This window comes from Paenibacillus sp. VCA1, assembly GCF_031583795.1.
Lineage (GTDB): Bacteria > Bacillota > Bacilli > Paenibacillales > Paenibacillaceae > Paenibacillus_AQ > Paenibacillus_AQ albilobatus.
In genome coordinates, this window is sequence record NZ_JAVLSX010000008.1 from 288,357 (window position 1) to 334,446 (window position 46,090).

Annotated in this window: 34 protein-coding genes and 1 rRNA gene (1 of these 35 running past the window's edge); 28 read left to right on the forward strand and 7 right to left on the reverse strand. The window is 53.8% G+C overall.

The features are described 5' to 3' along the window. The 21 genes from htpG to gcvPB form a co-directional block, all read left to right on the forward strand. A protein-coding gene (htpG, locus tag RJP21_RS19800) for a molecular chaperone HtpG (RefSeq protein WP_310860838.1) crosses the window boundary here: on the forward strand, positions 1-1,869 show its 3' portion. Its footprint begins 12 nt before the window's first position; 1,869 of the gene's 1,881 nt are visible here — the last part of the coding sequence; its start codon lies beyond the left edge, outside the window; the stop codon is at positions 1,867-1,869. Between the two features lie 327 nt (positions 1,870-2,196). After that, the gene (locus RJP21_RS19805) at positions 2,197-3,333 is read left to right on the forward strand and encodes a YecA family protein (protein ID WP_310860839.1); all 1,137 of its coding nucleotides are present in this window, start codon (positions 2,197-2,199) and stop codon (positions 3,331-3,333) included. A gap of 298 nt (positions 3,334-3,631) precedes the next feature. Further along, positions 3,632-5,059: an N-acetylmuramoyl-L-alanine amidase gene (locus tag RJP21_RS19810; RefSeq protein WP_310860840.1), complete on the forward strand. Its 1,428-nt coding sequence runs from the start codon at positions 3,632-3,634 to the stop codon at positions 5,057-5,059. 154 nt (positions 5,060-5,213) lie between these two features. Next, positions 5,214-5,924: a response regulator transcription factor gene (locus tag RJP21_RS19815; RefSeq protein WP_160045170.1), complete on the forward strand. Its 711-nt coding sequence runs from the start codon at positions 5,214-5,216 to the stop codon at positions 5,922-5,924. Continuing rightward, positions 5,921-7,375, forward strand: a complete 1,455-nt coding sequence (locus RJP21_RS19820) for a sensor histidine kinase (protein ID WP_310860841.1) — start codon at positions 5,921-5,923, stop codon at positions 7,373-7,375. Before RJP21_RS19815 ends, RJP21_RS19820 begins: the two co-directional genes overlap by 4 nt. Continuing rightward, a complete protein-coding gene (locus tag RJP21_RS19825; RefSeq protein ID WP_310860842.1) occupies positions 7,372-8,547 on the forward strand; it encodes a hypothetical protein in 1,176 nt (391 codons plus the stop codon). The genes RJP21_RS19820 and RJP21_RS19825 overlap by 4 nt, the downstream gene beginning before the upstream one ends. A 281-nt stretch (positions 8,548-8,828) precedes the next feature. Then, a complete protein-coding gene (locus tag RJP21_RS19830; RefSeq protein ID WP_310860843.1) occupies positions 8,829-10,238 on the forward strand; it encodes an ABC transporter substrate-binding protein in 1,410 nt (469 codons plus the stop codon). A 34-nt stretch (positions 10,239-10,272) separates the two neighbouring features. Beyond that, positions 10,273-11,112, forward strand: coding sequence for a carbohydrate ABC transporter permease (locus tag RJP21_RS19835; RefSeq protein WP_310860844.1), 840 nt, complete (start codon positions 10,273-10,275; stop codon positions 11,110-11,112). A 15-nt stretch (positions 11,113-11,127) separates the two neighbouring features. Then, positions 11,128-12,006, forward strand: coding sequence for a carbohydrate ABC transporter permease (locus RJP21_RS19840; RefSeq protein WP_310860845.1), 879 nt, complete (start codon positions 11,128-11,130; stop codon positions 12,004-12,006). A 20-nt stretch (positions 12,007-12,026) separates the two neighbouring features. Beyond that, positions 12,027-13,187 (forward strand): efflux RND transporter periplasmic adaptor subunit, encoded by a 1,161-nt coding sequence (locus RJP21_RS19845; RefSeq protein WP_310860846.1) that lies wholly within the window; start codon positions 12,027-12,029, stop codon positions 13,185-13,187. Positions 13,188-13,288: 101 nt separating this feature from the next. After that, complete coding sequence (locus tag RJP21_RS19850; RefSeq protein WP_310860847.1) at positions 13,289-15,829, forward strand: hypothetical protein; 2,541 nt, start codon at positions 13,289-13,291, stop codon at positions 15,827-15,829. Between the two features lie 232 nt (positions 15,830-16,061). After that, on the forward strand, positions 16,062-17,768 hold the full coding sequence (locus tag RJP21_RS19855) for an amylo-alpha-1,6-glucosidase (RefSeq protein WP_310860848.1): 1,707 nt from the start codon (positions 16,062-16,064) through the stop codon (positions 17,766-17,768). Between the two features lie 253 nt (positions 17,769-18,021). Continuing rightward, positions 18,022-19,779 (forward strand): cache domain-containing sensor histidine kinase, encoded by a 1,758-nt coding sequence (locus tag RJP21_RS19860; RefSeq protein WP_310860883.1) that lies wholly within the window; start codon positions 18,022-18,024, stop codon positions 19,777-19,779. Next, complete coding sequence (locus RJP21_RS19865; RefSeq protein WP_483874797.1) at positions 19,760-20,926, forward strand: response regulator; 1,167 nt, start codon at positions 19,760-19,762, stop codon at positions 20,924-20,926. The genes RJP21_RS19860 and RJP21_RS19865 overlap by 20 nt, the downstream gene beginning before the upstream one ends. A gap of 131 nt (positions 20,927-21,057) precedes the next feature. After that, positions 21,058-22,329, forward strand: coding sequence for an ABC transporter substrate-binding protein (locus tag RJP21_RS19870; RefSeq protein WP_310860850.1), 1,272 nt, complete (start codon positions 21,058-21,060; stop codon positions 22,327-22,329). Positions 22,330-22,365: 36 nt separating this feature from the next. Next, positions 22,366-23,358 carry a carbohydrate ABC transporter permease gene (locus RJP21_RS19875; protein WP_310860851.1) on the forward strand — a complete coding sequence of 331 codons (993 nt, stop codon included), beginning with the start codon at positions 22,366-22,368 and terminating at the stop codon, positions 23,356-23,358. Next, positions 23,355-24,167 carry a carbohydrate ABC transporter permease gene (locus tag RJP21_RS19880; RefSeq protein ID WP_160045159.1) on the forward strand — a complete coding sequence of 271 codons (813 nt, stop codon included), beginning with the start codon at positions 23,355-23,357 and terminating at the stop codon, positions 24,165-24,167. The genes RJP21_RS19875 and RJP21_RS19880 overlap by 4 nt, the downstream gene beginning before the upstream one ends. A 23-nt stretch (positions 24,168-24,190) precedes the next feature. Further along, positions 24,191-27,310 (forward strand): beta-galactosidase subunit alpha, encoded by a 3,120-nt coding sequence (gene ebgA / locus RJP21_RS19885; protein WP_310860852.1) that lies wholly within the window; start codon positions 24,191-24,193, stop codon positions 27,308-27,310. After that, entirely contained in the window at positions 27,303-28,085 is a 783-nt protein-coding gene (locus RJP21_RS19890; protein WP_310860853.1) for an SDR family NAD(P)-dependent oxidoreductase, read from the forward strand. Before ebgA ends, RJP21_RS19890 begins: the two co-directional genes overlap by 8 nt. A 46-nt stretch (positions 28,086-28,131) precedes the next feature. After that, complete coding sequence (gene gcvPA, locus RJP21_RS19895) at positions 28,132-29,535, forward strand: aminomethyl-transferring glycine dehydrogenase subunit GcvPA (RefSeq protein WP_310860854.1); 1,404 nt, start codon at positions 28,132-28,134, stop codon at positions 29,533-29,535. Between the two features lie 24 nt (positions 29,536-29,559). Then, complete coding sequence (gene gcvPB / locus RJP21_RS19900) at positions 29,560-31,146, forward strand: aminomethyl-transferring glycine dehydrogenase subunit GcvPB (RefSeq protein ID WP_310860855.1); 1,587 nt, start codon at positions 29,560-29,562, stop codon at positions 31,144-31,146. A gap of 41 nt (positions 31,147-31,187) precedes the next feature. On the opposite strand, the gene RJP21_RS19905 is transcribed toward gcvPB, so the two are convergent. Next, positions 31,188-31,385 carry a hypothetical protein gene (locus RJP21_RS19905; protein ID WP_310860856.1) on the reverse strand — a complete coding sequence of 66 codons (198 nt, stop codon included), beginning with the start codon at positions 31,383-31,385 and terminating at the stop codon, positions 31,188-31,190. 190 nt (positions 31,386-31,575) lie between these two features. Between RJP21_RS19905 and RJP21_RS19910 the strand changes: the two genes are divergently transcribed. Genes RJP21_RS19910 through RJP21_RS19920 form a run of 3 tightly spaced genes read left to right on the forward strand, consistent with a single transcriptional unit; the run spans position 31,576 to position 36,385 of the window. Continuing rightward, a complete protein-coding gene (locus RJP21_RS19910) occupies positions 31,576-32,751 on the forward strand; it encodes a glucose-1-phosphate adenylyltransferase (RefSeq protein WP_310860857.1) in 1,176 nt (391 codons plus the stop codon). A gap of 43 nt (positions 32,752-32,794) precedes the next feature. Then, positions 32,795-33,898, forward strand: a complete 1,104-nt coding sequence (glgD, locus tag RJP21_RS19915; RefSeq protein ID WP_310860858.1) for a glucose-1-phosphate adenylyltransferase subunit GlgD — start codon at positions 32,795-32,797, stop codon at positions 33,896-33,898. Between the two features lie 27 nt (positions 33,899-33,925). Further along, positions 33,926-36,385, forward strand: coding sequence for a glycogen/starch/alpha-glucan phosphorylase (locus RJP21_RS19920; RefSeq protein WP_397386248.1), 2,460 nt, complete (start codon positions 33,926-33,928; stop codon positions 36,383-36,385). 200 nt (positions 36,386-36,585) lie between these two features. Here RJP21_RS19920 and RJP21_RS19925 read toward each other — a convergent pair whose 3' ends face one another. The 5 genes from RJP21_RS19925 to RJP21_RS19945 all read right to left on the reverse strand — a co-directional run bounded on the left by RJP21_RS19925 (position 36,586) and on the right by RJP21_RS19945 (position 41,767). Further along, positions 36,586-37,347: an SGNH/GDSL hydrolase family protein gene (locus RJP21_RS19925; RefSeq protein ID WP_310860859.1), complete on the reverse strand. Its 762-nt coding sequence runs from the start codon at positions 37,345-37,347 to the stop codon at positions 36,586-36,588. A gap of 215 nt (positions 37,348-37,562) precedes the next feature. Further along, the gene (locus tag RJP21_RS19930) at positions 37,563-38,684 is read right to left on the reverse strand and encodes a Gfo/Idh/MocA family protein (RefSeq protein ID WP_310860860.1); all 1,122 of its coding nucleotides are present in this window, start codon (positions 38,682-38,684) and stop codon (positions 37,563-37,565) included. After that, complete coding sequence (locus RJP21_RS19935) at positions 38,645-39,724, reverse strand: Gfo/Idh/MocA family protein (RefSeq protein ID WP_310860861.1); 1,080 nt, start codon at positions 39,722-39,724, stop codon at positions 38,645-38,647. Before RJP21_RS19935 ends, RJP21_RS19930 begins: the two co-directional genes overlap by 40 nt. Positions 39,725-39,728: 4 nt before the next feature. Then, positions 39,729-40,577, reverse strand: a complete 849-nt coding sequence (locus tag RJP21_RS19940) for a sugar phosphate isomerase/epimerase family protein (protein WP_310860862.1) — start codon at positions 40,575-40,577, stop codon at positions 39,729-39,731. A 26-nt stretch (positions 40,578-40,603) separates the two neighbouring features. Next, positions 40,604-41,767: a Gfo/Idh/MocA family protein gene (locus RJP21_RS19945; protein ID WP_310860863.1), complete on the reverse strand. Its 1,164-nt coding sequence runs from the start codon at positions 41,765-41,767 to the stop codon at positions 40,604-40,606. A gap of 157 nt (positions 41,768-41,924) precedes the next feature. On the opposite strand from RJP21_RS19945, the gene RJP21_RS19950 reads away from it, so the two are divergent. Continuing rightward, on the forward strand, positions 41,925-42,752 hold the full coding sequence (locus tag RJP21_RS19950; protein WP_310860864.1) for an AraC family transcriptional regulator: 828 nt from the start codon (positions 41,925-41,927) through the stop codon (positions 42,750-42,752). Between the two features lie 158 nt (positions 42,753-42,910). Next, entirely contained in the window at positions 42,911-43,831 is a 921-nt protein-coding gene (locus RJP21_RS19955) for a hypothetical protein (protein ID WP_310860865.1), read from the forward strand. Positions 43,832-43,941: 110 nt separating this feature from the next. On the opposite strand, the gene RJP21_RS19960 is transcribed toward RJP21_RS19955, so the two are convergent. Then, positions 43,942-44,379 (reverse strand): Rrf2 family transcriptional regulator, encoded by a 438-nt coding sequence (locus RJP21_RS19960; RefSeq protein WP_310860866.1) that lies wholly within the window; start codon positions 44,377-44,379, stop codon positions 43,942-43,944. Between the two features lie 192 nt (positions 44,380-44,571). On the opposite strand from RJP21_RS19960, the gene RJP21_RS19965 reads away from it, so the two are divergent. Together RJP21_RS19965 and RJP21_RS19970 are read left to right on the forward strand one after the other, a co-directional pair. Then, complete coding sequence (locus RJP21_RS19965; protein WP_310860867.1) at positions 44,572-45,213, forward strand: NAD(P)-dependent oxidoreductase; 642 nt, start codon at positions 44,572-44,574, stop codon at positions 45,211-45,213. 605 nt (positions 45,214-45,818) lie between these two features. Further along, a 16S ribosomal RNA gene (locus RJP21_RS19970) occupies positions 45,819-46,090 on the forward strand; the annotation flags it as partial.

Sequence of the window (46,090 nt, forward strand, 5' to 3'; positions counted from 1 at the left end):
GAGTTCAAAGCCGAATCGAAACGGCTGCTGGACATGATGATCCACTCGATCTATACGCAGAAGGAAATCTTCCTAAGAGAATTGATCTCCAACGCCAGCGACGCGATCGACAAAATCTATTACAAAGCTCTGACCGACGACAACATTGTTTTTAATAAGGACGATTATTATATCCGCATCACTCCCGATAAGGAAAACCGCACGCTGACCATTGCGGACACCGGGATCGGCATGACCCAGGAGGAACTGGAAAACAACCTCGGAATCATCGCCAAAAGCGGATCGCTGGCCTTCAAGGCCGAAAACGAAGCGAAGGACGGGCACAACATCATCGGCCAGTTCGGCGTAGGTTTTTATTCCGCGTTTATGGTGGCCGACAAGGTGACGGTGACCAGCAAAGCGCTGGGCAGCGACCAGGCTTACCGCTGGGAATCGGAAGGCGCGGACGGCTACACGATCGAACCTTGCGGGAAGGATTCGGTAGGCACGGAAATCATTCTTAAGATCAAAGAAAACACCGAGGACGACCGGTACGACGAGTATCTTGAGGAATACCGCCTGAGATCGATCATCAAGAAATATTCCGACTTCATCCGTTATCCGATCAAGATGGAGGTGAGCGGGCAACGTCCGAAGGAAGGCAGCGAGGGCGAATTCGAGGAATATAAGGAAGAGCAAACGATCAACAGCATGGTGCCGATCTGGCGCAGAAACAAAAGCGAGCTGACGCAGGAGGATTACGAGAACTTCTATGCGGAAAAACGGTACGGTTTCGACAAGCCGCTGACGCATGTGCACGTCAAAGCGGACGGCGCCGTCGTGTATAACGCGATTTTGTTCATTCCGGAGCGCACGCCGTTCGATTATTATACGAAGGAATACGAAAAGGGCCTTGAGCTGTACTCCAACGGCGTCCTGATCATGGACAAATGCGCGGACCTGCTGCCGGACTACTTCAGCTTCGTGAAAGGGATGGTCGATTCGGAGGACCTCTCCTTGAACATCTCCCGCGAAATGCTGCAGCATGACCGCCAGCTGACGCTGATCGCGAAAAATATCAAAAGCAAAATCAAAAGCCAGCTTTTGTCGCTATTGAAGGATGACCGCGAAAAATACGAAACCTTCTACAAAGCGTTTGGCAGACAGCTCAAATTCGGGGTATACAACGATTACGGCATGAACAAGGACGTCCTGTCCGACCTGTTGATGTTTACGTCCTCGAAAGAGAAAAAGCTGGTTACGCTCGATGAATACGTGGCGAGAATGCCTGAGGATCAAAAATATATCTACTACGCTACCGGAACCTCGGTCGAGCGCATCGAGAAGCTGCCGCAAACCGAGCTCGTCCTCGATAAAGGCTACGAAATTTTGTACTTTACCGACGACATCGACGAATTTGCCATCAAAATGCTGATGAACTACAAGGAGAAGGAGTTCAAGTCGGTATCGAGCGGCGACCTCGGCATCGAGTCCGAAACGGACGAAGCGGCGTCCAAAGCCGAAGCGGAAGAAAACAAAGAGCTGTTCGAGGCGATGAAGGAGCTGCTTTCCGGCAAGGTGAAGGACGTCAAGGCGTCCAAACGCCTGAAATCGCATCCGGTATGTTTGTCCGCCGAAGGCGAGCTTTCGATCGAGATGGAAAAGGTGCTGAACGCGATGCCAAGCAGCGAAGGCATCAAGGCGGACAAAATTTTGGAGATCAACGCGCAGCATGAGGTGTTCAAGTCCTTGAAAGAAGCGTTCGACAAAGACCGCGAGAAACTGGGCTTGTACACGAACCTGCTGTACAACCAGGCGCTGCTGATCGAAGGGCTTCCGATCCAAGACCCTGTTGGATTCACGAACGACATTTGTAAAATCATGGTGTAGCTTCGTCTTCATAAAAAGCCATGAATGTCGCCCGGCCTTCCGGAGGCCGGGCGCTTTTGTTACTTATTTCCCGTCCTGGCATTTTGTAAAATTTTCGGTATAGAAGATGAAAACGCTCGAATAGTGTATAATGTGTAAAGATGCGGCTAAATTCACATGCCTCGCAATTTAGGGCATCCGGTTTAGACCGCCGCAGGGTACGATTTATAACGAATGAAACGTTTTCGGTTCGCCGATGCCGAAGGCTTTTTTGGATGTAGCAACATCGTCACCTGCATGTTTATCAATCTGGAAGAGGTGTAAATGTTGGAAGACCCAAGGTTACAAATGGAAGAACGTAATATACAGCACGCCATCATCGGAGACGTGATGAACCGTTTGCCGGAAATTCTGCAAAGCTTGACCAAATCAAGACTCTCTTCGCTTGCTGCCGCCAATCAAATTTCCGGACGTTCCAAGATGAAGAAGGAAGAGCTTTCGGACGCTCTTTCAGCATATTTGACCGACCCGGAGCAACTGGGGCCGATCGTAACGGCAGCGAATGCCGATGAATGGGCCCTTCTGGAAAAAGTAATGAATGAGCCGTCCATTCAGGATAACGCGCTGCCTTTCGGGCATTATTCGCATTTTCTGGAGCGCGGCCTGGTATTCAGCTTTTTTAACGAAGGCAAGCTGCACGTCCTGATGCCGGAGGAAATCAAGGCCGCCGCGTCGCGGACCGGTTTGTCCGAACTGAAAAAAGAACAGGGCTCCAAGCAGGAGATTTACGATTATATCGCCGCCGCAGCCCATTTGTATGGCGTTATCAAGCTGGACAAGCTTGTTGAAGTATATAACTCGCACCATGACGAATCGATCACGAAAGAGGAGCTTGCAGCTTATGCGGGCGAAATGGCCGGTCGCGGCCAACATATCCTTCTGGCGGACGATGTCCTGTACAACGGGCTTGCCGCAGGAAGTGCGGGCGAAAGCGCCGGGCTGGCAGAAGGGCTGGACGAGAAGCTGTATTACGTTCCGGCGAAGGAGGAACTTCTTCGTTACGCGGATATGGGATACTTCGAAATGACTCCGCAGCTTGAAGAGCTGCAGGCATTTGTGCTCAACAACATGTGCCAGGACCAAGAACGGGTGGAAAATCTGATTGACGACATCCAGTGGGGCAGCGTGCAAAAATCTTCGATGCAGGAACTGATCAATCAGTTTGACCGGCACAAAATTCGCTTCAAAACGCCGGTGCATGCGCAGCGCGTCATTTCCCTGCTGGCAGAGGTGTATAATAACACAAGAATGTGGGCTAACGGCGGACATACGCTGGTCCAGCTCAGCGCCATGAACGCCATCGATCCGGAGAAAGGGCTCGTCAGACTCGTGGACGACAGCGCCGAGGCGATGCCGAAAGTCGGAAGAAACGAACCTTGCCCATGCGGCAGCGGATTGAAATACAAGAAATGCCACGGGAAGTAAACGGGATTTATTCGTACTTATAGTTTATTCCGCACCCTGCACGTTTCGGATCGCCCTTTTGGGTCGTCCGGCTGCAGGGTGTTTTGCATAATTTCTCGAAAGCCGCTGCATAGCGGCTTTTTTTTCATTTTATCCCGCTCCCTAAAGAAATGATGCCTCTGACAGGTTTGTACACAACTTGGTGACATCTTGGTGAAATGGCCGTCACATTCATCGATTATATTTTGCTTAAGGGACTGGATCGCAGCCATAGTTCCCGCAAATCAATCCATGAAGCATTCATTCACAAGGAGGAACTATGATAAAGCGCAGCAAACGCAAAAAACCTGTCAAAGGAATTTATATTTTTATCGTGTTATTTATTGTTTTATTGGGCATCAAACTAGTCTGGCATACGGGTTCTTCCGCGGCGAAGCTGATCCCGAACCTGGCAGAGAAGTCGGAGACATCGGAGGTTGCTCCCTCCATTTCCGCAAATCAATCGAAATACCGGATCGTGATCGACGCGGGCCACGGCGGCAAAGACCCTGGAGCAACCGGGGCAAGCGGAGCCTTTGAGAAGGAATTTAACCTGTCTCTGGCAGAGCGGGTGAACGAGCTGCTGAAGCAAGATCCGATGTTCGAAACCCGAATGACCCGTACGGACGACAGGTTCGTCGAATTGGAGAACCGCGCGGCGGCCGCCAACGATTGGAATGCGGATGCGTTGATTTCGATTCACGGCAACACCTATCAGGATCCGGCGATTGCCGGGACGGAAACGTTATACCGTCATGACGACAGCATCCCGCTTGCCCAGATCCTGCAGGAGCGGGTGGCCGAAGCGCTTGGTTTTCCCGACCGAGGCGCGAAGCAGGAACATCTCGTAGTCCTGTCGTTGGCGCAGATGCCGGCGGTGCTCGTAGAGGTCGGGTACCTGACCAATCCGAAAGAAGAAAAGACGCTGCTGAGCGACAAAGGGCAAGATCTCGCGGCCCAGGCCATTGTGGACGGAATAAAGGAATATTTCGGGAAAAACGGCTCCCGCAAACCAGCGGGGGATGAAGGGCTCAAGGAGGTGCCGCCTCCGGTCTCCCTGAATCGGAACCATTCGCAAATTGAAAACAAAATCTATTTCGACGGTTTGGCAAAAGACGGGAAGCAGGTGGCCTTAACGTTCGACGACGGTCCCGATAAGATCGTTACTCCAAAAATCCTGGACATATTGAAGGAAAACAAAATCAAGGCGACTTTTTTTATATTGGGAAACCGGGCCAAAACCCAGCCGGACCTTGTTCGCCGCATCGTGGAGGAAGGGCACGCCATCGGCAACCATTCCTGGTCTCATCCGAATTTCGATCAGATTTCGGTGGATCAAGCCCTTAAAGAGGTTGAGGATACGCAGGCCACGCTCGAAGACGCGGTCGGGTTTCGGCCCATCTTGTTTAGGCCCCCATACGGCGCGCTTAGCAAAGACAAATTGAACGCGATTCACCAACAGGATTTGGCTGTCGTCAACTGGACGGTGGACACGATGGACTGGTCGGGCGTTTCCTCGAAGGAAATCATGAGGCTCGTCCGCAAAGAGCTGAAGCCGGGCGGGATCGTTTTGCAGCATACGGCCAACGGGAAAAACCATCTCGCCAATACGATCGAAGCGCTGCAGCAAATGATACCCGAGTTGAAAGCGGAAGGGTATTCCTTCGTGACGGTGCCCGAGCTGCTGCACCTGCCGGATTCACAGTAGAGCGGCTGATCGGCGAATCAGCGTGCTGCCGCCATTATACGTCGAGAGACGTTTTTCTCAATGCTTCCGCGTTATGATAAAATCGATTCAAACAGGCATAAGTCGTAAAGCTGCCGCAGATTTCATTGATAACGAACAAGGAACGGAGATATTCATGAATAAAACGAAAATTCTCATTATCGAAGACGAGGAGCCCATTGCCGATTTGCTTGCTTACGGACTGGCGATGGAAGGGTTCGAGACCCGCATTGCCGCCAGCGGTGCGAAGGGCATGAGCGAGCTTGCGGAATTTAGCCCCGATATGCTTCTCCTCGACTGGATGCTTCCGGACCAAAGCGGGCTGGACATCTGTAAAAAAGTGACCGCGAGCTATAATATTCCCATTTTAATGATTACGGCCAAATCCGATATAACCGACAAAGTGCTCGGTCTTGAATTCGGGGCCGACGACTACATTACGAAACCGTTTGATCTGCGCGAGGTCGTCGCCCGGATCCGCACCATACTCCGCCGGGTGGATCAAGCAGGCGCGGGCGAACGCGAGGCGGATGAGGAGAAGGAGAAGGTAATCCGGTTTCGGAATATCGAGATTGTAGCGGATGAACGGCTGGTTAAAAAGGACGGCATACCGATCGATTTGACCCCGAAGGAATTCGATCTTCTCATGACGCTGCTCGGGCATAAGGGCAAAATTTTCACCCGCTCGGAGCTGCTCGATTTCGTGTGGGGATATGATTTCGTCGGCGATACCCGTACGGTGGATACCCATATTCAACGGCTGCGCAAAAAGCTGGATGCGGGCGACCTGATTACGACCGTCTTCGGCATCGGATACAAATTCGAGAAACAGGTGGAGCAGCGATGATCCGGACGATCAGGGCCAAATTTATCGCCGGGTTTTTTCTCATCTTTTCCCTTTCATTTCTCGTGCTGAATCAGACGGTCAATGAAATCATCCGGACAAGCAATCAAAAAATCGTCACCTCGGATTTGGTCGGGATGAAAAATAACAGCAACGTCTATGTGCGCCAAGCCTTCCTGATCAACCATTTTACGAACGATAACATCTATTTCGGGCAAATGGCGGAGGAAATGGTGAATGATTTGAACCATGCGACCGGAAGCAGCGTCAGCGCCTACACGGTGGATGGCGTTTTGCTGTTTTCGTCCGATAAGACGGTTTTTGCCGGACGCGGTGACGACGACCTCAAGCAGGCCGTTGCAGGCAAGACCGCTTACAACATTAGCTACGGCCGCGATCAAGGCGCGGTCCTTTTTTCTTATCCGGTGGTCATTGACGGCACAAAGGTGGGCATTTTGCGTTTTGCGAAAGATTTTACCCTGCTTTATGAACAAAGCGGACGGATCTCGGACATCATTTTCTATATTGCACTGGCGATTTTTGCAGCAGCCTTCCTGTTTTCCTATATCTTGTCCAGACATATTACGATCCCGCTGGTGAAGCTGACCCGGGCTTCCACGGAAGTGAAAAACGGCAACCTGGACGTTCGCATCCGTTTTAAACGCAAAGACGAGATCGGCCGCCTGGCCGTTAACTTCAATGAGATGATCAACCGGATCAGCAGCCAGATTTCAACGATAGAAAAGGATCGCGACCGGCTGAAGGAGCTGAATGAGCAGGAGAAGCGGTTTTTCGATAATGTGACGCATGAACTGAAGACGCCGCTGACCTCTATCCTCGGGTATGCCGAAATGATCCGGGAAAAAGGGGAAGCCGACCGCGCGTTTTTCGAAAAAGGAATGAATCATATCGTGGAAGAAAGCAGGCGATTGCACGGCATGGTGCTCAAGCTGCTGGAAGTATCCCGCAGACCTTCGGACGACCGTGAATTGGAACAGGTGGATGCGGGCCAGATTTTGCAGGACGTTTGCGATTCGATGTCCTTCCGCGCCAAGCGTTATAAAAAGAGCATCGTCTGCCAGGCGGACGAACGCCTGTATGTCAACGGCCAACCGGACAGGCTGCGCCAACTGTTTATCAACCTCCTCGATAATGCGATCAAATACAGCTCTCCTCACGCGGAGATTTCCGCCAAGGCCGAGATGGACGCCGGACTCGTTCGCTTTAGTTTCGGCAATCCGGGCGAACCGATTCCGCCTGACCAACTGAAGAACCTGTTTCAGCCGTTCTATTCGGTGAGCCGTAATTTTAAGGAAGAAGGCAGCGTCGGCCTCGGTCTCAGCATCGCCAAATCGATCGTCGACGACCATGGAGGAAGCATTCGCCTGGTCAGCCAGGAAGGGCGTATCATGGTTGACGTGGAAATACCTTACTTCGAGAAGGAGGGATCATGATGGTGCGCAAACGATTTGCGATATTGTCCGCGTTATTGGCCATGATCGTTCTCTTATCCGGATGTGCAGGAGGGCAGAGATCGGAAACGATCATCATACCAAGCACCGAAGATGAACATGCTGCCGATTCAGGCAGCAAGCCCTTCCAGGTAAAAACCATATATCGCCTTCCGATTTCGGACGCAAAATACGATTCATTGCTTGGTTGGGCGGATTCCGAATCCGTTGTGGGTGTTTCTCAGGCCCGTGACTCCATGATGAACTTAACGCGGCTCTCGCCGCCATATGAACAATTCGAGGAGCTGCACAGTGTTGACGTTGATCCTTCGAATCTTGAACTGTCCCCAAACGGCGAATTTATCACCGGTTTCAAGAAGACGCAAGATGGCATCAAGGTGAAGCTGCTCTCGCTTTCCGACGGACAGGAAAAAAATATCGCTATCCTAAAGCCCCATCAGGAACAGCTCTTGACCATCCCCGCTTGGTCGGATAACGGCAAGTACATCTCTTATCTCGTCGACACCGGAACAGGGGACACCGATACCGAAAAGAGCGCCCCTAAAGCTTTGGTTATCCAAATGGCTGTGTATGACACGTTCACAGGGCAAGCCAAACTTTATCGACTAAAGGGCTTCCCGATGAAGGGCAGCGTCACCTCGGCAAAGATATCCGACGACGGGCAAAGCGTATTGATCGTGTGGACGAATAATGAACGGACCGTCAATATCGGCATGGGAGCGATAAACGGGGACGGCTTTCAGATCCAATACGAACATCAAGCGGGGAGCGATCAGGCTGCGTGGCTTAACAAAGATCAATTCGTTTTTCTCGGTACGGATGGTGCGTTATATGAATACGACCGGCGAAATGCGGCTCTTTCCGTCCTGTTGGAGAAGGTCATCGGCTTTCGGTTATCGCAGGACAGGAAGTATATCGCTTATTCACAGAAAAATAACGACAACGTCTCCATCTTTGCCGGCAAGCTTCAAGGATACAACGTCCTGTACAACGAATCGGTCTATCAGGGCGTCCTCCCGTCGAAGATGGATTGGAGTCCGCAAAACGACAGCCTTTTAGTTATTGGGCCAAAAATATATTCCGCAGTAATACAGACGAGTCCTGAGCCAAGTCCCGACACGCATAATCAGCCGTTTATTATTAAGTTTCAATAGTCACTTTGCATTAGGGACGCATTCAAAAAAAGATACTCTTATTTGCGGCAGACTGAACGAATGATCGTTCGGTCTGCCGTTTTTTTCAGATATTAGAATTTATATGTTTCGGAGACAATTTGTTCACAAGTAGGCGAAAGTTTGGTGACATCTTTCCTTTATATTTTGAAAAGCGGGTGATAAGCAGGATGGCTGGTCTTAAAAGCCAGGAAAGGGGAGTGAGGCGGAAAAATGGGGCGGAACCCAAATTTCAAAAATATAGGAGCGAGGAGTTCTTGCAGATGAGGAAAATCGGAGTAGGACTATGGATTACCTGTTTGATTGCAATCATTTTGACCGCCTGCAGCGGCGGTGGCCCTAACCGACAAACGTCGGAATCGGGAATCGGCAGCAAGGACGCGGCGGGGACAAACGACGGCGGTTCGGTTGCGGGTAAGGCCCAGAAGGATGATCCCGTTTCCGGCGGAAAAAAGACCATCGTTTATTCGATGTTTTTCCCGGATGATCGGTTTGAACAAGCTAAAAAGAAATACGAGCAGCTGCATCCGAACGTTGAGATTGACCTGCAGACGTTCTACACCGACGATGCTCACATAGAAGCGGATCATGAGAAATTCGTTCAAAACACGAATACGGCGATGCTGGCAGGGAAAGGCCCGGATCTGCTCCAATCCGCGGAATTTGTGAATATTCTGCCGACCGACAACTACGTGAAACATCGGCTGCTGGAGGATCTCGGAGATTGGATGGACAAGGATTCGACCTTCCGCAAGGAGGATTATTTCGGCAATATTCTGGACAACGTTCGAATCGGCAAAGGGCTTTACAGTGTCCCCCTCGGTTTTTTTCTGGAGGGATTTGCCGGGGATGAAAACGTCATAGCCCAAACCGGGGTTCCGATTAACGATAAAACCTGGTCATGGAATGACTTTATGAATACCGCGAAGCAGCTCACCGCTTCAAAAGGATCTCCTTCAGCGCTGCTGTTTGGCGGACCCGAGAACCTGTTGTCCGACATTGCGATGTCTAATTATGACTTGTTTGTAGACTCGGCGAGCCGTAAAGCCCATTTCGAATCGGCTGCCTTTACCGGTCTGATGAATCAGGTCAAGTCCATGTACGACAATCAAATCGTGAGCCAAGATATGCGGAATCCGGCTTATTTCTCAACCATCCAGATCAACTCTCCATGGGACTATCTCGTCATTTTAAGGGAACGCGGGGAACATATGAAGTTTTACATAAAGCCTCACGCCCAGGAAACGAACGCCGGCGGATATTTCAGGCCTTACGCAAGCATCTCCATGAACTCAAACTCCAAGGTAAAGGCGGAAGCGTGGGACTTCCTTAAATTCATGATGTCCGAAGAAATTCAAACGTCCTCCATGGTGGCAGGATTTCCGATTAACAAGAAAGCATACGCCAATCAGGTTAAGCAATTGAAGGCCAAAGGCACGGTTAAAACCTATAAGGAAGGCCCGCTCCATGGCATGGAAATCAAAGTCGATCAGGCCAAGCTGGATCAGCTTGAAGCCCTTGTAAACGGAGCCGTTCATCAGGTCGAGTACAAGTCGGATCAAGTGCGGGACATGATCGTTAACGAGTCCAGTGCCTTCTTCAGCGGACAGAAATCCGCAGATGATGTAGCCAAGCTCATCCAGAACAAAGTCACGACCTACCTGAATGAATAAGAGAAGCATAAAGAAATGGATGCGCAAAGACGGGATGAAGGCTTTATGGTTCTTGGCTCCCAGCCTGATCGGCTTTGCCTGTTTTTATATCATCCCATTCGCGATGGGGATATATGAATCGTTTACGGATGGTTCGCAAGGCGGCAGGTTCGTTGGCTTGGGTAACTACAAGGAAGTGCTAAACAGCAGCTCCTTCCGCAAAGCATCCGAGAACACGCTTTTGTTTACAGGAATCAGCGTACCGCTGCTGATCCTGCTGTCCCTGTTTCTGGCCATCCTGTTGAATCGGTCCGTGTACATGCGGGGCTGGCTCCGGACATCATTCATTTTGCCGCTGGTCGTGCCGGTGGCATCGGTCGTCATGTTCTGGCAAATTCTTTTCGACTGGAACGGAACGCTTAACGCATGGCTGCATCATTTTCACAAGGAAAGGATCGACTGGATGCAGTCGGACGGTTCAATGGCGATTATCGTCATGATGTACGTTTGGAAAAATGTCGGTTACAACGTCATTTTATTTCTGGCCGGCTTGCAGTCCATTCCGAAGGATTACTACGAGACGGCGCAAGTGGAGGGGGCGGGGCCGATCCGTCAGTGGTTCCATATTACGCTGGTATATTTGACGCCGACGATGTTTTTCGTCTTGCTCATGTCAATCATCAACTCGTTTAAGGTCTTTCGGGAAACATACCTGCTGGCGGGGGATTACCCTTATGACCGCATTTACATGCTGCAGCACTATATGAACAACATGTTCTATTCGCTGGACATCCAGAAGCTGGCCACGGCAGCTGCGCTCATGGTGGGCTGTATCGTGATCCTGGTCGGGGGCCTGCTTGCCGTTGAAAAGCGATTTCGGGAACTGTTGGAGTAACCGGGGAGGGACAACATGAAAAAAATACGGTGGTTTCCCAAACTGATGTTAACGCTGCTGTTGGGTATCGCTGCCGTCTTAATGCTTGCACCGATCCTCTTTACCATAACGAACTCATTCATGCAAGAGCAAGAGATAACGGCGAATTACGGTTTGATTGGACAGATGGTGGACGTGGCGAAAGGAGGCAAGGATGCCTTCATCAATTTGAAGCTGATCCCGGATTGGATCTCCTTTGGGCAATATGCCGAGGTACTGATGTTATCGACCCAATTTATGCGCATGTTTTGGAACTCCGTTATGCTGGTCGTTCCCATCGTGGTAGGTCAAACCGTGATCGCGTCATTGGCCGCTTACGCTTTTGCCAAGCTGCGGTTTCCGGGAAGGAACAAGCTGTTCATGGTTTATTTGATGACGATGCTGATGCCGTTTCAAGTCACCCTTGTCCCCAACTATGTCGTGATCGACAAGCTGGGGCTGATGAATCATGGGGCTTCGATCATTTTGCCCGGCATCTTCGGCGCCTTCGGCGTGTTCATGATGCGCCAATTCATGGCCCATATTCCCGGAGCTTATTCCGAAGCGGCAATGATGGACGGCGCAGGATCATGGCTGATTTACTGGCGCATCATATTGCCCCTCGCGAAGCCCGGCTTGGCCGCGCTGATCGTCCTGCTGTTCGTCGATTATTGGAATATGATCGAACAGCCGCTTATTTTTTTGCAGGACGCCTCCAAGCAGCCGTTATCGCTGTATCTCGCCCGGATCAACAAAGACGCGCTGGGCATCGGCTTCGCCGCTTCGGCGCTCTATATGGCTCCCATGGTTCTGCTGTTCCTGTATGCCGAGTCGTATTTTACCCGGGGCATCCAGTTATCCGGCATTAAAGGTTAGTTCTAGGAGTTGATTTGGCATTGGATGAGAACATATCCCAATCAAGAAAACGCAAAATCCGCCTGATCGCAGGCTTGTTTACAGGATTTCTTATACTGTTCACTTTTGCCGGCAATACGCTGCAGTCGCTCACGATGCCCAAGGTACTCACCGTAACGGTCAGCAAAGGGGCCGTGACTCATACCTATGAAGAAAGCGCTGAAGCGATCCCCGTGGAAGTGAGAGAGCTGTCCAACCCGGCTGGATGGAAGGTAAGCCGCATCCTTGTTACAAAAGGAGAGGCTGTGCGAAAGGGACAGGCGTTGATCCAATATGAAAGCAAGGATGTGCAGCAGCAGCTGGCGGACGAGAAGTCCTCAATGCGGAAGCTGGAATTGTCAATAGAGCAGCTCCAGTACAATGTGATGCAAGCGATGCAAGCCGAAGACGAGTCCACCAAGATTAGCGCCTCCGCAGCTCTTGAATCGGCTAAAGTCGATTTGACCGTGCAGCAGCGGCATATTCAAAATCTGCATGAACAGCTGACGGCCAATCAGCAGATTGCGGCTCCCTTCGACGGCATCATCATGGATGTCGGGGCAGTGGAAGGCTTTAGTTCCACCGGCAAACCGGATGTCGTGATCGCGAATGCAGCTAAAGGCTATAAAGCTGAGCTGCTTATGCCATCGGAGGTCGCTTCCTTGCTCGCCGTAGGCGAAACGCTGAAGGACATCACGCTTGTCGATCCGAAAGGAGAACATTCGCCGATCACCGGAATCGTCGAGAAGATCGGAGGAGCAGGCGGTTCAGCAGGCAGCACGATAAACGATTCTGCAGACAGCGGGCAAAACGTTTTAGGTGAAAAGGCTCCCTTTTCCATGAAGCAGGTCGCGATTCTGCTAAAAGACTCTTCCCTGCATGGAGGAGAGCAGCTGCGCGTGAACATCGCCAAGTCCACAAACGGCGACGCGATCCTTGTGCCGAAAGAGGCGATCCATAAAGACCAGGAGGGGACGTACGTGTTCATCCTTCAAGAAAAGACAGGACCGCTTGGCAACGCTTATCATGCCGTTCGCACGAACGTGAAGGTATCCGATTCGAACGATACGACATCGGCCGTGACCGAAGGACTGTTCGATGGACAGGAGGTCATCGTGGACAGCAACGACCTCATCATGGACGGTACGCGTGTCCATAAGTAATCAGCCTCTTCTTCCGACGGATGCAAGGCGGGGCTCCCATAGCGCATGAAAAAGGGGATGTCATGTTTGGATAAAATAGGACAACGACCGGAGGTATGGAAATGAGAAACGTCACAAAATTTTGCGGAATCTTGTTCAGCTTGCTGCTCATCAGCCAATATCCGCCGGCCGTTACCGAGGCGGCTTCCGGTACGCCGGGTATGGCGGTGGCAAGCAGCCTGGGTTCGATCGCGATCAGCTCCCGCATGAAAGTCACGCTGGAAGACGTGAACTTATGGCCGCAGGCCGGAGGCAACATACTGACGTATACGCTGAGCTACAAAAATACGGGGAGCGGCGGCGTCAGCCTGCTGAATTTTTTTTCGAAGGTCAAGACGCCCGGCGGCTCCCTGATCATGGGGCATCCGGTCAGCGCGGACGCGGCGAAAAAGACGATTCAACCCGAGGAAACGCTGCGGGTTACATATTATGCGAACCTGAAGCAAATCCAGTCGCTCAAAGGAATCACAATCCCGCTGTATGTTTGGGATGCCAATGCAAAGGGGTACCTGAAGCTGGCCGGAACGTTTGGGGTGCCTGCGGATGGCTCTAACGAGACCCCTTACGGCAAAAGCCTGAACACTATCTTGGACAATATGCCGGTGACGGCCCGGGGCGAATCGCTCGAGGTATTGAAGTACGGCGGGAAAACCTATGCAAAGGTCGGCTTTGCCTTGACGAACGGGGGAAAAAAGGTGCTGGAAGACCCGGGATACGCCGCGTATCTCGTATCGGGCGGAGGCAGCATGTTTAAGCTGGCTCTGGGTGCCACGACCGTGTACAAAGTGCAGCCCGGCGAAAAAAAGCTCATTTCGTACCTATGCGAAATCCCTCCGAATATCCCAACGGATCGCATGAAGCTTCAATTTACGCAAAAGGATGAAGCCCTGCAGCTGGAGTACGCGAAGTTTGCGTTTCAGCTCCCACCTGCGACAGTGCCGAATCTTACCGTGGGCCAAGGCACCGTCAAAAAAATGATGATCGATCAAAACAGCGTGGAAGCCCAACTCCAAAATGCCGGCGTCTCGGCGGAAAACGGGAAAGCCATATGGTCGATTCAATTCCGGTTGAAAAATAACGGGAACAAGCCGGTGACGCTCCCTTCGTATAACTTATACGTGAGAACCTCATCCGGAAAATCGTTTCCGGCCGATTCCAAAGGATTAAGCGGCCTCGCCTTAAAGCCGATGGAAGAGAAAATCATTCCGATTGGCGCGCAAATCCCGCTAGAGATAGAGCAGAGCGCGCTGCGCCTGGAACTGATCGAATCCGCCAGCAAGGAGCAGACCGGAGACGGGAATACGAAGGATACCCCGCAAACCGGGAATACCACCGGGGCGAGCGTCGGGGGGAAGATCAACCTGCCTATAGCCTATTTTGTCATTCCCTATCGCCCGCAAACCGACGCGCAAAAGGGGATAACGTATGCCGAGACCAACTCTTTCGGCGGGTTTAATTACACGCTGGAATCCTTGCGGCGTTTACCATGGAAGGACGAAGACATCCTGGCGGTCAAACTGAAGCTGACGAATACGCAATCGGGCGATCTGGAACTGCCGGCGTTGAAAGGATCGCTGAAGGCGGATTTGCTGGATCTTTCGTCCACGACGGAAATATGGATGGATCGGGAAGTTTCCGCCTTGCGTCCGGGGGAAAGCGCCGAGATGAACGTGCTTGCGCATATTCCGTATACCCAACCCTTCAAAACGCTGAAGGTCATCCTTTATGCGCTCGATAAGGAAGAAAAAATGCCGTTTTTGTCCTTGAGCACGCCGAACGTCATTACCGCGGCGGAGGCGGTGAAACCGGAAAAGGGCTTGGCGCTGTCCATAGCGGGCAAAAGCCTTCAACTTTTTGACAGTCAAACCAGCGTATATGAAGGATCTCACGCCAACATCGTATTCACGGAAATGCTGCTGGACAGCGGGGAGAAACGCCGCATCGAGTTTCCGCGGTTTTATGCCTATTACGAGACCGGGGACGGGGAAATATACGAGTCTGAAGCGGTTCAGCCGGAAAAACCGGCATCGCCGGGAGCAAGGCAGCAGGTCGCGTTTAGGGCAAAACTGCCGAACTCCGTGAATATATCGGATCTCAAGCTTGTACTTGGATCGGAAATAACCGGAAATCACCTGACCAAACCGGAGGAGGAGCCGACCGGATTTATCGAAACGGCTTCGCTCAAGCTTGAACCGGGGATGATCCGGCCAAAAACGAGCCTGACACAGCTCCCCGCATATCCGTACACCTTGTCGGTTCTGAATTTGAGCGGCAGCATGGCGGAAAAAAGCGAAACGGTGAACATCGCGATGAGTTACGATCTGCAGCGTGATGCCGCCAATGAAACCGGGGCATACGATCATAAGCTGATATTGCGAATAACGGATCCGAGCGGACAATCCCAAGAAAAGAACGTGAGCCTTGGAACGGATTTGAACGAAGGAGCACGGAACGCTTTTTCGGCAAGCTTCAGCAGCGGCAGGTACCGAAACTTGGGCGGGGGAGGTTGGAAGCTTACGTTGTACGACGAAATGCTGGGCGAACGGATCGAGCTGGGCAGCCAAAGCTTCTATGTGACGGAGGAGAAATCCCAGAGCGAATAATGCTTGCCGTTCGATGCTTGAAACGTAAGATGATGTGTGATGCAGGCAGCCAATCAGCCCTCCGTTCTAACATTTGCACCCCTTATGATCAAACAAAAAGACACCTTCGTGCAGAAGAAACTTGTATTTCCAACAAAATGGCCGCCACTCGAAAACAACTGGCCGTTCCTGCGTTTCCGGATCAGGAGTACAATGAAAGCGTTATGATTCCTCTTGACGAAGGAGAGCAGCCATGAAATTCGACCTGAGCATCGTGCCCTTCAGCCGGAGAGAGACATTTCTCGCGGTATCGCTCCTGCCTGAAGGAAAAAATAGACAAGAAGGCCTGTACCTCCGGACGGTACGGGGCGGGGACGACAAGTTCGGAGAAGCGTTCCGCATCGAATTGACGGATTCGATCGGCAAGCTGATCCCGTTCACGGCGGAAGCAACGCCGGAGGCGGTCAAACTTCAATCGCCCGCATCCGCCATCTACGCCGAAATGTGCATTTCGGACAGCCGCACGGTCCGTTTCCGTTCGATGGGCTGCGGCATCCGGCTGACCTTCATGCCGGCCGCCTACGATTACGCGTATGAAGTGAACGAAAACAGCTGGGAGATGAACAGCTTTACCCACGAATGCCGCTTCATGCTGACCCGGCTTGCCGGCGGGATGAAGATGGAAGTGCCGTGGGACAAAATCAAAAGCTCCCGCGTCGTCGCCGAGTTCGCCCCGGATCCGGTTACGAACAAAGCGGAGTTTGCCGTCGAGGAATTCCGGACGGTCTGGGAACCTCGTGACGTATGGGAGCCGTTTGACGAGGCGGTTCAATCGGCGAAAGCGGATTTTGCTTCCTGGCTGGAACGCAGCTTGTCCGTTCCCGACGCTTTCGCGGAGGGACGGGAGCTCGCCGCTTACATTACCTGGTCCTGCCTCGTTCCGGCGGAAGGGTGCCTGACGCGGCCGGCTATGTACATGTCGAAAAACTGGATGACGAACATATGGAGTTGGGATCACTGCTTTAACGCGATGGCGTTGGTACGGCATGATCCGAAGCTGGCCTGGGACCAGTTCATGATCTTTTTCGACCGGCAGGATGAAAGCGGGTTGATCCCCGACTTCGTCAACGACAAATACGAGCTGTGGAACTGCAACAAACCGCCGATTCACGGCTGGACGCTCGCCTGGATGATGCGGCGGACCGATTATATCCGGGAAACCCAGCTGCGCGAGGTATACGGTCCGTTGTCCAAATGGACGAAATGGTGGTTCCGGTACCGGGACGGGGACGGCGACGGCATTCCGCAGTATAACCATGGCAACGATTCGGGCTGGGACAACAGCACCGCGTTTAATAACGGGATTCCGGTGGAAAGCCCGGATTTGGCCGCTTTCCTGATCATTCAATCCGAGCTGCTCGCCGAAATCGCCGGCCTGCTCGGACTGACGGAAGAATCTTCGGCGTGGCGCCGTCTGGCGGAGGATACGCTCGATAAAATGATCGGCCATTTTTGGCGGGACGGAAAGTTCATCTCCTGCCGCTCGGGCACGCATGAGCCGTCCGACGGCGACAGCCTGCTGCTCTTTGTGCCGATCCTGCTCGGCAAACGGCTTCCCGAGCCTATCCGCGCCGCGCTGCTTGAGGGCTTGCGCGACGAAAGCCGGTTCCTGACGGCCAACGGCTGGGCGACCGAAAGCGTAAGCAGCCCGTATTATACGCCGGACGGGTATTGGCGCGGCCCGATTTGGGCGCCGTCGACGATGCTGCTGGTGGAAGGCGCCGCCGCAGCCGGCGATGCCGAGCTGGCCCGCGAAGTATCGCGCCGCTTCTGCAGCATGCTGAGCCGCAGCGGCATGGCGGAAAACTTCGACGCTTTAACCGGCGAAGGCCTCCGCGACAGAGCGTTTACCTGGACGTCGAGCGTATTCCTTATTTTGGGGCATGAATACGCAACTTAACGTAAGAAAACCGCACTTCTCCCGCTTTTTTTAAGCGCAAGGGGAAGTGCTTTTCCCGTTTGTCCGGCATGAAATGCCTTATGAAATTCACGTCAAATCCGCTTCAAATCGGCGTCAAATCCGCGTCAAAGCAAGTTTATCCGCAATTGGAAAAATGTAAGCGGTGCTATCTTGGACTTTATTTTGTCTGCTGCATGTTTGTCCATGCTAGAATGCTGTTATACGCTATATGCAGGCAAGGGGGGGAATCGTGATGAAAGCTCAGCGGCTTCGCCAGCTGTACCGCCGTCTCATGTCGGGATCGTACCGCAGCATCCGCACCAAACTGCTCGTCTGTTTTCTCATCGTGGCCCTGATTCCTTTGCTTTCGCTTGGCGCGGTATCGTATTACCAGTCGGCGAAAATGATCAATTCGCAGTTCGGCAAATACGGGGAAAATGCCGTGGCCCAGCTTGAGCAGCAGACCAATTCTTCATTGGGCCGCATGAAACAGACGAGCGAAACCATCTATTCTTATTTGCTGGACCCGGCACGAACCGGTTTGGGGAACCGGGTTCCCGTTACTTATAGCGAAATTATCGAAAAAAACGATTTTGAAGCGCTGCTGAAATCGCTCCGAACCGACCGGACGGCAGGCATTTATATCATTACGCCGTCGGGTTATTATTACGGGGAAAACAACCTGGACGTGGCTAAGCTGAACAACATCCCCGCATGGAGATCCAGGCCGGCTTCCTATCAAGGTACGTACTGGCTCGGTTTTTACAGGCAAAACCATGCCATGAGGGGCGAAGATACGAACCTCCCGGTATTGGGGCTTGCCGTGCCCATACATCACCCGAATGGGGCGCAGGACGGAAGCACGATCCTGATCGAGGAAAACGCCCAGGAACTGCTCCATATGTTCCGCTTGTTTGAGGAAGACACGAAGGCCCATTTGACGATCAAGTCTCCGGATGGAAAAATTATTTACGAGAGCGCTTCCAAGTTTACGCCGAAAAAAAGCGACGTCATATGGGACCGAACGCTGGCGGTGAACCAGTGGATCATCGAGGCGAGGCTGCCGGCCAAAGCGTTTTACAAATCGTCCGGAGTCATCCGGTCCAATACGGTTGTCGTAGCCGTCATTTCATGCGTGCTTGCCTTCGGGCTGGCTTATATTTTCTCTTCCCGGTTTACGGCCAGGATTCGGACGCTCAAGGATTCGATGCAGAAGGTCAGCTTCGGCAAACTGGACACCCGGCTGCCCGTCGAAGGCCGTGACGAGCTGGGGAGCCTCGACATGAGTTTTAACCGGATGGTAAGCGGCGTGCAGACGCTGATCGAGGAAGTGGAGCAAAGCGAACGGCTGAAAAAAGAGGCGGAGCTGCGGGCGTTCCATTACCAGATCAACCCTCATTTATTGTTCAACACGCTGAACTCGATTCAGTGGAAAGCCAGGCTTGAGGGGGCGGAGGAAATCCGCCAGATGCTTTACCATTTGACGATGGTGCTGGAGGGCAATCTTGATATTTCGCAGGAGCTTATCACGCTCGGCAGGGAGCTGCGCATGATCGAGCATTTTCTGAAAATTCAGGAGATCAGGTACGGCGAAGTTTTTCGCTACGAACTGGGCTGCGGGGAGTCGCTGAAACGGTATTTGATTCCGCGGATGACGCTGCAGCCGCTGTTTGAGAACATTTTTTTCCACGGGTTTACCGACGGGGTCGGCGTCATCCAGTTGGACGTCAAAGAGGTAAAAGACGAACTGCTGCTCACGCTGAAGGACGATGGCGCGGGCATTGCGCCGGAAAAGCTGGAGGGGCTGTTCAAGCCGAAGCCGGCAAGCCGCGGGCGCGGCGGGCTCGGCGTACAAAACGCGGATCAGAAGTTTAAGCTGCATTTCGGCCCGCAGTATGGGCTTACGGTACATTCGACGAAGGGCGAGGGCACGACGATCGTCATTCGTTGGCCGAAGAAGGAGGAATGTCAGGGTGGAAACGGCAAAGAAAATGAAGGTGTTGATCGCTGACGATGAGAGTATTGTACGCAAAGGCTTGCGTTCAACGGTCGATTGGGAGCGGTTCGGCATGGAGGTCGTTGCGGATGCGCCCAATGGGCTGAAGGCCTGGGAAGCATTTCTCGAATACCGTCCCGAAATCGTCATCACGGATATCGTCATGCCGGAGATGGACGGAATCGAATTGGCCCGTAAAGTCAAAGAAACGGCGCAGCGGACGAAAATCATTCTGCTCAGCTGCCATCGGGATTTTGAATACGCCCAGCAGGGCATACGCCTCGGGGCATCGGGGTATTTGCTGAAGACGGCGTTTGAGGATGAAGAGCTGGAGGAGATGCTGAAGCAGTTCCAACAGGAGCTTTCATCCCCGGCTTCAGCGGACGGCCTGGATAGCGGGCGGCTGGAAACGATGCTTTTCGCCTGGCTGAACGGGCATAACGACAAATTTCCGGCCGAGCTTGCCAGCCTGCGCAAGGGAGCTTGGCATTTTAACGGCGAGCCGCTGCATGTTTATTTGATTCGTACGGCGGATTGCGGCAAGTCCTGGGATGGGATGCTTTCCGATGCGGCTCGGGAAGAAGCGGGCATATGCGAAGGAACGCTTATTCCTTACGGCGAGGAATACTGCTATTGGGCGGTGCCCGAATCGCTGCGGGATGCCGCGGAGGGGCTGCTGGTCGCATGCAAAAGCCGATGCGTCAAGCTGCACTGGAGCCGAAAGGGATCGTTGACACATCCCGATGATTTGAAGGAAGCGTTCCAGTCGCTGCATAAGGAAGCGGAACTCGAGCGGATCTATGGCGTGTCCGGCGAAGATTGGCCCGAGCCGATCTGGAGGGCGGTCCACCTGCTGCACGCCAATCCGGCGGCGGATTGGTCGGCAAGCGATTTGGCCGAAAAGGTCGGACTCAGCCGCAGCCATTTTTCGATCCTGTTCAAGAAGGCGGTCGGGGACAGCTTCATCGCTTTTCAATACAAACGGAAGCTGCGGCTTGCCTCGGGGCTGCTGAGGGACACAAGCTTAACGATGCAGGAGATCGCCGAACGCACGGGGCTTGGGGACAGCAAATATTTCAGCAAATGGTTCAAGCGCTGCACTGGGCAAACGCCAAGCCATTACCGCGCCCAACAAAAAGGAGAGGCCCCTCGAACAGATTGACACCCGCCCGGCAACATTCGAACAAAAACGCAACAACATTCGAATAGATGCACGTTTTGAACCGCTTTCATAAGAGTTAAGATGAAAGCGGTTCAATTATTATACACCTCATTGACAGGGGAGCTGACAAGATGAAAAAGAGAATTTCACTCATTGTCCTTGCAACAACGGTGATGGTATCCGTCCTTTCCGCTTGCGGCGGCAGCGGCGGCAGCGCCGGAACGTCCAGCCAAGGCGAAGGCGGCTCGAAACAAACGAAGACGCTGCGGTTTGCAACCTGGGATACCGGGGATGCGCTTAAAATCGAGCAGGATATCGCCAAAAAATTCGAATCGGCGCATCCCGGCACGAAGGTGCAGGTCGAAGCGTACGCGGACGGATTCGACCAGAAGCTGGCCGCTGGCTTTGGGGCGGCAAACCCGCCGGACGTGATGTACATGTGGGACTTCCCGACGTACCATCAATCCCTTGAACCGCTGGACAGCTACGCCGACAAGGACCCCGACCTCAAAATAGATGATTTTTACAAAGGATTGTTCAACTACGGCAAAATCGGCGATACCCTCTACGGCATTCCGGCCGGTTTTACGACCCGCGTCGTTTATTACAACAAGAAGCTTTTTGACGCGGCAGGCGTTCCTTATCCGAAGGATGGTTGGACCTGGGCCGAATTCCAGGGCATCGCCCAAAAGCTCACCGACAAATCGAAAAGGCAGTACGGCTTCGGGGTACGCGCCGAAAACGACACGTATGACCTGCAGGGATTCGTCTGGAGCAACGGCAGCTCCTTCATTTCCCCGGACGGCAAATCGATCGACGGCTACATGAACAGCAAGGAAACCGCTGAAGCGATCCAAATGTTCGGAGACATGGTGAAAAACGGCTCCGCGGTGCTGACGGGCGGCAAAGGGCAGCAGAGCGGCGACGATATTTTCAAAGCCGGCAAAATCGCGATGTGGGAAAGCGGCATCTGGCCGCTGGAGTCGTTTAAACAGGCAGGAATCGACGTAGGCACGGTGGAAATGCCGGCCTTCCCGGGCAAACCGGTGAAAGGCGTGCTCGCCGAATCCGCGCTGTCCATCGCCAAAGATTCCAAGCAAAAGGATCTGGCTTGGGAGTTCGTCAAATTTTACGTATCCAACGATTCGATCAAAATGCGCGTGGCCGACCTGCCTGTCCGCCAAAGCGTCGTCACCGAGCTGAAGAAGGACCAGGACCCGCTTTACAAGCCTTTTTACACGATGCTTGAGCGTTCCAGCGATACGCCGGCATTCCTGCTGAATCCGAAATGGAACGAAGTGAACCGCCAGCTGTCGGCAGGGGTCGAAGCGGTGATGCACGGCGCGAACGCCCAGGAAGTGCTGAATCAGGCCGTGAAGGACAGCGAGCGGTATTTGAAATAAAAACTTAAACAACCTTTATAGAAAGAAGGTTAGGAGATGGCTCAGACCTACCTGCAAAACGCACGGGAACAGACAGCCGCCCTTAAGCCCTTGAGAAAACGCAGATGGGGTGGGGCTGCTCCCTACCTCTTCATTTTTCCTTGGATATTCGGATTCGTCGTTTTTACGCTCGGACCTTTGCTGTTTTCGCTGATCATTTCGTTTTTTGATTGGCCGATCGTCGGCAAAGTGACGTTTATCGGTCTCGATAATTACATCGAGATGTTTACGGACGACCCGATGTTTTGGAAGTCGTTGTTCGTCACTTTGAAATTCGCGGTTTTGTTCGTGCCGCTCAACATTATGATCGCGCTCGGGCTCGCCATGCTGCTGAACCAAAAGGTTCGGGGCAGCGCGATTTTCCGCACCGCCTTCTACCTGCCGTCCGTTATATCGGGCGTGGCGCTCGCCATGATCTGGTCCTGGGTCTACAGCGGGGATTACGGGATATTGAACTATTTTCTGTCGCTGTTTGGCATTCAGGGACCCGACTGGCTGAACGACACGAGATGGTCGCTGGTGGCGATGGTCGTGGCCAGCCTATGGGGCCAGGGCTCGATGATGCTGATTTTCCTGGCGGGGCTGAAGGGCATCCCGAAGGATCTGTACGAATCGGCTTCCATCGACGGAGCCGGGAAGATCCGCCAGTTTTTCAGCGTGACGGTTCCGATGATTACGCCGACGATTTTGTTCAATCTGATCACCTCCATTATCGCGGCGTTCCAGCAGCTGACCTTGGCTTTGCTCCTGACGGGGGGCGGGCCGCTGAAATCGACGTATTTTTACGCGATGTACATGTACGAAAATGCATTCAAATATTTCAAAATGGGCTATTCTGCCGCAAATGCCTGGTTCATGTTCCTGATCGTGCTGGTGCTGACGTTCCTTGTTTTCAAGTCGTCGGAAGCGTGGGTGTTTTATGAAGGTGAGATGAAAAAGAATTCGCGGCGGGATAAGCGGAAATCGAGAAAAGGGGTGCAGGCCGGATGAAAAAAGCGCTGACGTACCTGCTGCTGATCCTGTTTTCGCTCCTGTTTATCGCGCCATTGTTCTGGGCGGTGACGACGGCGCTCAAATCGCAACAGGAGCTGTACTTGTTCCCGCCCAAATGGATCCCTTCCGTCTGGAAGTTCAGCAATTTTGCCGAAGCATGGAACAGCCAGCCGTTTAACCTGTTTTTGAAAAACACGGTGTCCATCACCGTCTTGTCCACGCTCGGCCAGCTGATTTCCTGCACCCTTGTCGCTTACGGTTTCGCTCGTTTTCAGTTCAAGGGACGCGACATCCTGTTCCTGATCGTGCTGGCGACGATGATGATTCCGTGGGAAGTGACGATGATCCCGCAGTACATGGAATTCAACTATCTAGGCTGGATCAATACGCTGAAGCCGCTGATCGTGCCTTCGTGGTTCGGATCCGCTTATTATATCTTTTTGCTGCGGCAGTTTATTTTGACCCTGCCCAGGGAGCTGGACGAAGCCGCCACGATCGACGGCGCCAGCAAAGTGACGGTGCTGTTCCGGATCATCGTGCCGCTGATGTGGCCTTCGCTGATTCTGGTGGCGGTATTCCAGGTGATGAGCTGCTGGAACGACTACCTCGGGCCGCTCATTTTCCTGAACGATCAGACGAAATATACGCTGACGCTCGGTCTGTCCCAGTTTAAGGGAATGTACGGCGTCGACATGCAGTCGATTATGGCGATTACATGCCTGATCTCCATTCCGCCGCTGGCCATTTTCTTCTTCGCGCAGCGTTATATCGTGGGCGGAATCGCGACGACGGGCATCAAAGGATAGATCGCAGAGAAAGGAAGAGGACCATGAATGACATCATGCAAGAGCGGGATTGGGATAACCTTGGCGTGCTGGAGCGGAACCGCGTGAAAAGCCGGGCTTATTTCATCCCGTTCCCGGATCGGGAGGGCGCTTTGAGTTATGACCGGGGGAGTTCCCCATGGTTCAAATCGCTGAACGGGATATGGAAATTCGATTTTGCAGAGGGGCCGGAGCTGGCTCCGCGGCATTTTTACGAGCAGGAATTCGACGTTTCGGGATGGGACGATATCCGCGTGCCGGGCCACTGGCAGCTGCAGGGTTATGGGCATCCGCATTATACGGATCTGTATTACCCGTTTCCGGTCGATCCGCCGCATGTGCCGAACGATAATCCGACGGGGAGTTACGTAAGGGAGTTCGAGCTTCCTTCGCATTGGGACGGGCGGCATGTATCCATCAAGTTCGACGGCGTGGACAGCGCCTTCCATCTATGGCTGAACGGGGCGTTTGTCGGCTACAGCCAAGGCAGCCGCCTGACGTCGGAGTTCGACCTGACCCCGTATTTGAAATCCGGCGTGAACCGCTTGGCCGTTCGCGTGTACCAGTGGTCGGACGGCAGCTATCTCGAGGATCAGGATATGTGGTGGATGAGCGGCATTTTCCGGGACGTGTACCTGATTTCCGAACCTTCTTCCGTCCGTATCGCCGATTTCCGCGTGGTGACGGAGCTTGATGCGGAATTGGCGAATGCGGTGCTGTCGGTGCGCACGGACATCAATGGAGAGGACGCCGGAGGAAAAGTTCGGCTCCAGCTGTTGGATCGGACGGGGGCCGAGCTGCTTTCCGCCGAAAAAACATGGTCCGGGGAGGCGCATGCCGAGTTTAACCTGCCCGTCTCCAAACCGGTTTTATGGAACGCGGAATCGCCGTACTTGTACCATTTGATCCTGACCGTGCTTGATTCGCGGGGACAGGTAACCGAAACCGTCGCCCAGCGCGTCGGCTTCCGCCGCATCGAGGTGAAGGACGGCCAGTTTCTGGTGAACGGCAAGGCGATCCTGCTCAAAGGCGTCAACCGGCATGACCATCATCCGGATACGGGCCGGACGGTGACGTTGTCAACGATGCTGGAAGACATCAAGCTGATGAAGCGGCATAACATCAACGCCGTCCGTACGGCGCATTATCCGAATGACCCGCGCTTTTACGATTTATGCGACGAATACGGGCTGTACGTGATGGAAGAAACGGATCTCGAAACGCATGGCTTCGAGCCGCTTGGAAACATTTCACGCCTTAGCGACGATCCGGCTTGGAAGGAAGCTTACGTGGACCGGGTGCGTCGCATGGTGGAACGCGACAAAAACCATCCGTCCGTCATCTTCTGGTCGCTGGGCAACGAATCGGGCTTCGGCTGCAACTTCCGCGCGATGTCCGCATGGTGCAAGGAACATGACCCGACCCGCCTCGTGCATTACGAGGAAGACCGGGAAGCGGAGGTATGCGACGTCGTCAGCACGATGTATTCTTCCGTGGAGAAAATGGAAGGGTTCGGCCAAATGGAGGACCATCCGAAGCCGCATATTTTATGCGAATTCGCCCACGCGATGGGCAACGGCCCCGGCGGGCTGCGCGCGTACTTCGACGTTTTCGACAAGTACCGGCGCCTGCAGGGCGGTTTCGTCTGGGAATGGATCGACCACGGCCTCAGCCGCAGGACGGCGGACGGCAAGGCCGATTACGCTTACGGCGGCGATTACGGCGATGTGCCGAACAACGGCAATTTCGTCATCGACGGGCTCATCCGCCCGGACCGGACGCCGTCGCCGGGACTGATCGAGTACAAGAAAATCATCGAACCTGTCCGGGTCGACTTGATCGAGGCAGGCCGCATCCGTATCACGAACCGGTACGATTTTATCGGCCTGGATCATTTGCAGGCGCATTACAGCGTCACGGCTGATGGCCGTACGCTGCAAAGCGGCGTGCTTGCGCTTCCGCAGGTCGCTCCCGGGGAGAGCTGCGAGGTGGAGGTTCCGCTGCGGGATGTTCAGACGCAGACCGTGGCCGAACCCGATGCCGAACGTTGGCTGAACATCGGCTTCACGCTGGCCGCAGACTGTGATTGGGCTCCCCAAGGCCACGAGGTGGCCTGGGCGCAGTTTGCGCTGCCTGCCGCCGCGCCCGCCGAACCGAAGGCTGCGGCCGCATCCGCCGAATCCTTATCGGCTAGCGAAGAGGGACGAATGCTTACGATAGGGAACGACGCGTTCCGGATGACCTTTGACCGGCTGAAGGCGGGCATCGATTCGTTGAAGTTCGGCGGCAAGGAGCTGATTCGGCGCGGTCCGCGCCTGAACTTCTGGCGGGCGCCGATCGACAACGACATGTACGTGCTCGCGGATTGGCGCAAAGCCCATCTCGACCGGCTGTCGGAACGGATCGACGGCTTCTGCTGGGAGCGGCTGGACGATAGCAAGGTACGGGTAACCTGGAATTCGCGTATTGCGCCGCCGGTTCATGATTGGGGTTTCCGCTGCGCGGTTTCTTATACGGTGAGCGGCAGCGGGCTGGTCGTCATCGACGTGAACGGGACGCCGGAAGGAACGCCGCCTTCCATGCTGCCGAAGATCGGCCTGCAGCTCGAAATTCCGGGCGACATGGAGCATGTCCGGTGGTACGGCCGCGGGCCGGGGGAAAGCTACTCGGACAGCAAGGAAGCGGGAAAGTTCGGCGTCTACCGGAATACGGTCGACGGCTTGTTTACGCCGTACGTGTATCCGCAGGAGAACGGCAACCGGACGGACGTCCGCTGGGTGTCCATCGCGGACGAATCGGGCATCGGCCTGCTTGCGGCCGGCGCGCCGGTGATTGAATTCAGCGCAAGACGGTATAGCGACTCCGACCTGGAAGCGGCACAGCATATGAGCGATCTGGTGCCGCGGGAGTTTATCACCCTGAATCTGGATTACCGCCAAAACGGCCTTGGCAGCAACAGCTGCGGACCGGCGCAATCGCCGGAGCATGCGGTCAAGCCGGAGCCATTCCGGTTCCGCATCCTGCTGCAGGCGTATATGGCCGAAGATTGCGCGCCGGAACGCTTGAGCCGGAGCATGGCGGCCGAAGCGAACAACATGAAGCAAGAGGAGGAGAACGATGCTTAAATCACAGGACGTATTGAATTTGTCGGGCAAGGTGGCAGTCGTGACGGGAGGCGCTTCGGGGATTGGCCTCGCCACCGCCGAACTTCTTGCCGAGTTTGGAGCGCATGCGGCGTTGATCGACATTAACGAAGCGGCAGGGGAAAAAGCGGCGGCGGCAATCCGCGAAAAAGGGGGACGGGCCAGCTTCCATCGCTGCAACGTCACCTCGGCCGCGGATTGCGAACGCGTTGCCGATGAGATCGCTTCTACGCTTGGAGGCATCCACATCCTGTTTAACAACGCGGGCGTCATTCGCCGCAAAACGGTGACCGAGCTCGAGGAACAAGATTGGGACCTGGTGCTGGACGTTTCGCTGAAAGGCGTATACCTGCTTTCCAAATTTATCATTCCGATCATGGAAAAAGGCGGAGGAGGCAGCATCATTAATACCGGCTCCGGCTGGGGGCTGAAAGGCGGGGACCGGGCCGCGGCTTACTGCGCGGCCAAGGCCGGGGTCGTCAATCTGACCAAAGCGATGGCCATCGACCACGGCCCGGCGAACATCCGCGTCAACTGCGTGTCGCCGGGCGACACCGACACGCCGCTCCTTCGCGACGAGGCGAAGCAGCTGCAGCAGGACGAGGCGGCATTCCTCGTCGCCTCCGCCGGCGGGCGGCCGCTGGAACGGCTTGGCACCCCGCGCGATATCGCGAATGCCGTATTGTTCCTGGCCAGCGACCTCTCTTCCTGGGTGACGGGCAGCGTGCTTGTCGTCGACGGAGGCGGCATTGCTTAGGACGGATCTTTGTTTTGCTTTTCCAACACGAACGGAGGCGATCAATTTGGCTGAAAGAACTTTTGCCCATCCTTATATTCCGAATACCGTTCCGGAGGTCCGGGACGCCATGCTGAAGGAAATCGGCCTGTCATCCATGGATCAGCTCCATGACGCTATTCCGGACGGCCTGAAGCTGAAGCGGGAGATGAACCTGCCGCCGGCGATGAACGAATACGAGCTGCGCCGCCATATCGAAGGCCTGCTGGCCCAAAACAAGCACGGCGCGGATTACCTCAATTTCCTCGGAGCCGGCTGCTGGCAGCACTTCATTCCGGCCGTATGCGACGAGATCAACCAGCGTTCCGAATTCGTGACCGCTTATGCCGGCGAGCCATACGAAGACCATGGGCGTTTTCAGGCGTTGTTCGAATATCAGAGCCTCGTCGCCGAACTCGTCGACATGGATGTCGTCAACGTCCCGACTTTCGATTGGGCGCAAGCGGCTTCCACCGCCATCCGGATGGCCGGCCGTATGACGGGCCGCAAGAAGGCGCTGCTTCCGCGTTCCGTCGATCCCGATAAAGCCGCGATCATTTGCAATTACTGCATGCCGGTCATGGAAATCGAATACGTGGAGATCGATCCGGTTACGGGGAAAATGGATCTGAGCGACCTGCAAGGGAAACTCGGCGCCGACGTTGCCGCCGTCTATTTCGAAAACCCGGGGTATCTCGGCATCATCGAGGACCGAGGGGCGGAAATTTCGAAGCTCGCCCATGACGCCGGCGCCGTATCGATTGTCGGCGTCGACCCGATCTCCCTTGGCGTTCTGGAGGCGCCGTCCCGTTACGGCGCGGACATCGTCTGCGGGGATCTGCAGCCGCTTGGCATGCATATGAATTACGGCGGTGGCCAGGCAGGTTTCATCGCGACGCGCGATGAAGAGAAATTCGTCATGGAATATCCTTCCCGCTTGTTCGGCATCGTGCCGACCGAGGTGGAGGGCGAATACGGCTTCGGGGATGTCGCCTACGAGCGCACGTCCTTTGCCCTCCGTGAGAAGGGCAAAGAATCCGTAGGCACCCAAACCGCCTTGTGGGGGATCACGGCAGGCGTATATTTGGCGCTGCTCGGGCCGCACGGCATGCGTGAGGTCGGCAGCACCATCATCCAGAAATCGCATTATGCCGCGAAGAAGCTGGCGGAGATTCCGGGCGTCTCCCTTCGCTTTGAAGGCGCCTTTTTCAAGGAATTCGTCGTCGACTTTAACGCCACGGGCCTGACCGTTGCCGAGATCAACCGCCGCTTGATGGAGGAAGGGATTTTCGGCGGCAAGGATTTGTCCGCGGGGTATCCGGCGTGGGGGCAATGCGCGCTCTACTGCGTGACGGAAATCCATACGCAGTCCGACCTGGACCGCCTTGCGGCCGCGATCCGCGCAATTGTCGGCACAGGCATCGCCTATTAGAACCTAAGAGGGGGAAGAGACGCCATGAAACGGATTAAGAGAGACCATAAGGTTCGTCAGTTCCACCAGGCCAAATGGGATGAACCGGTTATTTTTGAACTTCACCGTCCAGGGGAGCGGGGCGTCATCCCGCCGGGCACCGAAGCCGCCGTAGCGGCCGCCGTCGGCAGCGCCGAGGACAGCATTCCCGCCTCCATGCGGCGCACCTCGGCACCCGCGCTCCCGGAGATCGGGCAGGCCAAAGTGCTCCGCCATTACTTGAGATTGTCCCAGGAAACGCTGGGATCGGATCTGAACGTCGAAATCGGGCAGGGGACCTGCACGATGAAATACATTCCGCGCATCAATGAAATGTTGATCCGCAACCCGCGTTTAACGGAGCTGCATCCGCTGCAGGACGCCGGCACCGTGCAGGGCATGCTTGAAATCTATCATCGACTCGATCTTGCGATGCGCGAGATTTCCGGCATGGACGCTTTTTCATTCCAGCCGAGCAGCGGCACCCAAGCATTGCTGGCCATGGCTTCCATCGTTCGCGCTTATCATGATTCCCGCGGCGAAGGCGATCAGCGGGACGAAATCATTACGACTATTTTCTCGCATCCGTCCCAGGCGGCGACCGCTGCGGTCAAAGGCTACAAGATCATTACGCTGCATCCGGACGAAGACGGCTTCCCGGATCTTGAAAAACTGAAAAACGCCGTCTCTGAACGGACTGCCGGATTTGTCGTCGCGAACCCGGAAGACACGGGCATTTACAATCACCGCATCCGGGAATTTACGGACGTGGTGCATGCCGCCGGCGGCGTATGCTACTACGACCAAGCCAACGCCAACGGCTTGCTCGGCATCACCCGGGCGAAGGAAGCGGGCTTTGATATGTGCTTTTTCAACCTGCACAAAACCTTCGCCGCCCCGCATATGTGCGGAGGACCGGCGACGGGCGCGCTCGGCGTGATCGAAGAATTGAAGCCGTTCCTGCCGGGGCCGCTTGTGGAACGCGAAGAAGGCGGACGTTACGTGCTGAAGGATCAGGGCGAACTCAGCATCGGCAAGGTGCGCAGCTTCCACGGCGTCGCCCAAACCGTGCTGCGGGCATACGCCTGGATTCTGAGCCTTGGCGCCGAGGGCTTGAAGGACGTGGCCCAGGTCGCCGTGCTGAACAACAATTATTTGTACCATAAAATTTTGCAAATCCGCGGCGCAAGCGCTCCGTACATCAAGGGACGCCGCCTCGAGCAGGTGCGCTACAGCTGGAAGCAGCTGACCGACGAAACCGGCGTCACAACCGAGGACATTACGCGCCGGATGTGTGATTTCGGGCTGCATTACTGGACCTCCCATCATCCGTACATCGTGCCGCAGCCGTTTACGCTCGAGCCGACCGAGTCTTATTCCAAGGAAGACCTTGACGAATACATTCAGGCGCTGGAGCATATTTCGAATGAAGCCTATACGAATCCGGAGATCGTCAAGACGGCTCCGCATAACAGCACCGTTCACCGCAATGACGAATCGTCCCTGGACGATCCGAAGCAGTGGTGCATTACGTGGCGCGCTTATTTGAAAAAAACCGGGGTGAAACCGCAGGAGCAAAAAGAGCCCGTATGACCACTGTTTATAAGCAGAACCCGATAAGGGTATCCCAAAGGTTAAAGAACCTGCGGGATGCCCTTTTTTCGTTCCGCCCCTTTAAAATTTCGGCTTTTTGCGGGATGAGAAATATGTTTAGCAAAAAAGCCATTATCCCGACGAATGAAAACGCTTACGTTTACATATTCCTGTAGCGATAACCAGATATCCGCAAAACGGTGAAGAGTCCAGCCCAAACCGCCTGCTGTTTTTTGCATCGGATGCCTCTTCATGAAAGCAAGATAACCGTTTTCACGCGGGCTGCCGGCTTATTAGCAGCATCCATGGCTGTTTCGGAAGTTTCGTTCCGTACGTTCAACCGTTTTGCACAAAGCTTGCATCTTGCGATTCCGTACATACCCATCATTGCAGGTTTCGTCCTTGAACATGATTGAAGGAGGTTTTTTCATGAGAAGAAAGGAAGTCGTAGCCATGCTGCTGGCAGGAGGACAAGGCAAACGGCTTAAAGGCTTGACGAAAACGCTGGCCAAACCTGCGGTTTATTTTGGCGGAACCTACCGGATCATTGATTTTACGCTTAGCAACTGCTCCAATTCGGGGATCGATACCGTCGGCGTGCTTACGCAATACGAACCGCTCGTGCTCCATTCCTATATCGGGATCGGCAGAGACTGGGATATGGAGCATCGGAGCGGGGGCGTTTACGTTTTGCCGCCTTATGAGCGGGAAGACGGAACAAGCTGGTACAGGGGCACGGCGGATGCGATTTTCAGGAACCTGAAATTCATCGAGCAATACGATCCGGAGCATGTGCTGATTTTGTCCGGAGACCACATCTACAAAATGGATTATGATCAGATGCTGCAACACCACAAGGAAAATGACGCCGACTGCACCATTTCCGTGATCGATGTGACTTTGGAGGAAGCCACCCGGTTTGGCATTTTGAACACCGATGAAGAGCTTCGCATTTATGAATTCGAGGAAAAACCAGTGCGGCCAAGGAGCACTCTGGCATCGATGGGCGTATATTTATTCAAGTGGGATGTGCTGAAAACCTATTTGCTGCAAAACGTGGACCAGCCGGGCACAAGCCATGACTTTGGCAAGGACATCATTCCGATGATGCTCTCCGATGGTAGAAAGATGTACGCCTATCCGTTTGACGGCTATTGGAAGGATGTCGGAACGATCGACAGTCTGTGGGAAGCGAACATGGATCTTTTATCGGAGCATCCGAAGCTTGTTTTAAACGATCCGGGGTGGCGGATTTTTACGCGGAATCCGAACCAGCCTGCCGAATATATCGCGCCCGGGGCGAAAGTCCGGAATAGCATGATCAATGAAGGCTGCACCGTGTACGGCGAGGTAAGCCATTCCGTGCTGTTTTACGGGGTCGAGGTGGGGGAAGGCAGCGTGGTGAAGGATTCGGTCATCATGCCTCAGGTCAAGATCGGACGGAATGTGCGGATTCACCGTGCGATCGTAGCCGAAAACATGGTGATTGAAGATGGGACGGTCATCGGCGGATGTCCGGAGGGAGAAGGGGGGATCGCGCTGATCAATGGCGACAGCGACATGGCGGCAGGCTCGAAAACATCAAATCCAACAACGATTATCTGAGGGCATACAAAATCAAAATAGTCAAAAAAAGGACGGTGCCTTTATGAAGCAACTCATGGGAGTCATCAATCTGGATCATGAGCTGGATTTGTTGAACGAGCTTACCTATTTCCGCTGCGGCGCGGCCGTGCCTTTTGCCGGCAGGTACCGGCTGATCGATTTCGTGATGTCCAATATGATGCATGCGGGCGTGCTTGATATCGCGCTGTTTGTCCGCCGTAAATACCGCTCGCTGCTGGATCACCTTGGCGAAGGTCGCCCGTGGGATTTGGACCGCAAACGGGGCGGGCTGTTCATTCTCCCTCCCGACTGGAATGACCCGTCCGATGTTTCCAGCGGCGAAATGCAGCATATTCATAATAATCAGGACTTTTTTGAACGCGGTTCCGCCCAATATGTCATTTATACCGGAAGCCAGCACCTGAGCAATGTCGATTTTTGCGAGGCCTATGACTATCATCTGAAGCAGGAAGCCGACGTGACCTTGATCTACACGAAAGTGGACCGGCTCCGGCCGGAGCACCAATACTGCACCCGGTTAGACGTGGACGAAAGCGGCAGGGTGACGGACATCCATCTCGAGCAGGACCACGCCAACATATATATGGAAATGTTCATCATGGAGAAAAAGCTGTTCCTTCATCTCGCCAAGCAATGCATCGCCCATGGGGAAAGCCATTTTTTCCGCGACGCCATCCAGAAAAAACGTGGCAGGCTGCGTATTGCCGGCTACGAATACAACGGCTACCATGCCGTAATCAACTCGTTGGAGAGCTACTACCGCAACAGCCTGGAGCTGCTTCAGCCGGAAAAATACAATTCGTTGTTCCGGGAACAGCCGGTTCACACCAAAATCAAATACGAGGTTCCGGCCAAATATTCGGAATCGGCGGATGTCAGCAATTCGCTGGTGGCCAACGGCTGCCAGATTGGGGGAACGGTCCACAACAGCATTTTATTCCGCGGGGTGCAGGTCAAGGAAGGGGCGCGGATCCATAATTCGATCATTATGCAAAAATGCGTCATTGAAGGGGATGCGGTGCTGGAAAACGTCATTCTGGACAAAGATGTCACCATTTCGAAGGGCCGCAAGCTTCAAGGCGACGTAAAAAAGCCTTTTGTGGTTGCCAAAGACACCGCGATCTAAACTTAACGCGTCAGGGGGATAACTTCTTTGTTCTACGATATGGAATTATTCACAACGGTGTTTAAAGAACAGCTTGTCAGCCGCTTGGGGAAAAACGTTGAGGAGGCGACGGCAGACGACATATACAGGGTTCTTGGGAGCCTTATTCGTGAACATATCGGGCGCGAGTGGGCCGGAACCAATCAGGCTTACAAAACGAACCGGGAAAAGCAGGTTTATTATTTTTCGATGGAGTTTCTGGTCGGCCGCCTGCTCGGAAACAATGTGCTGAATCTCGGCGTATACGACACCGTCCGGAAAGGATTGAAGGAACTGGGCTGGGATTTGGAAACGATCGAAGAGCAGGAACCGGATGCGGGCCTCGGGAACGGGGGGCTTGGCCGCCTCGCCGCCTGTTTTCTCGACTCGCTCGCTTCCTTGGGTTTTGCGGGACACGGCTGCGGCATCCGGTATAAATACGGCTTGTTCGAGCAAAAAATCGTCGACGGACATCAGGTGGAGCTCCCGGATCCTTGGCTGCAAAAAGGGAACGTGTGGGAGGAACGCCGGGAGGATAAGCGGGTTGAGGTAAGCTTTTGGGGCCGCGTGGAAGTGTCCGAGAAAAACGGCAGGACGGTCTTCGAAACGGTGGGCGACGAAAAAATTTGGGCCGTTCCCTATGACGTGCCGATCGTCGGTTACGGCAGCGCCCATGTCAATACGCTCCGGCTGTGGAGCGCGGAATCGGCGGCCGATCCGGCCAAAATGCGCTTCGGGGCCCAGAACGGGCAGCCCAATAACGGGTATTATACATTTTTGGACTATAACCGTTCGGTCGAATCCATCTCCGAATTTTTGTATCCGGACGATTCGGGATACGAGGGCAAGCTGCTCCGCTTGAAGCAGCAATATTTTTTATGCTCGGCGGGGCTGCAGAGCGTGCTGCGGACTTTCGGGAAGCTGGGGCTCCCCTTAACCGAACTTCCCCGGAAGGTCGCCGTCCATATTAACGATACACATCCGACGCTGGTCATTCCGGAGCTGATGCGGATCCTGATCGACGAAAAAGGCTTCGGCTGGGATGAGGCATGGGATGTCACCACCCGGACGGTTTCATATACAAACCATACGCTGATGAGCGAAGCGCTTGAGAAATGGCCGGTTCATATGGTGCGCGAGCTTCTGCCGCGGGTGTACATGATCATCGAGGAAATCAACAAACGTTTTTGCGGCATGCTCCTCGAACGTTTTCCGGGCAGGCAGGATCTCGTATCCCGGATGGCCGTCATCGAAAGCGGGCAGGTAAAGATGGCCCATTTGGCCGTCGTCGGCAGCTACAGTGTGAACGGCGTGGCCCGGCTGCATACCGAGCTTTTGAAAACGGACGTCATGCAGCCTTTCTACGGCTTGTTCCCGGAACGGTTCAACAACAAAACCAACGGCATCGCCCACCGCCGCTGGCTCATGCACGCCAATCCCGAGCTCGCCGGCCTCATCTGCGACAGCATCGGCACCGGCTGGATCGAACATCCCGATCGGCTGCAGGAATTGGAACGTTTTCAAAACGACCCGCTTTTTCTGGAGGAAATCGGAAGGATCAAACGCGGAAACAAGCTGCGCCTTGCCGACTATATCCGGGAGAAGCAGGGCGTTTCGGTCGATCCGGACTCGCTTTTCGACGTACAGGCGAAGCGCCTTCACGCCTATAAAAGGCAGCTGTTAAACGTTCTGCACATCATGCATCTATATCACCTTATGAAAGACGATCCGTCCGCGGATCGTTTGCCCCGCACGTTTATTTTTGCCGCCAAGGCGGCGCCGGCTTATTTTTTGGCGAAATGCATCATCAAGCTGATTCATGCCGTCATGGACACGGTCAACAACGATCCCCGCATGGAGGGCAAATTGAAAGTCGTGTTCCTCGAAAACTATTCCGTTTCCCTCGCCGAAAAAATCATCCCCGCCGCCAATGTCAGCGAGCAGATCTCCACGGCGGGCAAAGAGGCGTCCGGGACGGGCAACATGAAGTTCATGATGAACGGCGCGCTGACGGTCGGCACGCTCGACGGAGCCAACGTCGAAATTCATGAGCGCATCGGGGCGGAGAACATGTTCCTGTTCGGGCTTCGTTCGGAGGAAGTGCTGGATTATTACAATCATGGAGGATATTTGGCAAGGGAGATTTATGAGCGCGACCCGAGGATCCAACGCGTGCTGGATGATTTGGTCCATCCCGGTCCGTTTAGCCGCCATGACCGCGAGTTCGAGTTCATCTACCAGTCGCTTCTCGATCATAACGACGAGTTTTTCGTCCTGCGCGATTTTGCGGGTTATGCCGATACGCATGCCGCCGTAGACCGGGCGTATTTGAACGCCCATGATTGGGCCGCCAAATCGGTCGTCAACATCGCCCATTCCGGCCATTTTTCCAGCGACTGCACCGTCAAGCGATACGCATCCGACATTTGGAAGATCCGTCCGGTACGGACCGCTTTCGAAATCAAGTAACCCCCGCAAAAGCACATGGGATGCCGGCATTGTTCCGTTGCATCGGCCCTCGGCAGCTTCGTACGGAAACAAAAATCCCCCTCGGAATCAGGCCCGGGCGCGCGAATGAATCATGCGCTGCTCGGCTTGCCCAGACATCCGAGGGGAATTCTTTTTATCTGATTTATGATTTGGCCCGCTTTGCGGGGTTATTTATGGTTTTATGCTTCGCAGGCGGCGTTTGTTCCGCCGTCCAGCAGCAGATGCTTGTAATTGGTTTTGACGAATTCCACCACTTTGTCGAAAATGATGCGGTGGCCGGCCTCATTCGGATGAATGCCGTCCGAGCATATAAATTTCGTGAAGTCGGGATGCTGCAGAAACGCGCCGCGAACGTCGATCAATTTCGTTTTGGTCAGCTCGGATACCTTGAGAATAGTCGAGTTGTATCGTTCCTGCCACCAATAGATTTTCGTAACGCTGCCGAGCCATTTCATAACGTTTTGCTCCGTCTCCGGATCGTTTTGGGTGACCCATTTGAAATAATTGTCCGCGTTCAGCGGAGGCAGGCTCATCAGAATCGGGATGATTTGCTGGCTTTTCAGCTCGTTGACCGTTTCCGTCAGCACTTTTTCGAACGTATGAAAATCCGTTTTCGGCAGATGCTCGCGGCCCGGGTCTTTGGCAATTTCGCTCCAGTTATAATCGCAATCGTTTCCGCCGTATTCGATCAGCACGATGTTCGGCTTTTCCTTTACGACATCCTTTTTCAGATTGCTTATTCCCTTGAGCAGCGTATTTCCGAATCTTGCCGTATTGCGGACGGCGCCCTTCAGCTTGCTTTGCAGCAGCGATACATAGTTATCCTCTAAAACGACGTATTTTTTTCGAACCTCGTCATACACGACACCTTTGGAGATGGAATCGCCGGATACGATGTATTTGGCACCGCCATCCCCGAATTCCTGTTGAAAACCGCTCACAGCATCACCCCGTTTCCATTATTATTTCTTTTAACTTCTATTGTAATGCAGTTTCTTCGTGTATGGCAAATGGAGGCTGCCGGTGCCGGAAGACAGAAGGTATAACTGGCATCTCACGCCATAAAAAACTCCCACAACGAATGCTTGCGGGCCGCGGAGCGAACCGGCAGAATCGGTGTGGGAGTTTTTTTGCATCATCTCATAGCTTCCCGTTGTTACTTCAAAAGCACGGCGTTAGACGGAGGAAACCGCAGCCCTTGGCCGCTTCGGGTCCGCTCGTACAATGCTTCGATCAGCTGCAGCGCCTTGATGCCTTCCTCGCCGTCAATCCAGAACGGACGATCCTCCCGGACATGCGCGTAAAAATCGGCGATCAGTTTCCGTTGGCTCGGCCCCCAATAAGATTTGCCCCCAAAATTGGAATGGGGCGGCTCGCTCAGGCGCGTTTCCTGTCCGTCTTTCCATAGGTACAGCGAATCCCGCCGCTGCGTTAACACGCCATGCTCGAACACGATCTCCAGTTCCACGGGGGAATCGGTGCCGTATCCGTTTGTCCCGTAAAACAACGCCCTGGCGCCGTTTGCGAAATCGATGCAGGCATGCGCCGTATCCTCCACCTCGATGGCGTCCTCCAGCGTATCGGAGGTTACGCTTCCTTTCACGGAAGAAATTTCGCCGCCGAACCATTGCAGCAGATCCAAGGTGTGGATGGCTTGGTTAATCAGGACACCGCCGCCTTCGGTAGCCCATTTGCCCCGCCACGCTCCGCTTTCGTAGTAGGCGCGCCCGCGGTTCCAAGTAACGATGCCCTTCATGCAAACCAACTTGCCCAGTTCGCCGGATGCGATATATTCATGAATGATCCGCGAAGCGTCATTGTAGCGGTTTTGGAACGTAACGCCGAGCTGGCTCCGGCTTTTTTTCGCCGCTTCGGTCATCGCTCTCGCCGCCGCGGCGTTTTCCGCGATCGGTTTTTCCGTCAGGACATGCTTGCCGGCGGCAAGCAGCTCAATGGCCATTTCGGCATGGAGGTAATGGGGGGTGCACAGATGCACGATTTGAATGTCTTCCCGTTCAAGTAGCACCTTGTAATCCGAGGCGGCTTCGCATCCGTAACGGCTTGCCGCGGCTTGCGCTTTCTTCGGATCCGTATCGATTACCATCCGCAGCTCAGCGTCTTCCAGTTCCTCAATCGAGCCGGCATGAAGGGGATAGATAGCTCCGCAGCCGATAATCGCTGCTCCTAACTTTTGCATGACGATCCCGTCCTGTCCGTAAAATTTGGCATGGCCATACGTTATGAAACGCGGACGGCCGTTTCCTGCGCCTTCAAGCATAATTCCGCCGCCTTGAAGGCATGCTCCTGCGTCATCGCATGTTCGGTCCGGTTCAAGCAGTCGAGGATCAGTTCCCCGAAAAACGGATACCCGACCTGCCCGTTCACGTCGAATCTGCGCTCCCCGTCTTTGTTTACCAAGTAGACGTGGTCTCCGGCCGAATCCCTGGCGATGTCGATATATTTGCGCAGCTCGATGTACCCGTCGGTGCCAAGGATAAACGTTCTGCCGTCGCCCCATGTTCCGAGCCCGTCCGGCGTAAACCAGTCGACCCGGAAATATTGGGTGGCTCCGTTGTCGCCTACCAGCGTCGCGTCGCCGTAATCTTCAAGCTCCGGATATTCCGGGTGGTTGTAATTGGCGATTTTGCTATGCAGCACCTTTGCGTCTTTGCAGCCGGAATAGTAGAGGAACTGTTCGATTTGATGGCTGCCGATGTCGCATAAAATGCCGCCGTATTTTTCCTTTTGGAAAAACCATTCCGGGCGCGAGGACGGGCTTAATCGATGCGGGCCGAACCCGGTAACCTGCAGCACGCGGCCGATGGCGCCTTCACGGATCAGCTGCCCGGCGTACACGGCGGATTCGACGTGAAGCCGCTCGCTGTAATACACCATATATTTTTTGCCGGTTGCCCTGACCTTCGCCCGTGCCGCTTCAAGCTGCTTCAATGACGTAAACGGCGTTTTGTCGGTAAAGTAATCCTTGCCCCCATCCATGACCTGAAGTCCCAGCGCGCAGCGTTCGGAAGGGATGGCGGCGGCCGCAACGAGGCGCACTTCCGGATCTTCGAGCACCTGCTCCAGACTGTCCGCTGCTTTTGCTCCCGGAAACTTGGAAGCAAAGCTCTCGGCTTTGGCATGATCGCGGTCGTACACCCATTTCAAAGTTGCCCCGGCTTCGACCAGCCCTTTGCTCATGCCGTGGATATGCCCGTGATCGAGCGCGGCGGCCGCGAACACGAATTCGCCGGGCTTCACGACATGGTTCGGCTTGCCCTGCGGGGCGTAGTTCATTCCGTCCTGTTTTGAAGCTGTCATCCGTTTACATCCTTTCGCGCATAAATTGGCCGAACTGCTTCAGCAGCTCGCGGGAGTCATATTGGGCGCTGAAGTCCTCGATGCCGAGGTACCCGTCGTACCCTACGCTTTTCAAGTCCTCGACGAACGAGGCAAAATCGATGACGCCTTCCCGCAGCGGAGCCCATTCCGACCGCCATTTGGCAGTGCCGTCCTCGCGGCTGCCTTCCTGCACGAAACGCGCGTTTTTAATATGGACATGCGCCAAGTATGGGCCAAGCAGCTGCATGCCCATGCGGTAATGCTCGAAACCTTCGTGCACCATGTTGCCCGGATCGAGCAGCACGCCGATATGATCCGGATCGCAGTGGCTTACGAGACGGTGGGCGAGTCCCGCGCTTGGCGCGATCGTCCCGTGATGCGTTTCGACGACGCCTTTGACGCCGTATTGCTTCGCAAGCCGTTCGGCTTCCTTCAAATAGTTCACCGTTTTGTCGTACAAATCCGGATAAGATAACGTTTTATTGTAAGGGGCCACGCCGATCCGGATCATGCTTGCTCCAAGCAGGCGGGCCGCATGGAAGGCATGCTCCGTTTCGTCGAGCTTCATTTCGTTTAAGTAAGGGGTCACGCTCACGACTTCGAGTCCTTGATCCTCCGTAACTTGTTTGAATTTAAGCATCTCCGGCTCCGGAAGGGAGGGATCGATGGAGCACAGGTTGTTTCCCCAGAAGGAAGGCTGCTCTCCCGCTACGGCCTCCGGCACTTCCTTGAACCGCCATTCGACGCCGTGAAGCCCGGCTTCTTTGGCGGCTTGAACCAGTTCTTCGGGGGTCAGGTCCGGGGTCGCTACGGTAAATACGGAAAGTTTCATTTGGTTTATGCCTCCTCTTTAAGGGATTAATGCGTTCCTTTTACGTCCAGGACAGCGGCTGCGGCAGGATCTTTGCGGAACGTGGAGTTTGCTATTTTTTCCTGAAGCTTTTCGTAAAATAGATCCTCGTCGAGCGGCAGATCGACCCAATCGTCGGTCCAGGCGGACAAATGCATCGCGTTCGAGATCGTCAGGCCGAGAATGCCTTCTTCGCCTGGCGCAAGCAGCTTTTCGCCGTGCAGGAGCGCGTTCGTGAAATTTTGCAAAATGCCTTTATGCTGCGGCCCGCCGCCGCCCGCCACCGGAATGTCGCACACCCAGCACTCCGGTTGCCCGAATCCTCCTCTGTATTCGCGGTTGAACTGAGGTTCGGGAACGCGGAGACGCCAGAAGGTCAATTTATCGTTTTCGATGACGATTTTGCCGTTGTCTCCGGTAATTTCGAAACGGTTCGTGCCGGGGCTTTCCCCGACGGTCGTCACGAACACGCCCGTGGCTCCGTTTTCATATTCGACGTAAGCGGTCACGTCGTCTTCGACTTCGATGTTCCGGTATTTGCCGAAATGGCAAAATGCCCGGACGCGTTTTGGCATCATGCCGGTCGTCCACTGCCACAGGTCCAGCTGGTGGGGATCCTGGTTCAGCAGCACGCCGCCGCCTTCGCCGGCCCAAGTGGCGCGCCAGCCGCCCGAATCGTAGTAGCTTTGCGAGCGGTACCAGTTCGTGATGATCCAGTTCGTTCTGCGAACCTCGCCGAGCTCGCCGGATTGGATCAGGTCGCGAAGCTTGATGTACAGCGGATTCGTGCGCTGGTTGTACATGATGCCGAATTGCTTGCCGCTTTTCGCCGCCGCTTCGTTCATTTCCCTTACCGCTTTCGTATACACGCCGGCGGGTTTTTCCACCAGCACATGGTAACCGTTTTCAAAGGCTTTGACGGCCATCCCCGGATGATCGTAATGCGGCACCGCAATCAGCACGGCATCCATCGCCTTGGACGCCCAAAACGCCTCGGGTTCGTCAAACAGCTGCACCGATTCCGGGAGATGCTGCTTCGCCCATTCCAGTCTTTCGGGGTTCGTGTCGCAGACGGCTGTCAGCTCGGCCCCCCGGATTTCCCCGCACAGGTTGTGAGCGTGAGAGACGCCCATATTTCCAATTCCGATAATGCCATAGCGAACCTTTTCCATGCCGGAATTTCACCCTTTCTCTTGCTATTCCCCCTAAGCTTAGCCCGAATCGAAAGAGATGAGAATAACTTGGATTAAGAGTGTTTTGCACAAAATTAAGGTGTTTTGGATAAATCGCCGATGGTACAATAAGGTGGACGAAAAGGGGGAGGGTCTCGTGGAACTGGCGCTGGACATGGCCGGCAAGATGCCGGAAGGACTGACGTTAAACATCAGCTACGCCCAATATCGAAAAGGTTTTCCCGGATGGAACCGGACGGAAATCGCTCCGTCCTTTCACCGGTTGTATTTTATTGCGGAAGGCCGGGGTTCGGTTACCCTGAACGGGGTTAAATACGAACCAAAACCCAATCAGATGATGATCATGCCGGCAGGCACAAACCAGATGGCATTAACCGACCAGGAAGATCCGTATTCGCGTTATTTTTGCCATTTTGACGCTCAGGTGGGGGAGTGGCCTTTGTTCCCGGCCGACGGAAAACTGTACATATGCGATGCCCGGGACCCGGGGTTTATCGAATCGACCTTCACGGAGCTGGTGGATTTGTTTCACCGGGGGGGGCCTTTTTCGGTGCTTCGGGCGCAGGCCTGCCTTTTGACGATGCTGGCATGCTGCCTGGAGGACGGGGGCTATACGGATTTTTGGAAAGATTTTATGCAGCAGGCGGAACGGAGCAAGCTCGGAAACGTATTAACCTATATCCAAACGCATTTGCATGAACCGATGGAAATCGAGCAGCTGGCGGAGATCGTGCACCTGCATCCAAATTATTTTATTCCCTATTTTAAAAAGATCATGGGAGTCACGCCGATGCATTACGTGCAGCGCAAACGGATGGAGGAAGCCAAACGGCTGCTGACTTACACCGACACCGCCGTTTCGGATATCGCCGACCAGATCGGCATGCAGCTGGCCTATTTTTCGCGGCAGTTCAAAGGGTACACGGGATTGTCGCCATCGGCCTACCGGGCCTGCATTCGTTGAAGGCGGATTGCTTTAATGCGAAGCCGGATTTGCTTACCAAAGCATCGATTTCATGGTTCAAAAGTAAGGTTTTGCTGTTTGCGTATTGGAAGGCATCCCTTCATTGGGTAAGATATGGATGGCTTCGGCCCCTAAAACAAACGAAAGGTGAGATGCGAATGAAACGAGCCGTCTTCAAACCCCTGTTGACGGTATTAAGCCTGGCGGTTGCCTTAGTCATGGTTTTCCCGGCAGGTTCGGCCAGCGCGGCCGATTCCAAATGGATCAACCAGGTGCAAGCAGACTACACCGCCTACAACCAGAAAATGACCACCTCCTACAAAAATTATCAGCAGCAAATCGAGACCAGCTATAACCAGTATTTGACCCGATACACGGCAACCATGACCGAGCTCGAAAGCAAGGTGCTGTCGGATTTGAAACAGTGGGATGAAAAGCTGGAAACGGATTATAACCAATTGAAGGAAAAATACGGGGATGACCGGGATAAAGCCAATGCCCTGAGAACCTATGATAAATACATTAACCAGAACTTCCGCGGCAGCCCGATGAACCTTTACGCCACGGCCGCCAACCGCGACTACCGGGAAAGCACCATGTGGGTCTATAGCACGGCGCTGAACGAAAATTTCATTGACAGCAAAACGTGGAGATACAGTAAGGCGATCAATCCAAACTATTTGGACAGCGCCGCGTTCAAATACAAAAATGCCGTAAACGAAAATTTCCTGGACAGTCCGATGCAAAGACTGAAACATGCTTCAAGCAAAAGCTATTACGGCAGTCCGATCTATCAATACTACTATGGAAAAATCAGCAAAACGAAGGCGCAGCAGGAATACGCAAAAATCTATAAGCGGCAAACGGAAAGATTGAACGCCATCATCACGAAAAGCAAGCAGGATATTGCGAACAGGGCGGAGGTTACGCGACAAGAGCTGGATCTGCTGCATGCCAAATCCGTCGACGCGCTGGAACAGCGGCGGGAGGAAGCGCTGAAAAAGATTTCGGACCTGCGCATTGAAATTTGTGGGGAAGGACTCAGCTGGGAGCCGCTGCTGAAAAAACCTGCCCAATAATGAAGTTATCTTAATAAATAATGAAACGCAAAAAACGAGGCGAACCTTCGTGCAAGGGGATCGGCCTCGTTTTTTGTTTCGTCGTTTATTAGTTTTCTTACCGTTCTTATTTATTTCACGTTTTCGGATTTCAAAATATCTTCAACCACGTCGGCAAGGGTAACGAGCTCCAAGGAATGTTCCATTGCTTTTTGGGCTGCGGAAAATTGCTTGGTCAGCGACTGCTGGATGTTCCGCCCGACGATACATTCCGGGTTGGGATGTTCATGGGAACTGAATAAATCGTTTTCGGCCACGACGTTCACCGCCTTGTATACGTCCAAAAGCGTAATGCCGGACAATTCTTTGGCAAGTTCAGCTCCGGGCACGCCTGCGCGCACATGAACCAGCCCCGCTGTTTTCAGCATGCCCATGACTTTGCGGATCACGACGGGATTCGTATTGACGCTGCCGGCAATATACTCCGAAGTGCTTTCAGTCCTGTCTTTGCTGATGGCCAGCAAGCACAAAATGTGTATCGCGACGGAAAATCTGCTGCTGATGGACATCTTCGACCCCTTCTTTCTTCCTATACGAATATAATCTTTTATATCATGACCATACTATCCATACAAGTAATGCGGCGCATACAAACATGCATTAGGAAAGAGGTTGACAAAACGTTCATCTGTAACTATTATGGTTACATGTAATCGGAAAAATTACAGGTTGTTTTAACATATGGGGGAGGAAAACATATTATGAAAATCGCAGTCATTGGCGCCACCGGAAAAGCGGGAAGCCTGATCGTTCAAGAGGCGCTCCAACGCGGACATGAGGTGACGGCCATCGTAAGGAACGCATCCAAATGGCAAGGGGACCAAATTGCGGTCATCGAGAAGGATTTGTTTGATTTGACGGCTGCGGATCTGCAGCCATTCGACGTCGTCGTGAACGCATTCTCGGCGCCTCCTGGAAGCGAGCATCTTCACGTGGAAGCGGGAAAAGTACTTATTCATGCATTAAAAGGAGCTCCGAGCACCAAACTGTTTGTCGTCGGCGGAGCCGGCAGCTTGTTTGCTGACGAAGCTAAAACAGTAAGAGTGATGGATACGCCGGACTTCCCGAGCATCTACTACCCGACAGCGTCCAATCAGGGCAAAAACCTGGAGGATCTGCAGCAGGCGGAAGGGATCACGTGGACGTTCCTTAGTCCGTCGGCGTTTTTTGATCCGGAGGGTAAAAGAACGGGAGCTTATAAAGCAGGCAAAGACCATCTGCTTGTAAACTCCAAAGGCGAAAGCTACGTCAGCTACGCGGATTATGCCATCGCCGTACTCGACGAACTCGAAAATCCGAAACATATCAATGAACGTTTTACGGTTGTGGCGGAGCATATATAATAGAACGAAAATAAGATCACTTTAGAGTGCAGACCGGGGGTCTGTCTGAGCGGATGAATCGCTTGGGCAGACTTCCTTCATTAATAAAAGGGAAGATGTAAATAAACCGGTTTGTGATTGTAAAATTTTGTCGCTTGCAGCAAACTGCTAATCATGGTACATTATAAATCCGGCCGACGGAAACGAAGGTTGGGACAAGAAATCAAAAAAAGAACTTAAAAAAAGTTCTTGCAATGTTCGATAGAACGTGATATTATATAAGAGTTGCTGCTGAACACAACAACAGCGACGAAAACGAAGTGTTTGATCTTTGAAAACTGAACAACGAGTGAGATTAGACCTTGCTTGCAAGGTCTAGAGCGAAGCAAATCGGTTCGAGTCTTTTGACTGAATGATTTGCGGAGCGATGAGGTTTCGGTAACGAAACCGAACGCGAGATTGTCGGGTTCATGACAACTGTCTGAATCGATGATCGAGCAAACTTGAGAATTATTTCTCGTCAGATTCAAAATGAGCTAAGAGCTCTTTCGAAGATGTGGATTGAAAATGATCGACTCAGCCGAGTTTGACTCATTTTCAATCGTCGGTCGAACGAAGTTCGACCTTTCTTGGAGAGTTTGATCCTGGCTCAGGACGAACGCTGGCGGCGTGCCTAATACATGCAAGTCGAGCGGACCTTAGCGATCTTCGGATCGCTCTTGGTTAGCGGCGGACGGGTGAGTAACACGTAGGCAACCTGCCTGCAAGACCGGGATAACTACCGGAAACGGTAGCTAATACCGGATAATTTATCGCTTCGCATGGAGCGGTAATGAAAGACGGAGCAATCTGTCACTTGCAGATGGGCCTGCGGCGCATTAGCTAGTTGGTGAGGTAA

Excerpts from the sequence above, each read along its gene's own strand:
- RJP21_RS19840 (WP_310860845.1), top strand. The coding sequence starts at position 11,128 with ATGAAAAAAATACGGTGGTTTCCCAAACTGATGTTAACGCTGCTGTTG.
- RJP21_RS19875 (WP_310860851.1), top strand. The coding sequence starts at position 22,366 with ATGGCTCAGACCTACCTGCAAAACGCACGGGAACAGACAGCCGCCCTT.
- RJP21_RS19870 (WP_310860850.1), top strand. The coding sequence starts at position 21,058 with ATGAAAAAGAGAATTTCACTCATTGTCCTTGCAACAACGGTGATGGTA.
- RJP21_RS19830 (WP_310860843.1), top strand. The coding sequence starts at position 8,829 with ATGAGGAAAATCGGAGTAGGACTATGGATTACCTGTTTGATTGCAATC.
- RJP21_RS19865 (WP_483874797.1), top strand. The coding sequence starts at position 19,760 with ATGAAGGTGTTGATCGCTGACGATGAGAGTATTGTACGCAAAGGCTTG.
- RJP21_RS19855 (WP_310860848.1), top strand. The coding sequence starts at position 16,062 with ATGAAATTCGACCTGAGCATCGTGCCCTTCAGCCGGAGAGAGACATTT.
- ebgA (WP_310860852.1), top strand. The coding sequence starts at position 24,191 with ATGAATGACATCATGCAAGAGCGGGATTGGGATAACCTTGGCGTGCTG.
- RJP21_RS19860 (WP_310860883.1), top strand. The coding sequence starts at position 18,022 with ATGAAAGCTCAGCGGCTTCGCCAGCTGTACCGCCGTCTCATGTCGGGA.
- RJP21_RS19820 (WP_310860841.1), top strand. The coding sequence starts at position 5,921 with ATGATCCGGACGATCAGGGCCAAATTTATCGCCGGGTTTTTTCTCATC.
- RJP21_RS19890 (WP_310860853.1), top strand. The coding sequence starts at position 27,303 with ATGCTTAAATCACAGGACGTATTGAATTTGTCGGGCAAGGTGGCAGTC.
- gcvPB (WP_310860855.1), top strand. The coding sequence starts at position 29,560 with ATGAAACGGATTAAGAGAGACCATAAGGTTCGTCAGTTCCACCAGGCC.
- RJP21_RS19945 (WP_310860863.1), bottom strand. The coding sequence starts at position 41,767 with ATGGAAAAGGTTCGCTATGGCATTATCGGAATTGGAAATATGGGCGTC.
- RJP21_RS19835 (WP_310860844.1), top strand. The coding sequence starts at position 10,273 with ATGAAGGCTTTATGGTTCTTGGCTCCCAGCCTGATCGGCTTTGCCTGT.
- RJP21_RS19960 (WP_310860866.1), bottom strand. The coding sequence starts at position 44,379 with ATGTCCATCAGCAGCAGATTTTCCGTCGCGATACACATTTTGTGCTTG.
- RJP21_RS19910 (WP_310860857.1), top strand. The coding sequence starts at position 31,576 with ATGAGAAGAAAGGAAGTCGTAGCCATGCTGCTGGCAGGAGGACAAGGC.
- RJP21_RS19930 (WP_310860860.1), bottom strand. The coding sequence starts at position 38,684 with ATGCTTGAAGGCGCAGGAAACGGCCGTCCGCGTTTCATAACGTATGGC.
- RJP21_RS19965 (WP_310860867.1), top strand. The coding sequence starts at position 44,572 with ATGAAAATCGCAGTCATTGGCGCCACCGGAAAAGCGGGAAGCCTGATC.
- RJP21_RS19940 (WP_310860862.1), bottom strand. The coding sequence starts at position 40,577 with ATGAAACTTTCCGTATTTACCGTAGCGACCCCGGACCTGACCCCCGAA.
- RJP21_RS19810 (WP_310860840.1), top strand. The coding sequence starts at position 3,632 with ATGATAAAGCGCAGCAAACGCAAAAAACCTGTCAAAGGAATTTATATT.
- RJP21_RS19850 (WP_310860847.1), top strand. The coding sequence starts at position 13,289 with ATGAGAAACGTCACAAAATTTTGCGGAATCTTGTTCAGCTTGCTGCTC.
- RJP21_RS19825 (WP_310860842.1), top strand. The coding sequence starts at position 7,372 with ATGATGGTGCGCAAACGATTTGCGATATTGTCCGCGTTATTGGCCATG.
- RJP21_RS19815 (WP_160045170.1), top strand. The coding sequence starts at position 5,214 with ATGAATAAAACGAAAATTCTCATTATCGAAGACGAGGAGCCCATTGCC.
- glgD (WP_310860858.1), top strand. The coding sequence starts at position 32,795 with ATGAAGCAACTCATGGGAGTCATCAATCTGGATCATGAGCTGGATTTG.
- RJP21_RS19880 (WP_160045159.1), top strand. The coding sequence starts at position 23,355 with ATGAAAAAAGCGCTGACGTACCTGCTGCTGATCCTGTTTTCGCTCCTG.
- RJP21_RS19805 (WP_310860839.1), top strand. The coding sequence starts at position 2,197 with ATGGAAGAACGTAATATACAGCACGCCATCATCGGAGACGTGATGAAC.
- RJP21_RS19905 (WP_310860856.1), bottom strand. The coding sequence starts at position 31,385 with ATGCAAAAAACAGCAGGCGGTTTGGGCTGGACTCTTCACCGTTTTGCG.
- RJP21_RS19935 (WP_310860861.1), bottom strand. The coding sequence starts at position 39,724 with ATGACAGCTTCAAAACAGGACGGAATGAACTACGCCCCGCAGGGCAAG.
- RJP21_RS19955 (WP_310860865.1), top strand. The coding sequence starts at position 42,911 with ATGAAACGAGCCGTCTTCAAACCCCTGTTGACGGTATTAAGCCTGGCG.